This window comes from Dysgonomonas sp. 511 (assembly GCF_010501105.1).
Taxonomy (GTDB): domain Bacteria; phylum Bacteroidota; class Bacteroidia; order Bacteroidales; family Dysgonomonadaceae; genus Dysgonomonas.
Genome location: NZ_QVMQ01000002.1, coordinates 115343 through 173013, shown reverse-complemented (window position 1 = coordinate 173013; position 57671 = coordinate 115343). Strand labels below are relative to the sequence as shown.

Sequence of the window (57671 nt, the reverse complement as noted above, 5' to 3'; positions counted from 1 at the left end):
TCCTCTCGTCGTTTATGGTGGAGAATGTGCTGGGGCAGTTTATGAAGTCGCCGGAAGTATTTGCTGCAACCGAGAAATACCTGTCGTGGCGTATCTACGGATTCTTCTTTGCCGTTATCAATGTCATGTTCCGTGCATTCTATGTGGGTGTTGCCCGCACAAAGGTGCTGACATATAATGCAATAGTGATGGCTATTACCAATATTATAGGCGACTACCTGTTGATATTCGGCAATTTCGGCTTCCCAGAATGGGGAGTAGAAGGGGCGGCGATAGCATCTGTATTGTCGGAAATAGCATCTGTCTTGTTCTTCGTTGTTTATACATGGATTACGGTAGACTTCAAGAAATACGGGTTTGTGAAGATGAAGTTCAGGTTCTCTGTGATAAAGAGCATATTGAATATCTCGTCGTTCACAATGGTGCAATACCTGATATCCATGTCTACATGGTTTATCTTCTTTATGGCGATAGAGCAGCATTCGGAAGATGCCCTGAAGATTACCAACCTTGTACGCAGCTTCTATATGATTTTCTTCATCCCTATGAATGCCTTGGCTACTACGGCCAATACCCTGGTGGGGAATACTATAGGAGCCGGAAATGCAAAAGGCGTGCTGCCTTTGGTCAAGCGGATCGCGCTGTTCAATCTGGCAATTATCCTGTGCCTGATAGGTATTACGGTTATTGCTCCCGAATATTGGATCAGCTTCATTGCGCCGAAGGACCAGTTGTCGCTTATCGGCGAAACTGTGATGCCGCTTTTCGTCCTGTTGCTATCGTTGCCTTTCTCGGCATTGGGTACTGTAACGTTCAATGCCATATCGGGGACAGGGAATACGAAGGTTGCCCTTTTCCTTGAAGTGATAACGATGGCTATCTATGTGTTTGCCATGTTTTGGATCGTTATCTACAAGCAAATGTCGGTAGCATGGTGCTGGGCTGTAGAATCGTTCTACTGGGGGCCATTGCTCATATTCTCGGTAATATACCTCACACGTGGCAGGTGGCAGAACAAACGGATATAGTACAAAAGAGGAGCAACCGAGGGGCTGTTCCTCTTTTCCAATATGTGTTGTCGTATTATCTTACTTTGCCGATACCGCGTGTTTTGTGCCTTTGTAGCCTTTGAGTATGGCGCGTGTAGAACCACGTTTTAGTTTAGAATCCAGCCTTACCGGGATGCGGTTGTTGTCGTTGGTGATGTAAACCTTCATAGCCTCCGTCCTGTCGTCGAAAGCATTTTTGTTCACATTTGCCGACAGGCTGAGTACAAGCTTGATACAACTGTATGCCTTGCCGTCGTTGGCGGTTATGCTTTCTATACCTTGATGCTCTATTATCATGTACGATTTTTTCTTGCCTGATACGAAGTCCACTCGTTTTTCGTCACCTTTCTTCATCGAAGAATAGTCGAGGGTGCGTGCATAGAAAACAACACTTACCATATCGTAGACGCATGAGCTTGCATTTATGGTTTCGTCAAATTTCACCTCGCCATTTTTCACCCGCTTGGTTTTCACGGTTACATTTCCTCCCGAACCGTAAGTATAAGTCATCTTTTCATCCGTAAAGTCGCCTTTTTCGTGTGCCAACTTTTGGAAAGCCAGAGGCGTGAGGTCTTTGGTAGTATAGGTAGATAGCGTATCGTCCAGGCTATATATTTTGTCTGCCAGTCCTGATGAATTGGCTATAAGGGACATTTTATAAGCATCTTTGCCATTGTATTTGGTCGATGTCGTTCTCAGCGAAGATGTCCCGGCTTTGGTATTTGTAATTCCCCATCTGAAGTACAAATCGTATGTCAATACTTCGCCCGCCTGAAAGTAATTGTTGGTTACTTTACACTGTGCGTTTCCTTCTATGCCATACAGAGCAAGGAGCAAGGTAGCTAGTATTATTGTTTTCTTTATCATAAATTCTCCTTCTTTTAGGTTATAAACGGCTTTATCTCTATGGATAAAGGATATTAATATTGCCGCGTTCCTGTTTGCCGGCTATTATTATACTGGTTGTTGTTATATTGGTTATTGTTTTGGTTCTGGTTGTTATAGTTATTGTTATTATAGGTACTGTTGTCATTGCTATCGTCATAGCCCTTACCGCCTCTCATCTGCCGGTTCTTTTCTTCCATTTCTTCCATTTTCTTCCGTCTTGCTTCCTTGTCCTGTGGCTTTTGCTTGGTTATGTCCAAAGGTTTTTGAGAGGCAAGGGTCGTGGTATCTATCACCCACGGTTCTTGTTCGTCGTATTCGAAGAACGCTTTTATTTCATATATCTTTTGCGAATAGCACACCATTTCGGGTTGTATCTTCTTCTCAAAATCTCCTGTATCCCATATTCCATTGTTGTTTGCGTCCAGTATTATCCGTGCATAATAAGTGCCGGGATTGAGGTCGCGGAATAAGGCTACGTTATCTTTGACTCGCGATTTGCGGACAGGTTTATCCGACTTGTCTAAAAGTTCTATAAAAGATGATAAGGAATCTATCCCGCTTACCCTTATGGCTAGCTGCCCATACTGGTCTTCGGCTTTTACTTTAAATTTCTGGTCTATCGTATTGTTCCACAACCCATATATGCTATGTATGGCGGCAGAGTCTATAGCCAGGCGGTATTCGTTGGCATATAGCCAGCGGTTGCGAATGGTATATTTCCGGGGATTTACCGAATCGGGTTCTAGCCTGAAAGGGATATCCTGAAATACGGAATCTTTCAGATGTTGCAACTTTATCTTCTCCGATAAAGAATCGGTCACGATAGGTGCTTCAAATTCGAGGGTGATAGCCTTGTATGTATCCCACGTAGACGATATATTCTGGGCTATATTCAGGAAGGTTATTTGTTCTTCTTCTACTTCCTCTCCTTTTTTCTTCTTCTTTTCTTCCTTCTCCGGCTTTTTGCGGCTGCGGTCTACAAACCGTAACGTGTCGGTATAGGGTACAGATTGGTTGAGGGAGTCGGTACGCAGGTATGTTATGCTGAATGCCAGCGTATCTGTCGCTATCAACTCCTTATCTTTGAGCCAATAGGTAATAGTATCGTTTTTTCGCGATTTTTCGAGGATAGCCCAATCTGCGCTTTCAAAGTTCAATGGCTCCAGCTTCGGCATTTCGGTTGGTGCGCCGAAGAATATGGTCAGTTTATTCGGCGTGCGTTCATGTTTCTGTAAGTACTGACGCTGAAAGTCCGATTTGAACGACCTCAATACAATATTATCCGGTAGGAAGCGGGTATATTGAATTGCTTTTATTGTGTCTATTGCAAGTTTAGTGGTATCGGTATATACCGTATCATATCTTACCGCGCTCTCGGCACTGGGTTCTATAATGGCTTCCATAAAGGCGATGGCTTCGGCAGGGTTGTCGTACATATAATCCCTGTTGGCATCATCCAGTCCGTAGAGTTTGTATTTTCCCGGAGCTACTCCGCGGATGGTAAATTCGCCGCCATCGTTGGTGCGCGATATGCGTTCGAATTTGGTTTTTGTGAAAGCTGAATCCTCCATGTTGGAGTGTAAACCTACATACATGCCCTTTACAGGTTCCAGGTTGTCGGCGGTCAGTATCTTTCCCGATATGGAAAGCGAGTCTACCACATCGCCTGTAGAAAAAGAGTAGGAAAAGTTTTCCAACGGGTTTTTTTCATTGCTGTCGGTTACGGCATTTGTGAAGTCTATGGTGTAGGTCGTATTGGGCTGTAGCGTATCCCTTAGTTCTACGGTCAGCTTCCTGTTGACTACCGTGATGCTGGGGAAAGACTTTTGCGGAGGGGTGATGATTACATTCTCCGACGGGCGTTCTATTTCGATGTTTTCATCAAATTCGATGACGATTTTCTTTGTCGTAATATTTGTCGAATTAAAGTCGGGGGAGGCTTTCACCACTTTCGGAGGGTCGAGGTCGTAAGTTCCACCCGAAGGGCTTGCCATATTGGCACAAGCTGTTACAATCGTAGCAATGCACACCAAGATAAATGATGATAGGATATGTTTTTTCAAATACTGTCGCATCCGGTTAATATGTTTTTAACGCAAAAATACAATGTTTTACAAATAAAAGAGGCCTGAAGTCTATAAAATAGCTTAATTATATGAATCGGTGGGCGAAAAGCTAACCGGGCTGCACCTTGTTACCTTTTGCCTCTCCCAGCTTCTTTCCTCTACGGAAATCCGCATTGTTTTAACCTATTTTTGCAATATATAGTTAAAAAGTAACACAAGTAACAGGTTTTAGCCATTTTCTTATTGTTACTTTTCCCTCCAATTGGCATATTTCTTAATCGGCACATCAAATCTTATAGATAAACTTTTCTATTCTTGATTGATGTTAATTACAAGACTTTAATAAAACGATAAGGCTCTCGTTTCCCATATTAAACAACAAGTCGATGATACTGAGGTTGGGCGTAAATCCGAATTTTTGGGCAAATACCTGATAGTATGGCTGAGGTGCGAAACCCTTATCCAGTTCTCGCCAGTCTTTCTTCGGGTGTATTATTTCCCGGTAGTCTGCTGTGCCGTCTTTTAACTGTGCCTCGTAGTGCGAAGTATATTCTATGGCAGGTGTATCGGTGTTCAATAAAGATAGTATAAGTTCGTTCAGCTTTTCGTTAAAGTCCAGCAGGAAATCATACTTCTGATGGTAAAACGGGTAAAAATCGTCCTGATAGTATTCGAAGAATGGTGTAGAGTTGTATGCCGATACGATTGCATTCCAGTGCATATGTTGCCAGTTGCCATGTTCGGCTATGCGTACATCTTTCATCTTGGTTTTCTCTGTCGATGAGTAGACTACGGGTATCGAGAGCGATATAGGCCCGTTGGCCGAAAGTATTGTGCAGCGGTTGCGGTACGTCTGTTTTATATAGCTTTCATGCTGTTCCATATAAATATGGTTTGCAGCCAATATCTTTGTATAATATTGTATGGGTGCGAGGTATAAGGAATTAATATATATGTCCATCCGTAGATAAATTAAAGGCAACGGGCAAAGCAGTTTCAGCTACCTTGCCCGTGTATGTTTTTAGGGGTGACGGTCTTATTTTTTATTCCCCGATGTAAACAGCCTGTCCCAGCGTATCTTACCACTGAACCAGCCTTTGTCTTTGTCGAGCGACAGCCAGATAAACAGCGGCTTACCTACGATATGGTCTTCGGGAACCATTCCCCACATACGCGAGTCGGCCGAATTGTCGCGGTTGTCACCCATCATAAAGAAGTAGTCGAACTTGAAAGTATATGAGTCGGCTTGCTGCCCGTTGATATATACTTTGCCGTCGCGGTAATCGAAGTCGTTGTGTTCGTAATTCTTGATGCAGCGCGCATAAGCAGCAACTTTATAATCTACATCGCTGTCGAACTTGATGGTTGCTCCCCTGTGAGGTATCCATAAAGCAGGAAAATCGCCCGGCTGTACCTCCATGTCGTAAGTGATGGGGTAAACATCGGGCAAGGCATATACCTTACGTCCATACAGCTTGTTTATTTCCCTGTAGTATTCGTTCATAGATATTACTTTTACTACGTATGGCTGGCTCTTTATTTTGTTTGCCATCTCCCGGGTCATATTTATACCCCGGTACAGGTATTCCACATTTGTATCCTTCTTGGGGAACACTTGCTGGTAGAGCATAAATTCGTTCTTTAGGTTCGGATTCATGGCGAGGGTGATGCTGTCGGTATTGAAATCGACCGCACCTATTTTTACTATATCTTCGTCGCTCATGCCTATCTCCTTATACATATTCTGAGGGATGCCACTGCCGCTGGTCTGCACGAAGTAGTACAACTGCATATCCTTGGGGCTTTCTGTCGCTTTCCCGTTGATATGTACCACATCATTTATTACCGAAAGCGTATCTCCCGGAAGTCCGATGCAACGTTTTACATAGTTTTCGCGGCGGTCTACAGGGCGGTAAACGATGTCGCCATAGATGTTTTTATTGTTCTTTATCGCTTCCCTGCCTTCGCTGATCAATATGTTGTTTGCTTTGCGTACAAGTAGCTGGCTGTTTTGGTTTACGGCATTTCCGGCCTCTTTGCAAAGAAGATAATAATCCTTCTCCTGAATATTGAGTGCTACGGTGTCGCCCGAAGGATAGTTGAATACGACAATATCGTTGCGTTCTATCTGCCCGGTTCCGGCAAAACGCTTGTATTCCAGTTGAGGCTTATCGAGATAAGACTTGAATCCGAAAAACGGGAATGTATGTTGCATCAACGGCAGCGAAAAAGGTGTCATCGGAGAACGCGCGCCATAGCTAACCTTGCTCACGCACAGGAAATCGCCAACCAGCAGCGATTTTTCGAGCGAAGATGACGGTATCTGGTAGTTTTGGAAGAAGAAAGTATTGATAATCCAAACACCTACCAATGCGAAGACGATGGCATCGACCCAGTCGAGGGCTTTGCGTACGGCAGGGTTTTTAGCATTGCGCCATGCTCCCCACGGTATGAACTTTGTGATGTATATGTCGATAAAAACGGGGATGAGTATCAATACCCCCCAATAGCCTGTCCAAAGGACAAAGAGGATGCAGCAGATACAAGCAATGATTGCGTATATCCATTGGCGGATACCCGGTTTTTTCTTTTCAGGTTTTGTGCTGTTTTGGTTCGATGAGTTTGTTTCCATATCTCGATTTAAAAATTAAGCATATCATTCATTCCGAGAAAGCCTTTCTTTCCTTTTGTAAATTCGGCGGCTACCACTGCGCCCAACGCAAAGCCTTTACGGCTTTTGGCATCGTGTTTTATACTGATTGTATCGGCTTCCGATTCGTATATTATTTCGTGTATTCCGGGCACTTCGCCTTCGCGTATGCTGCGTATGGCTATGTCGGAGTCGCTTTCCTCTGTTTCCAGATGCCACCCGTCTTTGCGGTCTACATTCTCAATAATGCCTTCGGCCAGGGTGATGGCAGTTCCGCTCGGAGCATCCAGCTTGTGTATATGGTGTATTTCCTCCATTTTTACATCGTAGTCGGAATAATTGTTCATTATTTTTGCCAGATACTTGTTCAGTACGAAAAATATGTTGACACCCAGGCTGTAATTAGAAGCATAGAAGAATGTTTGCCCGCCTTTTGTGCAGGCTTCCTTCACCTCGTCCATATGGTCGAGCCAGCCTGTAGTTCCGGCAACGACAGGTACGCCGGCGGCAAAGCATTTGCGGTAATTGTCGAGCGCGCTTGCAGGTGTAGAAAATTCGATGGCTACGTCAGCACTTCCGAATGCTTCGGATTCAAAGTCTTCCCTGTTGTTTACGTCTATAATAGATACGACGGTATGCCCCCGCTGGACAGCGATTTTTTCTATTTCGTGTCCCATTTTGCCATACCCGATAAGAGCTATTTTCATATGGTAATATTAGTTGGTGAAAAACAAAGTATGCAAATATACATAAAAAGTTTTTTAACAGGGGTGTTAGCTACCCTTCTGTCGAAAATATAAGTTTTTTTAATTGCTCTATTTCTTGTTATACCATCGGATATTGCAAGTATGATTTGTAAAAAAGACACATAAGAATCCACTAAAATATCCAAAATGAAAACTGCATTTAGCAAAACCGCATATAGCCCGATTTTTTTATAACATATTGACAATTTTAGTTTTTGTTTTGTTCTTTTATTCCAATATAAAAACTTAATTTTGTAGACAGCCTGAGGGCGTTACATTGCTTTATGAAATAATGTATTACAGGGCGTGCATAATCGTGGTTTATGCTGCTCTTTTCAGTATAAAAAGACCTAAAAACAATTATGGGAAGAGAAATTAAATTTAGCCTTCTTTATCGCGACATGTGGCAATCATCAGGAAAATACCAGCCACGTGTAGACCAACTGACACAAATCGCTCCGGTGATTATCGACATGGGATGTTTTGCCCGTGTAGAAACCAACGGCGGGGCTTTCGAGCAAGTAAACCTGCTTTACGGTGAGAACCCGAACAAAGCTGTGCGCGAATGGACAGCCCCTTTTAATAAGGTGGGAATACAAACACACATGCTCGAACGCGGACTCAATGCCCTTCGTATGTATCCGGTGCCAAAAGATGTGCGCCAGTTGATGTTTAAGGTTAAAAAAGCTCAGGGAACGAATATATCCCGTTCTTTCGACGGTTTGAATGATGCACGCAACCTCGAGCTATCTGTTAAATATGCAAAGGAAGCAGGTATGATTTCGCAAACAGCCCTTTGTATTACGCATTCGCCGATTCACACAGTAGAATATTATGTAAACTTTGCCGATAAGCTGGTTGACTTCGGTGCCGATGAAATCTGCCTGAAGGATATGGCGGGTATCGGACGCCCTGCGTTTTTGGGCAAACTGGTAAAAGCATTGAAAGACAGGCATCCGAATATCCCAATCGAATATCACGGGCATAGCGGACCGGGCTTCTCGGTAGCTTCGATGCTCGAAGTAGCACGCGCCGGAGCCGATTATATAGATACAGCGATAGAGCCGCTTGCATGGGGTATGGTTCATCCCGATATCATTACTATACAGGCCATGCTGAAAGATGCCGGCTTCTCTGTGCCTGATATCAATATGAACGCATATATGGAGGCTCGTGCCCTTACTCAATCGTTTATCGACGACTTCCTGGGTTACTGGATCGACCCTTCGAACAAGATAATGAACTCTTTGCTCGTAGGTTGTGGGCTTCCGGGCGGTATGATGGGGTCTATGATGGCCGACCTGCGCAATATGCACCCGGCAATCAATATGGCTCTCCGCAACAATGGAAAAGCAGAAGTTTCGCTCAACGATCTCGTGGTACAGTTGTTCGAAGAAGTAGAGTATATCTGGCCTAAACTTGGTTATCCGCCATTGGTGACACCATTTAGCCAATATGTGAAGAATATCGCATTGATGAATATCTTCTCTATGGCTCAGGGGCAACCTCGCTTCTCTAACATAGACAAAGATAGCTGGAACATGATACTTGGTAAGACAGGTACGCTTCCGGGCAAGCTGGATGACGAAATACTCGAACTTGCCAAATCGAAAGGACTTGAGTTCTACACCGGAAACCCTCAGGACGAATATCCAGACGCCCTCGACCAATACCGTAAGGAAATGGATGAAAACGGATGGGATTATGGTCAAGACGATGAGGAGTTGTTCGAACTGGCAATGCACGACCGCCAATACCGCGATTACAAATCGGGTCTGGCTAAGCAACGCTTCAACGAAGACCTTGAGAAGATGAAAGAAAAAGCCGGAGCACCTATCGTTGTCACACGTCAGGTAGTAGAAGTTCCTGCATTCGATGCTCAGGCCATTCAGGAGAAATATCCCGAAGCCAAACCTTTGCAGGCTACTGTTAGCGGACAGGTGGTATGGCAGATAGACGTAGACGATGTTTCTACCGCACCTGTTGTAGGAACAGAAGTGAAAGAAGGAGATGTGGTTTGCTTCATCCAAACATATTACGGCATAGAGGAAGTGAAAGCACTCGCGTCGGGTAAGATTGTTCAGATAGAGACTAAGCAAGGTGCTAAGGTTCAGAAGAATCAAGTGCTTGCTTACATCAACTAAGGATAGGATAAACCGATAATAAAGGAAGGGTTGCAGGTTTTGCAGCCCTTTCTTTATGGGGTATTGGTAAAAATAAAAAGCAGCTGTTCGTGTCGAGCAACCGCTTTCTATTCTTGGTGGTTACTTAGTAACTCGAGCTTTATATAGCAGATAAAGCTTTCAGTATTATGCTGTCGTAACCATATATATCGTCGGCATAATATAGTTCTTTGTCGCCTGTGTACATAAATGCCGTATAATAGTCTATGAATAGCGATATCTTATCGTCGGCACTAATATTGATGATGTCGGGCAGTTTTTTCAGGCGTCCTTCCCGCGCCATCTTTTTACCCTCTTTTGTTTCCGGCTCTCTCTTTACACTGAATAAGAGTTGGTCTCTGAAATGTTTGGACGAGGCAGGAGCTATACAAAAAACGCCAAGGTCGAAAGGCTTTTGCACCCGTACACATCCGTGGCTTACAGCCCTTACCTTGCGGTTGAATGCCGACTTGCTGGGTGTATCGTGCAGATAAACCGAATGGTTGTTGTTGAACATGAATTTGATAAGACCCAGCGAATTTCCATATCCCGGATCCTGGCGGATGATGTATGAGAATTTAGTAGGGTTTATGCTTTTCCAGTCTACAGAGTCGAGGTGTACTTCTTTTCCTCCTTTGAATATGCGCATATTGCGTTTTTTCATATAATTCTGGTCACGCTTCTGGAGTACGGCAACCTCGTTTTGTGCGATACTCTTGGGTATATTCCATGTAGGGTTGAGGTTTATATAGTTTATGTCGCTGCCCAGCAACGGTGTTTTATTCTCAGGCTTGCCTACACATACCCTCATGGTAAGGGGCAGGCTGTCGGCACGTGTGGCTTCGAGCATAAATGATGCTACATTCACTTCTATATGCTTGTTGTGTTTTGCTTTGGCCCTTTTCCAGCGGTAACGCTCCATATTGGCCGCCAGTTTGTTTTTGTAGTATTTGAAAGGGCGGTTGAGGGCATCTATTGTCGGTTTGCCCACTTCCTTGTCTTCGAGGTAAGAGTTCTTTTTTCTGAAAGCGTTGATGGCTGCCAGAAGCTCTTCATTCAATTCCCTGTGCAGAGAGTCGGCAGTAGCAGAGTCGGCCTTGTATTCGCCGGTAGCCATGAGTCTTTCGGCTATTTCGGTTATGTGCTTGTTGCTGTCGCCAAGCTTGTAGGTGGCATCGCCCGATGTTATTTTACCCAGGTGTACACTATCTTCTTCCAGTCTCTTTATCTCCCGGTATGCATCTTGCAATTTGGCGTAGATTGCGGCCGATGGCTGGTATTTGCTCAAAACTTCTACGGGGTTTTGGCTTATTTCCTGATAAAGAGTATTGTAGAAAATGGAGTCGGGCTTCGATACTACGATGTCGTAGTCTTTGCCAAAGAGTATCTTGGGATCTGTAAAACCATAACTCATTCCCGCTGCATATTTCAGTATCGACCTTGCCGATAATTTTTCCAGTGCCAGCAGTTGTGTATATAAGGAGTCTGTGTTGTTTTTGTAGGCTCCCGAATCCAGAGCTGTCGCTATAGCTTTGATTTCTGAGGCGGAAAACTGGTCGGCCTTTAACCCGTGCTCGTCGGCAGCTTCCAGTATTTTTATAAATTCGTATAGTGCATCTGTATTTAATGTGTCTTTTGTCCAGATGGCTGTATATTCATTGACCTCATATAATGGAGACAAGATGGAGTCGTTTGTCAGGTGCTCCTTTATATAATTGTGGAAAAACTGAGAATCGAATTCCGGGTAATTGTGAGCAAATCGGGATTCGGCTACTGCTATTGCATTCTTGTCTTTGCAAGATGTGACTAAAAGGAGAAGGAGAGCAACAGGCAATATTATAGCCTTAGATAAGTGCTTCATAAAAGATTGTAAAGTGAGCTAATAAGTTAGTTTTTTAGAGTTTTTGCAAAAATAATAAAAATCTTTGAGACTAAGGTGTATAGCATGGTAAAGAACGGGGTGTACCTTGTTTTTACGAATTTTATACAAAATTCCCTTAAATTGTCATATTGATGCGCAAATGTGGTTTTTGGGTGATTTTGAAGTGTTTTTGTGTTAAAGTGTAAAGGTGTGGTGTCTTCTTTTGATTGGGTATGTGCTGTTTTGTTGACTTTTTAATGGTGCGCTATTTTTGTCATAATGTTGTTTGTTATCTTTTATTTATATCTTTTTGAATCGCCTTTTGTTCGATTATTGCTTTTTGTTTTGTGTAAAGGGTTCAAGTATTTTTTATTTATAAATATTGAAAAAACTTTCCGTTTTATATTTTTTTAATTAATTTTGCCACTTGTTAAAGTGAAAAAGTGTAAATTTACTTTCTTCGATAACTAATTTGTGTTTGTTGTAAGAATATAATATCTCCATTCGAATTTCATTATGCTGAAATCGGTACAAAAAATATTTGTTGATTCGTCCATTTTTCTTTCCGGAAATTTGGAGGCTGACTCTATTTTACTAGAGAGAGAGAGAGAGAGAGAGAGAGAGAGAGAGAGAGAGAGAGAGAGAGAGACGTAAAAATAAAACAAACCGGAGTATATGCAAGACATGTAGCATATTTTTACTCCTATTATTATAGCAAAAGCCAATACCAGGGTGATTTAAGAATCGCCTTGGTATTGGCTTTTGCTATTCCGGAAAATAAAACACTAAAGTAATGAAAACTAAGGTTGTACAATGCTGTTCGAATGGCAATAAGAGTAACTAATGAAAATGCAAAAAATAAAACTAACAACAACTCGCAAAACGAAGTTAGATATTCATGTATTATCTAAATTAAAATCAAGGATGCTTATGAGAAAATTAGGGGTTTTGATCCTGTGTTTGTTTATCGGGACATTCTCGATGCTAGCTCAGACACAAAATGTGAAAGGATTAGTACAGGATGAAAATGGGGAGCCTATTATCGGCGCTTCTGTTTCGGTAAAAGGGACAACTACCGGTACATTGACAGATGTCGATGGGCGGTTCAGTATTAATGTACCGGCAAATGTAAAAGTACTGTCTTTTTCATTTATTGGTTACGAGGTTCTCGATGCTGCCATTTCTCCTCAAATGACAGTGAAAATGAAGCCTTCGGCACAACAACTCGACGAAGTTGTGGTAACCGGGATGGTGCGTACCGATAAACGCTTGTTTACCGGAGCTACAGACCAGTTGAAGGGCGAAAATGTAAAAATTGACGGTATGGCCGAAATCAGCCGCGGGCTCGAAGGTCGTTCGGCAGGGGTTTCGGTACAAAACGTTTCGGGTACTTTTGGTACAGCACCTAAAATCCGCGTGCGTGGAGCTACATCCATATATGGAGACTCTAAGCCGCTATGGGTTGTCGACGGGGTAATTATGGAAGATATTGCCGAAGTTAGTGCCGACGACTTATCGTCGGGAGACGCTATTACTTTGGTTAGTTCGGCTATTGCCGGCCTCAATCCCGACGACATAGAAAACTTTCAGATATTGAAAGACGGTTCGGCAACTTCTATTTATGGTGCGCGTGCTATGGCGGGTGTGATCGTGGTGACCACAAAGAGAGGACGTGCCGGAACCAGTAGTATAAATTATACAGGTGAATACACAATGAGGTTGAAGCCTAGCTACAGGAACTTCAACATAATGAACTCTCAGGAGCAGATGGGTGTCTACAAAGAAATGGAACAAAAAGGCTGGTTGACTTATGCCAAGCTAAACCGTGCTGCAAGTAGTGGGGTGTATGGATATATGTACGACCTGTTCAACTACGACCCTGTAACGGGTACATACCCTATGGAAAATACACCAGAGATGATGAACCAATACCTCAGAAGTGCAGAAATGAGGAATACGGATTGGTTCGACGAACTATTCCAAACCAATATAATGCACAATCACTCAGTAGGTGTTACTGCGGGAACAGAGAAAACTCAGTTTTATGGTTCGTTAAGTGCCATGTTCGATCCGGGATGGTCGAAGCAAAGTAAGGTAAGCAGATATACGACCAACCTGAACGTAACTCACCGCGTACTTCCCAACTTGTCGATAAACCTGGGTGCTAACGCATCGTACCGTAAGCAAAAAGCTCCGGGAACATTGAGCCAGGAATTAGACGTGGTTTCGGGAGAAGTAAGGCGCGATTTCGATATCAACCCTTATAGTTATGCGCTGAATACATCGAGAGCTTTGGACAAAAATACATATTACAAGCGTAATTATGCGCCGTTCAATATTCTTCACGAATTGGATAACAACTACATGGATTTGAATATTGTAGACCTGAGAATTAACGGGGAAATGAGATGGAAGGTAATTCCTGATTTCGAAATCAGTATGCTGGGTGCCATCAAATACCAGTCGTTGTCGCAAGAACATAATATATTAGACGAGTCGAACCAAGCACTTGCCTACAGGGCTATGCCCGATGCCGAAGTGCGCGACAATAACCCTTTCCTATATACCGATCCTGATAAACTTTTTTCTCTGCCGGTTTCCATATTGCCTGAAGGCGGTATTTATCAAAGAACGGATATGAAGATGTTGGGTTATGATTTCCGTTTGGCAGGAGATTATATGAAGACATTCAATCACGACCATATTGTGAAAATATATGGTGGTATGGAGCTCAACTCGGTAGAGCGCAAAAAAACATGGTTCAATGGTTGGGGATTGCAATATAGCATGGGAGAAATACCATTCTATACATACCAGTTCTTTAAGAAAGGGATAGAAGACGGTAGCGACTACTTCTCTATGGCCATTACGCGCGGACGTATAGCATCATTCTTCGCCAATCCTACCTATTCGTATCAAGGTAAATACACTGTCAGCGGTACAGTTCGCTACGAAGGAACAAACAAACTGGGTAAGTCGAGAAAATCGCGCTGGTTGCCAACATGGAATATATCGGGTGCGTGGAATGCTCACGAAGAAAAATTCTTTAAAGATTTGAAGCCTACCTTGTCGCATCTTACACTGAAAGCCTCGTATAGCCTTACAGGAGACAGCGGGCCGGCCTCGGTGACAAACTCGCGTATTGTACTAAAAAGTTTCAATACTTACAGGCCTTTTGCTGCCGACAAGGAATCGGGATTGGAAATATCCGATCTGGAAAACAGTGAACTTACTTATGAGAAAAAACATGAGCTTAATATCGGTGCAAGCGTAGGATTCCTCAACAACAGGATAAACCTCGATGTAGACTGGTTTAAGCGTAACAACTATGACCTGATAGGGCCTACAAGCACAATGGGTATCGGAGGCCAGATTACTAAATATGCCAATGTGGCCGACATGAAGTCGCATGGTATAGAGGTATCCATATCTACAAAGAATATAACAACAAGGGATTTTTCGTGGACAACAGACCTTGTATTCTCTAACATAAAGACAGAGGTTACAAAACTCGACTCCAGGTCGCGCGTTTTCGACTACGTAACAAACACTGGTTTCACACGCGAAGGTTATCCATCTAGGGCTTTATTCTCTATTCCATTCAAAGGATTGAACGAAGACGGTATTCCTACATTCTTAGACCAAAGTGGAAATGTTACGGTCGATGGAATTTATTTCCAGGAAAGGAATAATGTAGACTTCCTTATCTATGAAGGCCCTACCGATCCTACTACTTCGGGAGGACTAGGAAACCTTTTCCGTTACAAAAACTTCAAATTGAATGTGTTTATGACTTATGCCTTTGGAAATGTCGTTCGTCTCGACCCTGTTTTCAGCTCGTCATATACAGACCTGACATCGATGCCTAAAGAATTTAAAAACAGATGGACGCTTCCGGGAGAGGAAAAACAAACAGATGTGCCGGTAATACTTAATAGCCGTCAGGTGTACAATAACAGCAAGCTGTCATACGCCTACAATGCTTACAACTATTCGGATGTGCGTATTGCAAAAGGAGACTTTATCAGACTGAAAGAAGTTTCGTTGACTTACGATTTCCCTAAACAATGGATTGCCCCTCATATCAACAATCTTTCGCTCAAGCTGCAAGCTACAAACTTGTTCTTGCTCTATGCAGATAAAAAACTAAATGGACAAGACCCTGAGTTCTTCCGTTCGGGAGGGGTGTCGGCTCCTGTTCCAAAACAATTTACACTAACGCTAAGATTGGGTCTATAATCATAAAAAAATTCCAAAAAGTATGAAGAAGATATATAAATACATTTTACCCTTTATCTTTCTGTTGGGTGCCAGCTCTTGCGACAGCTATCTGGATACTATGCCCGATAACAGAACAGAACTGGATACTCCCGACAAAATAAAAGCATTGCTTGTCTCTGCATATTCCACCACCCTTCCTGGTACTATGATTGCAGAACAGGCTTCGGACAATGTGGACGATAATGGTACTCGCTGGAACTCTTATTGGACCAGAGATCAGGAAGAATATTATTCGTGGCAAGATGTAACCGAAACATCGAACGACAGCCCTTATTTTATATGGAACTCGCATTATCGTGCGATTGCCTCTGCAAATACAGCCTTGCAGGCAATAGAAGAAATGGGAGGAAGTGCGTCGCTGAACCCACAAAAAGGAGAGGCCTTGATATGCCGTGCTTACAACCACTTCGTATTAGCCACCCTTTTCTGTAAGGCCTATGGCAGTACCAGCAATACCGATATGGGTATCCCATATATGGAAAAACCCGAAACAGAGGTGAAGCCTATATATGAAAGAGGTACTGTTGCCGAGGTGTATGCAAAGATAGAGAAAGATCTTTTAGCCGCATTGCCGCTGATAGACGACAACCTGTACACCGTGCCTAAATACCACTTCAACAAAAAGGCTGCTTACGCTTTTGCCGCCCGTTTCTATCTCTATAGCCTGGCTGCGGGAGACAATACCGAAAAGTTGAACAACATAATAAAATATACATCGGAGATACTAACCTCCAATCCTGCAAGCATGCTGAGAGACTGGAAGTCTTTGTATTCGACCACCGACGATGTGGCTATTACAAACAGTTATGTAAGTTCTTCGACAAAAGCTACATTGATGAATATCAGAGGAGTATCGACATGGGGACGTACTTCCGGACCTGGTTATTTAACAGGATGTAAATATTGCCACAATTCGTTTATCTCGGAAAATGAGACTATCAATTCCAGCGGTTTTTGGACAAGAGGTGCATTTCATATGAGATCGTGGGGATATACAGGTTATCCAAAGCAATTTGCATTGAAGCTTACTGAATATTTCGAATTGCTCGACCCTGTTGGGGGTACTGGCCGTGCCCACGTGGTGTTACCGGTTTTCACCGCAGACGAAGCCTTGCTGGTCAGAGCAGAAGCATATGCATTGAAGGGTGAGTTTAGTCTGGCTGTAGCCGACTTGCACTTGTTTATGTCGCACTTCTCGGTGGGTAGTGCAGGGCTGATGACTTTGGATAAGATAAATGCTCATTATGGAGATAATAACATGCAGTATTATAAGCCCGAAGCGCCAACTCATAAGAAAAAACTGAATCAGGAGTTCGCTGTTGCCGGTGGCAGCATGGAGAACCTTATACATTGCATCTTGCAGTTGAGGCGTATCCTTACCATACACGAAGGACTTCGTTGGCACGATATAAAACGTTACCGTATCGAAATCGCCCGCCGCACGTTGCTCGATGGGCAATATTACGAAACCACAGATATATTGACTAAAGATGACGATCGTAGAGCATTCCAACTACCTCAGGATGTAATAGATGCCGGATTGACTCCAAATCCGAGGTCGAAAAAATAAATTTCAATAATTTATTAAATAAAAGAATATGAAAAAAACACTAAAATATTCAATCTTGTTTGTCCTCATCGGGCTATTTAGTGCATGTAGCGACGATAAATTTGAAGACAGCATATTTGATACCACGCCTCCTGTTAGGACAGCCTTTGATAAATGGTTGACGGAAAACTATGTTAAGCCATATAATATAGAAGTGAAGTATAGGCTCGAAGATATCGAGACCGATATGAAATACTCTCTGGTGCCTGCCAGCCTGGACAAATCGAAAATAATGGTTCAGATAATCAAGTATGCTTGGCTGGAAGCCTACAACGAAGCTGCAAACGTAGAGTTTACAAAAGCTATTGCACCAAAGGTAATACATCTTATCGGCTCGCCGGGTTACAACAACAATGGTTCGTACCTGCAAGGAACAGCCGAAGGCGGGGTGATGATTACATTATATGATATAAATGGTTTGACAATACCTATCGACCCTGCACAGGTGAAGTATAGCTACTTTCACGTAATGCACCATGAATTTGCCCACATCCTGCATCAGAAGATAAACTATGATCCTCTTTTCAAGACAATATCCGATGGCGACTATGTTGCCGACGAATGGGTGCAGTCTCCATATAAGGATTTAGCTTATGCTCTGCAAAGAGGTTTTATATCTCCATATGCACAAACATATCCCGACGAAGACTTTGTAGAAACATTCTCTCGCTACCTGATATATACAGATGCCGAATGGGATTATCTGATGTCTGCGGCAGGTGCACAGGGTGCGGCTATAATCGGCGAAAAACTGGATGTCGTTCGCAAATATCTCGATAGTTCGTGGGATATAAAACTTGATGTTTTGAAGACAGCCGTTCAGACGAGATCTGACGAATTACCAACTTTAGTGTTCGAACAATTTTAAAATTGACTGAAAGATGAAAAAATTATATTATTTATTATTACTGTCTGTCTTGTTTAGCACATCCTGCCTGAAAGACGATGACGATATTTTTGATGAGTCGTCTGCAGCCAGGTTGACAAAGGCATTGCAAGAATATCAAAACATATTGGAAAGTGCTCCTAATGGATGGCTGATGACATATTATACAGACGAAGCTTCTAGTTATGCCGGAGGTTACAATTACTACCTCTCTTTCAAGAATGGGACTGTAAAGGCTGCTTTCGAGCAGAAAGTGGAGTATGATGGTGCAACCTATAATCCTGGCGATACCTATACTTCCGACTACGAGTTGCATGCCACCCAAGGGCCAGTATTGAGTTTCAATACATTTAGCCCGTTATTGCATTATTTTGCGACTCCAAGTTCTAGCCTCCCATCGGGTTTTTATGGCGATTACGAATTTATAGTCTTAAATGTAAGTAGTGACTTTATTGAGATGAAATCGGTGAAGAAGGGTACTAAAGCAACGCTGAAAAGACTGGATAGTTCTTTCAATTGTGAATCTTATTTTTCTGAAATAAGCGCAATGGAAGAAAATACAAGATATCCTAAATACGAAACGTTTCTCGATGGCGAACTTATTGCATCAGCAAAGGGTGGTTACGGTCGCTATTTTACATTTACTATAGGTACTACCGTCTACAAAGCTCCGTTTGTAGTAACTACAGAAGGTATAAAGTTTTATAGCCCTGTAACCATAAATGGACAGACGATACAAAACTTGCGATGGGATGCTCTGTCCGAATCGCTGATTTGTACAGACGCAGGAACCGACTTTGTAATCAAGTGTACGCTGGTTCCGTTAAATGTGCTTTTTTATTCATCAACCGATACCTGGAAATTCGACACCGTAAATATGGGAGCAGGTATGAAGAACCGTTATGACGGACTTGTAGCTGCTAGCGCCAATGAAGGGGAAATTATTTCGTACATCAATTTTGTGAAGTCTTCCGCTCTTAATACAACACATGCACTCGAACTGAAAACCGGTAATTATGTGTGTAAATATGGTTATAACTATGTACTTACTCCTGATACCGATGACGAAATCACACTGAGCGTGTTTAATTTCGATGGAAATGGGCAGTGGTATTATCAAAATTACGCAGGATATCAGAACTTTGTTCATGTATTTGGTGCACAGGCATATAAAATAACTGCCGATGATATCAAAGCTCCATCTGTACTTACATTTACAGGGGTGGTGAATCCTGGCTATTGGTTCCAACTAAAAAGATAAATCAAAAACATATTCACTCTTTTTCATACAAACACTAATAAATATTGAGTGAAACAAGGGGGTGCAGTGACGCGATGTCACAGCACTTCTGCTTTTTATTACTATTGATATCAGGATATATTTCATCATTCGTTTCGAAAATCCTATCTTTGATATCGGATTAACAGCTTTAGCATTATGAAAATAAAGGAAATATTACACGCCATAGAGCAAGTAGCCCCCATGCCATTGCAGGAGAGTTTCGACAATAGCGGCGTACAAGTAGGCGATGTCAATCAGGAAGCCAAAGGAGCCATTGTTTGTATCGACGTTACCGAAGCTGTGATGGACGAGGCTATAGCTATGGGCTGCAACCTTGTTATTTCCCATCATCCACTGGCATTCCGTAGCTTCAAGTCGCTTACAGGAAAGAACTATGTAGAACGATGCCTGATGAAAGCCTGCAAATACGACATAGTGGTATATGCCGCCCATACCAACCTCGACAATGCTGCGGAAGGAATAAACCGATACCTTGCCGATATGCTTGGCTTGCAGCATATTCGTATACTTGAGCCCCAAAAGGGGAAGTTGCTCAAGCTGGTTACATTCGTGCCGCACTCTCATGCCGAGCTGGTGCGCAACACATTGTTTAATATAGGTGCAGGCAGCATAGGCAACTACGATTGGTGCAGCTATAATGTACAAGGCGAAGGCACTTTTCGCGCAGGAGAAGATACGACCCCGTTTGTTGGCGAACAGGGAGTATTACACACCGAAGCCGAAACACGTATAGAGGTCGTATTGCCTGTATATAAGCAATCCGAAGCGCTGCGGGCACTAATATCGGTACACCCATACGAAGAACCAGCATACGATTTTTATGCACTCGAAAACGTTTGGGAAAAAGCCGGTAGCGGAGTTGTAGGTACATTGCCCGAAGAAATGGAAGAAGAAGATTTCCTGTATTTCCTCAAAGATACTTTTCATCTGAATACCATACAGCATTCTGCATTCAGGGGCAAGCCTGTGCGCGATGTTGCGCTGTGCAGCGGTAGCGGTGCATTCCTTACACCCAAAGCTATATCGTATAGTGCAGATGTCTTTATCACGGGTGAGGCAAAATATAACGACTTTTACGATGTGGAAAACAAATTGCTGCTGGCAGTAGTGGGACATTATGAGTCTGAGGTATTTACAAAAAACATTTTTTATGATATTATCACGAAAAAATATCCTACCTTTGCAGTCTATATGTCGGGATTTGATGTAAATCCCGTAAACTATTTGTAATTGGACAGTGATCTACTCCTGTTTATTGCAAATGATGTAGTAAGAAGAAAGTATAAACCTTTCCGATTACTGCATTTTTTTATAGCTAAAAAGCAAAATTGAATATATAATTTAACAATAACTATGGCTAAAAAACAAGAAAAAGAGATTACCGTAGAAGAAAAGCTGAAAACGCTTTATCATCTGCAACAAAAATTATCGGAAATAGATAATATAAAAATCCTTCGCGGCGAACTTCCCCTCGAAGTGGCAGACCTCGAAGACGAGATTATCGGGCTCGAAACACGTGTAAAGAAATACGAAACAGAGTTGAAGGAAGCCGAAACAGCCGTTTCGCACCAAAAACAAAAGGCTAAAGACAGCACATTGAAGATTGAAAAATACAAAGAGCAATTGGATAATGTGCGCAACAACAGGGAGTTTGACCACCTGAGTAAAGAAATCGAATTCGAAACACTTGAGATAGAACTGTCGGAAAAACGTGTAAAAGAATTTTCTTACGAATCGAAGAACCTGTCGGAGCAGATAGAGAAGAGCAAGTCGTTTCTCTCAGAACGTTCTGCCGACCTTGCCCAAAAGAAGGAAGAACTGGATGGCATCGTTTCCGAAACAAAACAGCAGGAAGAACAACTTCGCGAAGACGTGAAGAAGATAGAAACAGAAGTAGAGCCGCGCCTTCTCACAGCATTTAAGCGCATCCGCAAAAGTGCGCGCAACGGTTTGGCGCTTGTTTGTATCGAGCGTGGTGCCTGTGGTGGATGCTTCAATAAAATACCGCCGCAAAAGCAAATGGATATAAAAATAGGGAAGAAAATTATCGTGTGCGAATATTGCGGACGTATAATGATAGACCCTGAGCTTATCGCAGCAGAATAAATAGTTGCGAGTTGCAGCCCAAGGGGCAACCGGCTTCCTGAAAAAAATGCAAATAATCGGAAAAGTTAAATAAATAACTTTTTCGATTATTTTTTTTGTTTTTGCAAAACAAAATGTGTAAACCATTGTTTAATATCTAAAAGGTTGTATTTTTCAAAATGGAAAACTTTTTCCTATTTTCAATTTTTTAATTCACTGATTATTATGTGGTTGAAAAAATAAATGGAAAACTTTTTGTGTTGTTGAAAAGTTGATATTGTAAAATTTGTCTTGCTTTTACTTATTGCTTAATATTGTATCCGAATTAGAAGAGCAAGGTTGGAGGCAGTATAAAACATACAAAATAAAACAATGGAACGGAAGATTTACACATTCGATGAGGCTTATAATGCCTCCCTTGATTATTTTAACGGTGACGAGCTAGCGGCTAAAGTGTGGGTAAACAAGTATGCATTGAAAGATGCTGCCGGAAATATTTACGAGCGCTCGCCTGAGGACATGCATTGGCGGCTGGCCAATGAAATCAGCCGCGTAGAAGCTAAATATAAAAATGGATTGACAAGCCAACAATTATACGACTTGTTCGACCACTTCAACTATATCGTTCCGCAAGGAAGCCCGATGACCGGCATCGGCAACGATTTTCAGATAGCTTCGCTTTCCAACTGCTTTGTTATAGGCCTCGATGGCCCTTCCGATTCCTATGGAGCCATTATCCGTGTCGATGAAGAGCAAGTGCAGCTTATGAAACGCCGCGGAGGGGTAGGGCACGACCTTTCGCATATCCGCCCCAAAGGTTCTCCGGTAAAGAACTCGGCTTTGACATCTACAGGGCTTGTTCCGTTCATGGAACGCTATTCTAATTCTACGCGCGAAGTTGCGCAGGATGGTCGCCGCGGAGCATTGATGCTTAGTGTAAGTGTCAAACACCCTGATTCGGAATCGTTTATAGATGCGAAGATGACGGAGGGCAAAGTGACCGGAGCGAATGTTTCTGTCCGTGTCGACGACGGCTTTATGCAGGCCGTGGTGAATAATACACCGTACAGGCAGCAATATCCGATAGATTCGGCCAACCCTACGACAGTAAAAGAGATAGATGCGTCTGAATTGTGGAAAAAGATTGTACACAATGCCTGGCGTTCGGCCGAACCGGGCGTATTGTTCTGGGATACAATAATAAAAGAGTCTGTGCCCGACTGTTATGCCGACTTGGGTTTCAAAACCATTTCGACCAACCCTTGTGGCGAAATACCGTTGTGTCCTTACGATAGCTGCCGCCTGCTCGCTATCAACCTGTATTCGTATGTGGTAAATCCATTTAAAGAAGATGCATATTTCGATTTCGACCTGTTTACAAAGCATGTCGGGCTGGCACAACGCATAATGGATGATATTATCGACCTCGAATCCGAAAAGATAGACAAGATACTCGTTAAGATAGACGAAGACCCCGAAACCAACGAAGTGAGATGGCCGGAAAGACACCTTTGGGAAAAAATCCGCACCAAAACGCTTCAAGGGCGGCGCACAGGAGTCGGTATCACTGCCGAAGGCGATATGATAGCCGCTATGGGCTTGCGCTACGGAACGGAAGAGGCTACCGATTTTGCCGAAAGTGTACACAAGGCTTTGGCTTTGGCTGCCTACCGCTCGTCGGTAGAGATGGCTAAAGAACGCGGAGCATTCGAAATATTCGATTACGAAAGGGAGAAAAATAATCCGTTTATCAACCGTCTGGGCGAAGCCGATCCGCAACTGCTGAAAGATATGAAGAAATACGGACGCCGCAATATAGCCTGCCTTACGGTTGCCCCTACAGGTACTACCAGCTTGATGACCCAATCTACATCGGGCATCGAACCGGTATTCCTGCCGGTGTACAAACGCCGCCGCAAGGTGAATCCTAACGATAAAGAGGTGCGTATCGACTTTGTAGACGAGAATGGCGATTCGTGGGAAGAATATGTAGTCTTCCACCACAAGTTTGTTACATGGATGGAAAGCAATGGATATCCTACAGCCAAGAAATATACCAATGAAGAAATAGATGCAATGGTTGCCCAATCGCCTTACTACAAAGCCACATCGAACGATGTAGACTGGCTGCAAAAGGTGAAAATGCAGGGACGCATACAGCAATGGGTCGACCACTCTATCAGTGTGACTATCAATTTGCCGTCGGATGTATCCGAAGACTTGGTGAACAAATTATATATCGAAGCATGGAAAAGCGGATGCAAAGGCTGTACTGTCTACCGCGACGGTTCGCGTGCCGGAGTGCTTATCGCCAACGATGAAAAGAAGAAGGAAGAGGAAAACTGCGAACACTGCTACGAACGCCCTGTCATAGTACCCGAACGTCCGCGTGAGCTTGAGGCGGAGGTTATCAAATTCCAGAATAACAAGGAAAAATGGATTGCCTTTATCGGTTTGCTCGATGGACGTCCTTACGAAATATTTACAGGTATTGCCGACGACGACGAAGGGCTGATGTTGCCTAAGAATGTCAATCGAGGTAAGATAATCAAGACAAAAAACGAAGACGGCGAACGTTCGTACGATTTCCAGTTCAAGAACAAGAGGGGCTATAAAACCACAGTGGAGGGACTGAACGACAAGTTCAACCCTGAGTTCTGGAACTACGCCAAACTCATTTCCGGCGTACTTCGCTACGGTATGCCTATCGACCAGGTAGTGAAGCTGGTGCAGGGATTGGAACTGAATAGCGAAACCATCAATACATGGAAAAATGGTGTAGAACGCGCCCTCAAAAAATACCTGCCTAACGAAACAGAAGCCAAAGGACAGAAATGCCCGGTGTGCGGACTCGAATCGCTTGTCTATCAAGAGGGTTGTATGAAATGTACCAATTGTGGCGCATCTAAGTGCGGATAAGATATCGGCTATTTAAATAGGAAATTGAGCCTCTTTGTTATCGTTTAGCAAAGAGGCTGTTTGTTTCAATATGTCTCTGGCAGACTCCAATTGGTAGTTAAATTAATGTGAGTTTAATGTGATAGTATTTAGATATCAATTAGTTATGTACTTTCCCTTGTGAGCTTTGTGTAAAACATTGTGTTCCTTGTGGTTGAATCTTGTTTTTTTACCACAAAGGGCACAAAGAAAAAGCACAAAGGGCACGGAGTTTTACTTCATATATTTTGGTAAACAATTGATTGCATACTGTTCAGGGCTGAAAGCCCGTCATATTTCAGCCCGGGGTACCACCCCGGGTATATATCGAATCATCTGAACCAGAGTGCTGAAAGCACGACACCTGTTCAGTCGTCCAACCATAAATATCTTTCATCATATTCGATCCGGTATTTTTTGAAAAACATCAACAATTCATCCCTAAAACTCATCTTCTTATGATGTTCCTGTTGATTAAGAATATACCGCGATGTCTTCTCATGTACAGACGGGCTTACCGAAAAACCGGCATATCCTTTTTGCCACGCAAACTCCCTGTAATAATCATCCAATGTCTTAAGCCAGCCCGATGAACTTGCTTTTATTTGTTGTACCAAAGTTGCTAATGCTATATTTTTAGACATGACACATAAAATGTGGATATGGTTGTCAGTGCCATTTATTTGAATCGGTATCGAATCATGTTTTTTTAGTATGCCAGCTATATATGAATAAAGTTGGTCAGAATCTTTCGTGCGAATGAGTGTTGTATTTCCTTTGGTGTGAAAAACGATGTGAATATATAGTTTAGATAAAGATTGAGACATATCGACTTATAGTTATATCCAACAGGGCGATTTTTGTTTCGTGCTTTCAGCACTCCGGTTCAGATGATTCGATATATACCCGGGGTGGTACCCCGGGCTGAAATGTAGCGGGCTTTCAGCCCTATGATAAAGCATCGTCCTTTAGTGTTTGCAAACACCAAAGGATAAAGCTAAATATTACAGCCTTCTTTCTTACTCCTTCTCTCCCAGTATCTTTGCCAGCATTGTGCTGCGTTCCTTTTCCAATGCCAAAAGGCGTTCGTATAGCTCTTGTTTCTCTTGAGTTAGCTTTAATATTTCTTCAATAGGATTGTTTGTAATATTACTTTCATTGTTGTTATAAGCTCCGAGATTGCCTACACTTCCTTCCTCAAAAGTATTATTCTCTATAATTACGGTCACGGGGTCTTCCTGCATTTCCTTTAAAACTTTTGTAGAGACATCTAATGCCTTCGCTATCTGTTCCAGAGTTTCGTCGTCTATCTCCCTGCGCTGCTCCAGCCGCGACACCGATGCTTGTCCTACGCCAAGTTTTTCTGCCATCACTTCTTGTTTCATGCCCAGTGCTTTGCGTATTCGCTTCATGGCATGTCCGTGATGGGTGTTGTTTTCTATCGCTTCGTTGTTTTCCATTGTTTAATGCTATTTTGTTGTCTTACGGGATAATTATATCTACAGTTTAACAAATGTAATAAAAATCTTGTTGACGGAATAATTATTCGGGCTTATTGGATATTTATCCTGCGTTGGCTCGTTGCCGAATAGCAATGAAAAGATTTTCTTTGCAATGTTGAACAAGGAGGAGAAGCTCTCGCTGTCATGCATTCTATAGTCAGGGCAGACGAAAATAAACCAAACAAATGCCAAACTTAACAGCCCGGAGGCGCGAGCATCCCTCAAACGCAAAAGAAGAATTTTATAGAAGGATTAATCTTCCCCGTACTATTACTCCGTAAATAAGCTATAGAGAAGGGGGCGAATGGGCTACCGTGAGGGCAGCCCATTTTGTATTTACGCTACTGTACCGGAAGTGTAGTCACGCTATAACCTGCAACCATGCAAAATCAGCTTTGCCGAGGGTCTATGCCCCATTTCATCTTTGTGCGCAGCGTATCGTAGAACGTGTTTTCGCCGCGTTTCAATACCTTGAGGTAATGCCCTGCCTTCGAAATAGTAAGCCTTGTGCCCGTGCGAAATACATTCGAACGCCCGTCGAGCGAAATCAGGAAGCTGTTGTTGCGGCTCTCCACATCGAGGGTGATGACCGATTCGTCGGGCACTACCAGCGGACGGGTGCTCAATGTGTGCGGTGCAACTGCTGCAATCACAAAATTGGCGGCTGTGGGCGTTATCACAGGCCCACCTACGCTCAGCGCATATGCCGTAGACCCCGTAGGGGTAGCTATTATAAGCCCGTCGGCCTCGTACGATGTCAGGTATTCATTGTTTATATTGGCATGCACGGTAATCATCGAAGCCGAATCTTGTTTCAGTATGGCTATTTCGTTCAGCGCATTGTTGTAGCCCGTAAAATCCTTATGTTCGGTAGATAGGTGCAACTGGCTGCGAAGTTCTATCCGGTAATTGCCCGTATATATGTCGGCAAAAGTATCTTCCAGGTCGGCTTCGCCCACATCGGCAAGGAAACCCAGCCGTCCGGCATTGATGCCCAATACGGGGATGTCTTTCTTGCCTACATGCGATGCCGTGCGCAGGAATGTGCCGTCGCCGCCGATGCTGACGGCAAGGTCGGCTTCGAAATCGTCGCTGGTTATCAGTCCTGCCTTTTTGAACTGCATACCGAAAGTCTCTTTCAGGTAGATGCAGAATTTTTCCTGCAAATAGATTTCGGCGCCGTAACGCTCCAATATCTCGAAAAGCTTGTTTACTTGCGACTTTGATTGCCTCCTGCTGCCGAATATTGCTATTTTCATGCTTTCTTTTTCTAGTCAAATATATAAAGTACCGGTAAAACAAATATCTGCCGGAGCTGTTAATAAAATGGAACTAATGTAATCTATTTCACCAATTCGTATTACATTTGTACCTTAGTATCGTTTTGCAAAGTTGCTAAAAAAGTTTGTGTTGACAGTTTTTTTTTACAACAATATCAAGAAGGTACGTTATTAACTGTTTTTCATGACAAAACTAAGTGTAAATATCAATAAGGTAGCCACTATCCGCAATGCCCGGGGAGGCAATGTGCCCAATGTGGTGCAGGTGGCATTGGATTGCGAACGCTTTGGCGCAGACGGCATAACAGTGCATCCGCGTCCCGACGAACGGCATATCCGTTTCAAAGACGTGCACGACCTGAAAGCGAAGATAAAGACCGAGTTTAATATAGAAGGCTATCCCAACCAAAAGTTTGTCGACCTGGTAAAGACCATCCGCCCGACACAGGTTACACTTGTTCCCGACAAGCCCGATGCTATTACTTCCAATGCGGGATGGGATACAATAGAATACCAGCAGCTCTTGTCAGACTTGGTTGACGATTTCCGCGAAGTGGGAGTGCGCACATCCATATTTACAGGTACCGACCTCAAAATAGTGGAATATGCAGCTAAAACAGGAGCCGACCGCATCGAACTTTATACCGAGCCCTATGCTGCCAATTATCCGAAGGATAAAAACACAGCGGTAGCCCCTTTTGTAGAGGCAGCCTTGTTGGCCCAAAAAATAGGATTGGGTATAAATGCCGGGCACGACCTGAGCCTCGAAAATCTCAATTTCCTTTACCGGAACATCCCCTGGCTCGACGAAGTGTCTATCGGGCACGCCCTGATTAGCGATGCCCTCTACCTGGGGCTGGAAAAGACTATAGTGGCTTATAAGGATTGCCTGAAAGATATTTAAGAAAAACAATAATCAGATGGAAGGACAAAAAAATAAGTTGATAAGTATGCTGGGGACCATTGGTTTCCACGCCGCCATCATCTTGTTTCTTTTATTTGCATACCTTACCCCTTCTGCCGAGATACGCAAGGCGGAAGACTGGGGAGGCGTACCCGTAATGTTCGGCAATGTGGCCGATGCCTTTGGCGACAACGAGCCCAACGGACGCGGCGATGGCAATTCCGGCGCAAGCCAGTCGGCTTCGCCCAATGTGGCAGTAGACCCGCTTCCGATGATGGAAAATACTTCGGAGAAACCGAAACCCAATATCGCCAATGCCGGCAAAACCCCTGTAACCCAGGATATGGAAGAAACAGTGGCTATAAAAGAGGCCAAAAAGAAAGCCGAAGAAAAACGCCAGCAGGAAGCAGCCGAACAACGTCGCAAAGCCGAAACGGAGCGTGTAGCCCGTCTCGAAGCCGAGCGCAAAGGGCAGATAAACCAGCAAATGAAAGATCTTTTCGGCAACGGATCGGGCAATGGCAGCCGTGGCGAAACACAAGGGACAGGCACACAAGGCGTATCTACGGGCAATGCCAGTAGTGGTAAGAAAAGCGGCGTAGGCGGCTGGGGCTCGTTCGACCTCGGCGGACGTAGCCTGGGTAGTGGAGGGCTGGCCAAGCCTGCCTATTCGGTAAACGATTACGGTACTGTGGTGGTCGATGTATTGGTCAACCCGAAGGGTGATGTTATAGATGCTTCCATCGGCAGGGGTACAAATACGCCAAATTCGAACCTGAGAAATGAGGCATTAAAAGCCGCCAGGCGGACAAAGTTTAATGAAGTGTCAGCTTTGACTAACCAAAGAGGAACAATTACATATAAGTTTAATCTAAATTAAATTGTGTATGAAGACCATTTACGTTTTCCTGACAACAGGATTTGAAGAAATAGAAGCACTTGGTACGATCGACATATTGCGCCGTGCCGGATTGGATGTAAAATCGGTTTCGCTTACCGGCAACCAGCAAGTGACCAGTAGCCACAGTGTAACAGTAGTTGCCGACATAATGTTCGACAATGTAGATTTTTCTACTGCCGAAATGCTGGTTCTCCCCGGCGGAACGCCTAAGTATAACGAACACGAGGCGATGAAAAAAGAAGTGCTTGCCTTTGCCAACAAAGGCGAAAAGGTAGCCGCTATCTGTGCTTCGCCCATGGTGCTTGGCGGGTTGGGCTTGCTGAAAGGGAAGAATGCAACAGCCTATCCCGGTTTCGAGCAATATCTGGAAGGAGCAACCTTGCAAACAGACAAGGCCGTAGTGATAGACGGCAATATAACCACCGGACGCGGGCCGGGACTCACCATCGACTTTGCCCTGAGCCTTGTAGAACAGCTTTTGGGTAAGGAAAAACGCGACGAGATAGCCGCCGGATTGCTGGTAAAATAAGAAGGAAGAAACAGGAATGATGGGAAGCTCCCCGTCATTCTTCTTTATATATATATTGTAAATACAAAACTTAAAAAATGGAATTTCTTAACGAAGCATGGTTGTTTATCCATGAATTATTGTTTAACACGCAAGATGCCCTTAACCACTTGGTAAACCAGTATGATACATGGGTTTATGCTATTCTCTTCCTTGTCATTTTCTGCGAAACAGGCTTGGTTGTAACCCCGTTTCTTCCGGGCGATTCGTTGTTGTTCCTTGCCGGAACCATAACGGCCAATCAGGGTAACTCCCTTCATATCTATTGGTTGATATTGATACTCATTGTAGCTGCCGTATTGGGCGATGCAATGAATTATACTATCGGGCGTTTCTTTGGCGAAAAGCTGTTCGGCAATCCGCATTCGAAGATATTCAAACAGGAATATTTGCAAAAGACGCATCAGTTTTACGAAAAGCATGGGGGCAAGACCATTATTATAGCCCGTTTTGTGCCTATTGTGCGTACATTCGCCCCGTTTGTAGCAGGAATGGGTAAGATGACATACAAGCACTTCTTCTCGTTCAATGTGATAGGCGGTGTGGCATGGATAGCAATATTCTGTCTTCTTGGCTATTTTGTAGGAGGATTGGAAATTGTGCAAAACAATCTGAAACTGGTTGTAGTAGCTATTATTATCCTGTCGATAATGCCGGGTGTGTACGAAGTATTGAAAGCTAAGATACAAGGAAAGAAAGAGGCTAAAACGGAATAATATCCCTCGATTATAAGATATAGGCAGCCATCTGACATAGTTATGCAGGTGGCTGTTTGTTTTGAGAAGTCAGTTTGATAGAATAAAGTGGCTGAAATCTCGTCGTTTTTCACTACGTTTGTTATACTTAAAAAGGAAAGCAAAACTAAGATATGAGCAGAAGAGAATTTACGATGATAGCCAAAACGATGGCAGGACTGGAAGATGTATTAGCCGAAGAGTTGATTGGGTTGGGAGCCAATAATCTGGAGATCGGGAAACGTATGGTTTCGTTCGAAGGTAACCTTGCCCTGCTTTATAAAGCTAATTTATATTGCCGCACTGCGCTGCGCATACTGCGTCCCGTCTACGAGTTCAGGGCAAAAACCACGGACGAGATATATAAGAAAGTGAAAGGGATGAACTGGTTCGAGCACCTGACCGAAGACAGTACATTTGCCATAGATGCTATCACCTTTTCCGACTATTTTACCCATTCCAAGTTTGTAGCATACAGGGTAAAAGATGCTATTGTAGACTACTTCATGCAAAAGACAAGCAAACGTCCATCGGTAGATACCAAAGACCCCGACCTGCTTATAAACTTCCACATAGCACACGACAAATGCACCCTATCGTTCGACAGTTCGGGCGAGTCGCTACACAAAAGAGGATACAGGGTTGCACAGACCGAAGCACCTCTCAACGAAGTATTAGCTGCGGGGATGATATTGAAAACAGGCTGGCGCGGCGAATCTGACTTCGTAGACCCCATGTGCGGTTCGGGCACGTTGCTTATCGAAGCTGCCATGATAGCGATGAATGTTCCTCCGGGGATATACAGGAAGAGTTTTGCCTTCGAAAAGTGGAAGAACTTCGATGCCGACCTTTTCGACGATATCTATAACGACGACAGCGCCGAGCGCGAATTTAAGCATAGGATCTACGGCTCGGATATTTCTCGCGAAGCCATAGAGATAGCCTCGAAGAATGTGAAAGGTGCAAGCTTCGAAAAACATATCCAGCTTGCTGTAAAGCCATTTGAGGAATACACGCAAGCACCCTCCGACAAAGGAATCCTTGTGACAAATCCTCCGTATGGAGAGCGTATCAAACCGGAAAACCTTTCGGAGCTATACGAGCATATTGGCGAACGGCTCAAGCATGTATTTATGGGATATACAGCATGGATACTCAGCTACAAGAAAGAGTGCTTTGACAAGATAGGACTAAAGCCATCGAAGAAAGTACAACTGGTAAACGGCTCCCTTCCCTGCGAATTCCGCAGATACGATATATTCGCAGGAAAGAGAAAAGACATGAAGTAGGCTGATATAGCCTACTCGTTTATCTTGACCTTGATACCGCTTATCCAATACTTATGCTCATCCATGTAATACAAGTAAGCCGATGAAGCCATAGCCGTATATGTACCCGGTATTTCGGCTTTGAGATCGAGGTTTATCACCTTTTCTTCGCCAGGGCCCAGTTCGCGGTAATAGACTACAAGGTTGTCGTTGATAATCTCATAGAAATCGAAGACTTCTTTCTCTTGCAACTCCTTCAACTGCCAAGGTTGCAGGCTCATGCCGCCGGGGATGCCAATAACAGCGATGCTCATAGGCTTGCCCGTAGACTCATCGGTATTCTTCAACCTGACTGATAGCCTTACAGTCTCATTCACCTTGATATCTGTAGCTTCTATCCGGGTAGTGAGTTGCAATGGACACAATGGCGATGTTGCAGGGAGAGCCGAATACCATGAAATATTGACTGCATAAGGTGCAAGCATATCGCGTTCTTTGAAATCCACCCAAATAGTATTCTTGCCTTGTTTCAATTTGTCGGCAAAGGCAATCGCAGGTTTAATATTTCTGCTTATATAGTCCTTTATAACAATACCTTCCGGCTCATTGTCGTTTACCTTCAAGCTAAAGCTGCCCTTTACAGATCCAGCACCAATGTACATGGCATATTTGCTTAGAGCCTGTAAACAAACACTTGTAGCCTGTGTATTGCCAAAATAGCCGCCACGCTTACCTTTAGCTATATAATCCAGGCACTTTTCTATCAATGCGATATCGAAGGATGTGTTGTCTTTGTACAGAGCTAGTAACCAATAGGCTATAGCCTCCCTGATGCCGGCATCGCCATAGCTATAAACGATGGTCGCCTGTATTTTCAGTTTCGATAGGTCATCCTCCTTGCTTATTATCTCTTTGAAGTCTGCCACCAGCTTTTTATATGAGATAATATCTTTCGACTGATAAGCTGCGTTTGCGAGTAAAGCCATGCGGTATATGTCTTTGCTATCCATAGCCTCTTGCAATGCCGACTGATATTCCAGCCCGATAAGCTCCCCGCTACCAATCTCATTGAGAGCGTAAACGATGTAAGCGTTATTTACATTCCGGGGCGCAGCCGAAAAGCCATATTTACCCCTGTTTTGAGAGAATCCTCCTTTACCATCTTTCCGGCTCAACAAGAAATTCATCGCCCTGTCGACCATCTGTTGATTGACCTTACCGTAAACCTTTTGCAGTTCGTGGAAATGGACAAGCCCGTAGGCAGTGAGCATCTCGTGAGCAGGCGAACCTCCGTACCATTCGAAGCCCCCGGTTTTCTTCACTTCATAATTGGCAAGCTTACTATAGCCATTCTCAAGATACATCATAGCTTTGTTGAGTACGGCTTCGTCCGTTTTCCCTGTGGCTTTAAGCAACTGCAAAGCAAACACATTGGGGAAGGCACTCGATAGTACCTGCTCGAAGCATCCATAAGGCTGTCTGAATATGCTTTCTGCGCCATCAAATAATTGGTTGGTAATCTCAACCTCGGCCACTGCTTCAGCGTAAAGAGTACCTTTTACATAATCGGGCAAGTCAAATTCAACCTTGTCGCTAAATGCCCTGCCGGAAAAACCATATTGATAAGGAAAATTGACTTCCCGTACTGTCAGCATCCTGCCTATCTCATCTTTGTAGCCATCTGCGTTTGCAACTATCCGAATGTTAATGCCTTGTACCGGCTTCTCAACCGACATACCGGCAAACACAGTTTGAGTACTATTGGCAGGCACTTCTATGTTATTATCATAGTTGTGCACGACAACATCCTCCGGCTTATCGGAAGTAACGCTAAGATTGACCTTCATAGGTTTGTCGGTTAGGTTCTTAAGCATTACAGGTATCTTTATAATATCGCCACATCCGGCAAACGGAGGGATTTTGGCATCGATGGAGAATGGCTTTTGCGTAACGATACGCTTGGTTGCTGTAGCCAACAATCCGTGGGATGGGGATATGCCTTCGGCAGTAATCCTGAATGTTGAGGAGTTTTTGTTATTCACAAACTCGATGCTGGCCTTACCTTCAGCATCGGTATGTATGTCCCCGTTCCAGTAGACAGTTGTATTTTCCTGCGATGGGTTGTCTTTATCCTGAGTAAAAACAGGAGCTTTATAGAACTGTCGCCGAAAGACATATGCCGTACTATAATTAGCTTTAGCCGGACTGTATTTCTGCTTGAACTGCTTTCTCTTAGTGGAAATAAGTATAACCCCATTCGAAGCGCGGCTGCCGTAAATGGCACTCCCGTTTACTGACTTCACAACATTTATATTGTCTATATCGCCCGGATTGACCAAGCTTAAAGCATATGCAGCCGATCCTTCGACCGGAATGCCGTTTATAATAACCAATGGTTCGGCTGAGATGAGAGAAGAAGTACCTCTTATATGTATCTGAGAAGACGTAGGCTGGTCGACCGTCTTCTGGCCTATAGATATGCCTGCGACATTACCAGACAAAGCCGTCATCAGGTCATCGGCTACTGAACCTATATTATACCTATCGACATACATTACAGATGTTGTTATCAACTGCCTATTTTGCCTCCCGTATCCTACTACCATTACCTCTTCCAAATTACTTTCGCTGACAGCAAAAGATTCTGTTTTGGTATATGGAAACTCTCTGCCTGCTACCGGCTTCGATTCGCTTACATCCGGAGACTTTTCCGAAAGGTCGAGTACTCCGCCTTCTTCGGTATCGGCTATTTCCTCGTCCGGCCTCTCTATCATTGGAACACCACCTATCAGATAGATTTGGTCAGGCAATTTTGCAGATACACAAATACCTTCCGAGATATCTACATTGTGGAATACAAAATGCCCTTCTTTGGTTGTATTCAGTTTTGCTATCCGCTTTTTACCTCCGAGTTCGATAAGATACACCGAGCCGGATGTCGGTTGCCCGTTTTTATTGAGCATATAACCGTAGATACTACTGAACCTTTCGGCCATGTTATTTATCTCTATCTTGGATGGGGATAGCAAATCGGCCCATTTAAAACGTCTCCACCCATGCGTCAGCAAGAGATAGTCGATAGCCTCGTTTGCCTTAGGCTCGTTGGGGTCGAAGTAGAAAGACGGCTCTTGTATCTCCCCTTTCAGTTCGGACGACAGCAGCATATAGGTCAACAGATTGTCTTGCTTATCATCGGCCATAGTAAGTATTTGCTCATCGACTACCGACAATCCTATATTAGCCGAAAGAGGGTTACCCATATCATCTGTCGTTTTTATCGACAAGCTTACTTTCTCTTTTGGTTCGTAGTGTTCCTTATCCGTTTGCAGTTCTATATTCATCTTCTTGCCTGCATTCAGGAACACAAGGCGTTCGGCAACTTCAATTTTACCATTCAAAAGGGTGAAGACTGCTATACCCATCGGGAAACCGGATGTATTTACTTCTATGCTATTAATGCCCTTTTTGAGGCTCAACCGGTTGGTATAGTGTATCACGCCTTGGGTATGAGCTATAAAGTAAGCATCGTTATTATCCTTAGGGCTATATATCTTCCATGTTGTAATGCCTTTCCTTTTCTCTGACAGTGACAACGTGTAACCATTATCCTTTGCCTGTGGAAGTCTATTCAAATCTTCGTTGCCAGCTGGAGCAGATATGCGGACTGAGTATGTCCTATCCTTCTCCGGCGTAAACGAAAAAGCACCCATGCCCAGATGGAAACTATTGAATGAGGTTATCACCTGTCCTTTGTCGTCCACCAAGTCCCCGCTCACGTCGGCACCTTTACCAAATTCGTTGAGTGCTTCGAATGCCACCTTGTTCTCTACTCCGCTTACCAGGTCGCCCCCTTCGGGGAAAAAGCGGATGCTGACTTTGTTTATCACGATGGGGATCGACCTCGGGATGGATTCTTCCACACCTTTGTCTTTGACCACAATCTGTAATATCCCATCGGCCGTATTCAGGTCTTTAGGGAGAGGGAAACGTATAACAGATTCGCCGCCGCTGGTTTCCCCATTTATTGTTTTATAGTCCTTGCCTGCAATCCGCACGGTTGCTTTTATCTGGCTACCGGTTGTCTTTACATTATTCAGGTCTGTCACTTTCAGGTTGGCAACAACCTCATCGCCTGCGCCATAGGCTCTTTTCTCGAAATCGAGTTTAAGCAACAGGCGCGGAGTTATGACCTTCTGTACTGTAATGTCTTTACTAAAGAAATAATCCTGTCCCCAGTTTTTCAGCCACGTAGTGTACCCCACAATCTTGTAAATACCGCCGGCCATCTTATCCGAGAGGGTAAACACCCCATTGAATGTGCCCAACATTACATTTTGTTCGTGGCGTTCTACTACATTACCCCACGGGTCTTGCAGCTCTACATATATGATATCGCTCGCCTGCGAAGGCTTATTATCTGTACCATTACTAAGGAACCCTTTATACCAGATACTTTCCAAAGGCTTGTAGTATGTCTTGTCTGTCTGGAGGTAAACTTTCTCCGATGGATAATCTGCATTATAATCTCTCAATGCATTTTTCAGCGTTTGTATTATATCGCCATTTGCAGCTCCTACAAGCACCAAAGCCAGAAGGCAGATACCGATGTATATTTTCTTCTTCATAATATTAAAATCCTAAGGTTACAGAAAGTGAATAACTACGCATAGAAGGTGTATTGAATAAGTCTAAACCATTTGCCAGAGAATAACCAAACATATAAGAATTAGGGTCTACTCCTTTATAAGAGGTTATAAGGAAAAGGTTCTTTGCACTCACGCCCACATCTAAACGGTTGAGGATACGGCTTCGCCTTACATTAAAAGAATACAATAGTGTAATATCGGAGAAACGCAGGTAGCTGGCTTTCTCTATATACTCTTCGCCAACTCCTGCCATGCCATACCGCACCCATCTGTTATCCCAGATAGGTTCGTCAGGATTGTAAAAATCGACAGGGACAGTATTGGCCGCACCACTTTCGTTGACACCATCGAATATATAACCTTTGATATTACGGTTGTCGCCAGAGTTTTTAGATACACCCAGACAATCCATAAAAGCCTTTGTCCCATTCCACCTGTCGCCTCCATGTTGGTACTCGAACAACATGCGAAGTGTAAAACCCTTATACGACACAGATGGGTTCAAGGTCATAACAAAGTCGGGAGTAGGGTCGCCGATTTTGGTCAATTTATAATTTACCAGAGGAAAACCATCAGCCCCGACAACCACTTGCCCGGCATCGTTACGCTGATACGATGTTCCGTAAATAGCACCTAACGGTTCGCCCTCGGCGAAAACGGTGGCGATGTCGGAAAAGCCTGCAAGCCTGACGAATGGCTGGTCGTGGTATAATGCCGTAGCTTTATTTTTAGTCTGGCTGAATGTATATTTAATCCCCATATTCCAATTACGGGAGTCGAAACGGGTCTTATAGCTCAAATCGAGAAAATAGCCATAGCTGCGCAGCCGCCCAATGTTTTGCATTACAGGGTTCCAGTCTTGAACAACCGGAGAAACCAGGTTGTACGTATGATAATTGAATCCGCTTATTTCGGCAGAAACATTCCCTCCATTGCTTACATACCTTAAACCCAGTTCCGATTTCAGGTAGGTTTCGGGTTTCAATGATTCGTTATATATTGGCAGTTGGTATTCATAGTAGTGGCGAAAAGACGCAGCATTCAATGTTGTAGACAATACAGACGGGCTACGGTTTATCAGCGAGACTTCGCCTATGCTCCGTTTGATATTGCCATAAAGAGACAGGTTGTTGTAATTCCAATCGAATAAGTCCTCGAACACCCTTTCAAGTTTAACATTGGCTCCAAATTCGGGAAACAGATTAGCATAATCTTTACTGCTTGCAGTATTTGAAAAGTAGTGTGTATTAGCAGCTTCAAAAGAAGCATTATCCCACCTGAACTTTACTCCATACTTTATGTCGTGCGAGTTGCGTATCAGCTTCTCGTTTTGTGCCCCCGGATACATTCCCTGATCCAATGGATTCCTTTTCGACAACAACTTGTCGGAAGTATGCTTAAATGAATATCTGGCAAGAATATCTATCTTTGGATCATACCTTTTTATTGTCCATAGGAGATCCGAATTAGCGGCAATATTTGTTATCTGGTCTTTTCGGTCAAAAGTACGGTACAATTCGGCCTGAGACAGCATTCCATTAGTATAATTATTCCATGTCTTTTCGAGATTAACCGTATTCAGCCATTCTACAGACTTATAGTTATATTGAGCCTTGAGAAAAGAAAGCAGGTATTCGCTCTTCTTCCTGTCGGGCAATTCATTGACCAAAGCATAAGGATTTTCAACAAACGAAGGGTTGTATGAATGGTAAGAGCCATCTGGCTTTATCCACACATTTCCTTTGCCAGAAGATTGGCCATTCAAATTATCGAAAGTAGGTGGAGTTGTATATATTGCGTACATCAGCGTCGCCATATTAGCAGCATGCTGGGCGTGTTTTCCATATACATTATTATAGCGTACCCCGACTTCACTCTTTACTCTGCCAAACGTAATATCGCCCATCGCCAACGACAGGTTATAGTTGTCGTTGTAAGCCTCCGGAATAGGCGAATTGTTGCGTCTTTGCCCAACCTCAACAGAAGTGAATCCTCTTTTAAATCCGGGGAACTTTATATTGAGCGCGTTGCTGAAAGAAAGCCCTGTATCGAAGAAATCTTTAGGAGAATATATCACAGGTGTTTCACCATTGCTTTGGAGGGAAGATAGAGAAAGCCCCCAACTAAAGATCTCGTCAGATTTGTTCCATAGCCCGCCCTGTCCTTGGGCATAATCCGTTTGCCATTGAGGCAACCGCCCGACTGTAGATACATCCAGCGATGTTGTATAAAGAATATCATAGCCTGAGGTATAGAATCTGCCCTTCGCTTCCTTTATAGAATATCCTTTGCCCGAAGGCTTTATTTCTTCTATTCTCGACAAGGATGCGGAATGATAACTACTTGGCATGTCATCTTTCATATAAAAGACTCCCTCTCCATCTTTTTCATTCCTTAGCTTATATGATAAGACGGTTGGCTCCTTAACAATGGAATTGGTCTCTCCCCCGCTCCGTCTGATATCAAAGTGGGCATCGTAAAAGATGATGCTCCAGACTTCGCTTTTGTCCACTTCTACCTCTGCGGTATTGTAGCCGATAAAAGACACAACGACGGTCTGCTTTCCCGATGGAAGGCTTAATGTGAAGTTTCCGTCTACATCGCTGATGGTTCCGTTGGTCGAGTTCTTATCCCTGACGTTTATTCCCGGCAGAGGGAAACCGTCATCATACAATATGTTTCCCGATATAATTATCCGGTCTGTCTGGGAATAGCCTGACTGGGATAATATTAGAGCGAGCATGATAAGGCAGAATGTTTTTCTCATAGTTATTATTTTGTCCGGTTTATACATAGCTAGTGGCATACTAACATCTATATAGACATACGCTAAAGGCATATTCCCTAAACGCCAGGCAAAAAAAGTGCAAAAAAAGAACCTGCACCCTTTGCGAGCGCAGGTTCTCGTCTTATAATCAAGATATTAATATCCTCTGATAGCCTTGATTCCAGGAAGTACTTTTCCTTCGATGAACTCAAGCAATGCACCACCACCAGTAGACACATAAGATACTTGGTCGGCAAGGTTGAACTTGTTGACAGCGGCAACAGAATCGCCACCACCTACTAGCGAGAACGCTCCGGCTTTGGTAGCAGCAGCAACAGCCTCAGCAGTTACTTTTGTTCCCTGAGCGAAGTTGTCGAACTCAAATACACCTACTGGGCCATTCCATAGGATTGTTTTAGATGCCATAAGTACATCTGCAATCTCTTTTTCACCCTTAGGACCTATATCCAATCCCATCCATCCGTCAGGAATCTGGTCTGCATCAACGTATTGTGTATTGGCATCGTTAGCAAATTTGTCGGCTATCTTAGCATCGCTTGCAATAACAAGTGCTACACCGTTTGCCTTAGCTTTTGCTACCAGTTCGTTAGCAAGGTCTAGCTTATCGTCTTCTACAAGGGAGTTACCGATTTTGCCACCGGCAGCCTTTACAAAAGTGAATGCCATACCTCCGCCGATAATAAGGTTGTCTACCTTATCCAACAGGTTTTCGATGATATCTATTTTCGAAGATACTTTTGCACCGCCGATAATAGCAGTAAACGGACGGGCGGTATCTTTCAATACTTTTTCTACAGCGTCTATTTCTTTTTGCATCAGGTAACCGAACATCTTATGTTCTGCATCGAAATAGTCGGCAATCAAAGCAGTAGAGGCATGTGCGCGGTGGGCAGTACCAAATGCATCGTTTACATATACATCAGCATAAGAAGCAAGTGTTTTTGTAAATTCTTTCTGGCTTTCTTTTACAGCTTTCTTGGCAGCAGCTTTTTCTTCTTCGCTGGCATCGTCGGCCAAACCGCGAGGCTTGCCTTCTTCTTCGGCATAGAAGCGAAGGTTTTCGAGCAACAGGGCTTCTCCCGGTTGCAAAGCAGCAGCTTTCACTCCGGCTTCTTCTCCTACGCAGTCGTTTGCGAATTGCACATCTACGCCAAGTAGCTTAGAAACATGTGCAAGGATATGTTTTAATGAATATTTTTCTTCAACTCCTTTCGGACGTCCGAGGTGAGAAGCGATAATGGGGCTGCCACCGTCGGCTATAATTTTTTTCAAAGTCGGCATTGCTGCACGGATACGCGTATCGTCTGTAATGTTGAAACTGGCATCGAGCGGTACGTTGAAGTCAACCCTTACGAATACCTTCTTTCCCGAAAAGTTGAATTTGTCAATTGTAATCATAATCCTTTTTTTGAATTTAATATATTTAAATACGTTTGATTTCCAAGATATTGTTTACTTTTTCCCTTATAAGTAAAGACGCTGCAAAGATATAAATTTATAAGTAAGATTTTTTACTAAAAACTGTAAAATATAAGGATTAGGAAAGAAGAAATATCTTATACAAGCTGTTTGTTATCCCGACTTCGCAAAATATATTATATTTGCAATTATTAGTATTACCCTCAACCGTCTATCCTTTTTACTATAGATAAAATGGCTTTGAAAAGATTACAATTATTTACCACTATTTGCATACTTTTTTTCTACAGTTGCAACTTCATAGGCAATAATCCTCAGGCGAAAGAAATGGTTCTTAACCAGAAAAAGACAATAGAAACCGAGCTTACCACCCTAAAAGATGAAGGAGCAATATCCGACGCGGAATACAAATTGGTACTCGCCCGCTTGCTTGCCGACTGCGACACCTACCTTTCGTCCGACAAGCTAAGCTGCGAACAGATTAGTACGATGGCAGACAATCTGGTGAAAGAGTTTAAAGACATAAGGTGCAGCGAAGGCCTGTTCTCTATCATAAACTCTACCTATCATACTATCACGGCATCCAATCAGGTACAAAACTTATTCAACATAGGCGAATACTGCAACCCTACACCAACAATATATGCATGGTTTGAGGCGAGTCAACCAATGGAAGACAAATTCCTCTCGGTGCGCCGAAGCGTAAAAAGCATGGTCGACCTTGCTGCCGACAATAAGAATGTAAGGCTGCGACAGATGGATTCTATTGCCGACTATGTAAACACGGTTATCAATGGCATAGAAAGTAATGTGAGCGACAGCCTGCTTATAAAGAAATCGCTAGCTGCTAGCATGGAACTGTACAATGCCAAAGGACTCGACAATATCGTAATAGAAAGCCTCTGCGACATCTTTCGGCAACTTAGCCGGATAGGAAAGATAGACATGGACAGCGAGATACTTGCTTTCTGCAACAATAACCTACACGAACCCGAACCCCTTACATACGAACAACTGGTAGCGATGGTAGGCAAACGCCTCGACTGGATGCTGGAAGAAAGGCTGATAGGCAAAAGCGACCACAACCTGATGAAGGCAACCATGTTGGACGACATCAATACTTTCCTAAAGGGTTCGCAAACGAAAGAACAACTGACCGAAAGAGCCAAGCAAAGCCTTGATAGGCTAAAGAAGATAGAGCTGGAAACAGAAGACCGCGAGTTTGTTGCCGAAACATATTACGATATAGCGCAACGCTGCGATGTGGATATTGCCCAAATGCTCAACAAGTGGCTCTATGGTTTTTAGCCTTTAACGCTCAGTATGGAATGCTACGGGAATAACATAGCGCATCTTCACGTTCACTCCATTCTGCTTAGCAGGTGTCCAATCGGGCATAAGGGAGATTACACGCAAGGCTTCTTTATCGGCTCCGGGTGTTATACTTCTTATAACTTCGGGAGCTACAAGTTTACCTTCCTCTGTAACGATAAAACGTACAACAACCCTGCCTTGAAAACAACCCCCATCATCCGGCCATCTCAGGTTTTGATGTATAAAGCTTTTCATGGAATCTACTCCTCCGGGAAAAGAAGCATATACATCAGGCGCAACAAACACCTTTTCTCTATCTACCATCTTGTAGGGTAGTTTGAATATAATGGGTAAAGTAAACCATACATCTACCTTTGCATCACCACGCATACTTCCCGGATTCCATTTGGGCATAGCCCTTACTATCTGCAAAGCCAAACTATCGCATTCGGGATGAATCCCCCTTATTAATGCGATTTTATCCAGATTGCCTGTTTTCTTTACCAGAAACCGGACGGTTACACGGCCTTCTATACCATCGTTCAATGCAGACTGAGGGTAAATCAGCCTTTCGTTAATAAACTCAGACATGGCTGTTTGTCCTCCCGGAAAACTGGGAGCAACCTCGTGATCGATGAAAACAAACGGTTCTTCTTGCGAAAACAAAGGAATGCTTAATGGCAAAAGTGCAAAAAACAGGAATAGTTTTTTCATAGTTATAACCTTTATTCATATAGAGGATTAATTACCAGATAATCCATAATGCAAAAGAAACATTTACCGGGTTTTTATTATTTTTTCTTTTTTTATCAAGACAATACTACTAAAGCAATCATCCACTGTATAGATAAAGCTATTTCAAAAAAATAGAAAATGTCCCAAAAATAATCATTTGCTTCATTTATTAGCCATCGGTCACATACTTTTGTCTGCTCCCTTCTGTCTAAAAATGAGTGGCTTCGCATCTAATCATTTTTTTGAACACTTCTCTACAAAAACACAAAGAAGGTGTCCTTTTTTACTTTCAGGACACCTTCTACATATATTATTTGCAACTAGCAGCTACTTCTTCTTTTTAGAAGAAAAAATCGACTTTACTTTTTTTATTGCATATCCCCACAACATCGGTTGCACAATATCCCAAACTACTGGGGCAAAAGAAGACAACCCACTGAAAATACCGGGTGCTATATTGGACATAATACCAGACGATGAAACACGTTTCTCTTGTCCCGACGATGATGCCCGCCCGCCACGTTTACCGAATATACCGCCAAGCAAGCCGTTAAATATGAGCGAACCTGCATTATCTGTCAAATAGTCCCAATGTTCGGCCAAACGGTCTTCCGACTCCTCGCATTGCCTTTTCACAATCTCTTTCTCAAGACGCAATTCGTCTAAAGGTGATGTCTGATTATTCTTCATTGGCTTCTACTTTTCTGATAAAAATGATTGTATGGTTCAGTATCGAACGCTTTATTGTCCGGCGAAGCAGATAAACAACGAATAATGCAACAAGAGACAACAACGCCATGATACCGAAACCGGCTGCAAGGCTGCCTAGTAATTCTCCAAGGAAGAAAGCCATGCCAAGGAATATGAAAAACAGGATGATGGCTACAATAAGAAATACAATCAACCCGTACCCGATCTTCGAAGCCGAAATACTAAGCTTCTCGTAACTGGTAAGCTGAAACAGGCGCAGCCTGCTGTTGACATACCCTTTCAACTCCTGCTTGAGTTCTTCAAACAAGGAACGGAAATTATCGTCTCTTTCTTCGTGATTATTCAGCATCTTCTTCTAAATCAATAATCTCTTTTTTCTTGTGAGCAGCAGCTTTTACATTTGTTTTCACCTTGTCCACAAGGCAGTTTATATCATTCAACCATTCTTCTTTCTTGTCCGATGCTGCAATATATCCAACTGCAGCGCCCAACGCAGCGCCAATGGCCAGAAACAATAGATTAGAACCTGTCTTACCCATAATTTATTTTCTCGTTTAGTTATTTATTCAATATCCTACCCTTCAAAAAAAAAGGAACACCTAAGATAGTCACTTTTTGAAAATATAGGATAAACCTTAAGTAAAAAATAACTTTCTGCAACGGGGAGAAAAACAAATCATTCGATTTCTTCTATATCTTTATAACAAGTATCTATCGGTTTTGTTAACTACCTGTTGCAAAAAATCATGTCAAATATCTCTCAAACCGGCTCCCCGAACAATGTAGCCGAGGTATTGCCTGTTATTTTAACTTTTACAAAATCGCCAATACGATAATTCTGCTTATCGAATATCACCACCTTGTTTTGTGAGGTGCGTCCAAACAGTTGCTCTTTCGAACGTTTAGAGAACCCTTCTACCAATACCTCAAAAACCTTGCCAACATCGCGTTTGTTGCTTTCCATCGAGCATTCGTTCTGGAACTCGATAATATCCTGCAAACGCTTCACTTTCACGTCATCCGGTATGTCATCCTCCAATTTCTTGGCAGCGTATGTACCCGGACGTTCCGAATACTTGAACATGAAAGCCGAATCGAAGCACACCTCCTTCATCAGCGACAGGGTTTCCTCCTGGTCTTCTTCCGTTTCGGAATGATAGCCGCACATGATGTCGGTAGACAATCCGCAACCGGGAATTATACGTTTGATGGCAGCAATGCGGTCGAGATACCACTCGCGGTCGTACTTGCGGTTCATCAACTTCAGCATACGCGAACTGCCCGACTGTACAGGCAGGTGGATAAACTTGCAAAGGTTGTCGTACCGGGCTATCATCTCCAGAGTTTCGTCTGTCATATCTTTAGGGTGCGAGGTGGTGAAACGCACGCGCATATTTGGTGCTTCCTGAGCCACTATTTCCAGCAGGCGCGGAAAGTCGGTAACAGAACCGTCTTCGTTCTCGAAACGGTACGAGTTCACATTCTGTCCCAGCAGGGTTACTTCCTTAAAGCCCTTGTCGCGCAGGTCGGCCACTTCGTTCAGTATGCTCTGAGGCTCGCGGCTCCGCTCCCGTCCGCGTGTATAAGGCACAATGCAGTAGGTGCAGAACTTGTCGCAGCCGCGCATTATGGATACAAAGCCTGAGATATGGTTACCGCCTATTTTCAAGGGGATGACATCTTTGTATGTCTCTGTTTTCGAAAGCTCTACATTAATGGCCTTCTCTCCTTTTTCGGCAGCTCCCACCAGGTTGGGCAGGTCGAGGTAGGCATCGGGGCCTACTACTACATCGGCATGGTGCTTGTCGAGCAATTCTTCTTTGACCCTCTCGGCCATACATCCCAGTACGCCGATAATCATACCGGGCTTTTTCTTCTTACGGATAGCACTGAAATACTCCAACCGCTGTATCACACGCTGTTCGGCATTGTCGCGTATCGAGCATGTATTTACAAATACGGCGTCGGCATCTTCCAGTTTGTCTGTCATTGTGTAACCATCCATCTGCATCACCGATGCAACCACCTCGCTGTCTGCCACATTCATCTGGCAGCCGTAGGTTTCGATGAACAGTTTCTTGTCCTTCGGTTCAGTCGTGGATTTAAAGTCCAGTCCTTGTTCGTTACTCATAGAAATCTGTTTTTATGTAATCAAAATATTAAACGGCTAATCACTAACCATATCAGCGGGCAAAAATACAAAGAATTTACGAGTTAGCTGCTTATGCAATGAGTTTTAAGCTTTCTTCAAAAATTATGTGATGAGCAAAAAGTAACAAAAGCCCCACGTTTTTTATATTTTTCATTGCGTTACTTTTATTGTCCCCGTTCGCTCCGGCTGCATACCCGGCGATACGGGAGCATTCTTGTTACAGCCTTTTCCGGCAGGCAAATTTCTTTCTGCTATTTCATTCCGCCTTTCCCAAAGCTCTTCCAGGTCTTGCTTTGTTTCGCGGTCGATAACATTTACGACAAAAGGGTTCTCTCTCGGCTTTTCTTCCGCCACTTCATTCTTTTCGGCACGCTCTATCACCATTTTTATAGCACGGTTGTCGGGCGCAACTTCCTTTTTCTTTACTATCTTCTTCTTTAAGATCATTTCCGTGGGATTGCTCTTGCTCGGCTCATATATCAGTTTTTCTTCCACAAGGGTATATCCTTCCAGTTTCTTTTTCAGCGACATACGGGCTGTCAGCAACAGCATTTCGTCGCGGTTGCGCATTGCTTCGTCTATAGCTTCGCCAAATTCGGGTTTGGTAGTTCTCCACTGATAGAGGGTTTTGCGGTTGATGCCCACCGCTTTGCATATTTCCGACAGGGTGTACATATCTTCTTCTATCAATTGTACTATACGTTCGGTTATTGCTTCTGAATACTTTGCCATAACATTTCCTTTTTTTATGATTTATACTTTTATTGTATAGATAAAATTGTTGGGAAATGATTGGCGTTAAAAGATTTTTTTTGAAAGAAGAGAAGCATCTTTCTCCCTCTTTTCTCTTTACAGCTTCGGTCTTTATACCTACAGCCGTATCTTTTTCGACTTCCCTTTCGACTCGTTATGAAACCCATCTACTGCCGTTACCACATATTTGTATTCGTTGCGTGCACCTTCGTATGGCAATATGTATTTCGTTTGGCGCGTAGTAGCAACTATATAGCGTGCATCGTCAATATCTTCTTTCACCCCTTTCGGAAAGCGGTAGACTACATAGTATTGTGCTGTCTCAGGATCATATTTTTCAGATTTGCTTTCCCATGTAAGCATATGGGTGGTAGGCGTATATTCTTCGCGAAGGTTTTTTACCTTTTTGGGGCCTTTTTTGTGCATATGTGTATATGCAGGGATAAGGGCAGGGTATTTATGGTAATTGCCTTTCAGCTGTGTTGCTATATTTTTATAGTTATCCAAAAGCTCATAAGCCGGCCAGAAGCAATTGCCATGAATAAGATTAGGATTGCGCGACAACTGCATTTTCTCGTTAAGCTGGCTGCCTGTTTTTCCGTCCATTGTGCGTTTCACATCCTGACCGATGTATAAGTGGCCGTCGAAATTATTTTCCGACCACCATTTTACCAGAGTCTTGTAATCGGCACTGCTGTGTCCTATTTCCCAATATACCTGCGGCATATTATAATCTATCCATCCGTTTTTCACCCACAGTTTTATATCGGCATACAGGTCGTCATAGTTTTGCAGGCCATTGGTATTGCTGCCCGATCCGTCGGGAGTGTTTTTCTTGTTGCGGTATATACCAAACGGGCTGATGCCTAACCTTACCCAAGGTTTTGTAATTTCGAGCGTGTGCTTAATCTCGCGTATAAGCTGGTTGACATTGTTGCGCCGCCAGTCGTTTTTCTGATTAGCCGAAAATCCCTGCCTACGCGCATATGTGTTGAAGCTGTTGTTGTCGGGAAAAGCCTCTCCGGCAATAGGATAAGGATAGAAATAATCGTCCATATGTATGGCATCTACATCGTAGCGGAGTACTATGTCCCTCACTATCTTGCATATATAAGACGCGTTGTCGGGTATTCCCGGATCGAAGTATATCTTGCCTCCATAGGTCACAAAACGTTCGGGATGCTTGTAATAGATATGGTTCGAAGCCAGCCTCTCACCTTCCTTGCTCGATACCCTGTAGGGGTTGAGCCAGGCGTGAAGCTCCATGTTGCGTTTGTGGCATTCGCTTACCAGAAACGCCAGCGGATCGAAGTTGCCTTCGGGTGCTACTCCCTGCACACCTGTCAGCAGTGCACTCCACGGTTCGTACTTCGATTTGTAGAAGGCATCGGCAAAGGGGCGTGCCTGAAATATAACAGCATTGATGCCCATTGCCTGCAACTGGTCTAACGATTTGGTAAAATAGGCTTTCATCTGCGCCACCGTCATCGATTGGTATCTCGACTGCCACGCAGTACTCAGCCATGCCCCCCTGAATTCTCTTTTGGGGTATCTGGTATCTTTATATGCCGAACCTTGTCGCGAAGAACCGCAGGCGGATAGCAATACTATAATGGAAATAAACAGAACCGAACGGAGTGTATTTTTTATATTCATATCTGTAACATAATTTAATAAAGGTAGTGCAAAAATAGTAATAATTGGCTAAAAGCTTTTTCTTAAATGATTTACTTTTGTTTTTATTCTTGTAATGTATGATAAAATAGTTACAAGTTACTGCGCCCTGTGGGCAGTTACGGGTTACAAGTAGTTGCAATAGCTCTTGTCTCGTTTATTTAGATTTATCTATGCTTTGCTCCGCTGACCATTGGTTGCCAATCCGAAAGAGCGATAAATTAGAAAAAATAAAAATATTTGTAACTTGTTACTGCCCACAGGGCGTAGTAACTTGTAACTTAAAAAAAGTAACACATGAAATATTTAATAACATATATTTTCCTTATTTGTTCTTATTTGCCATCGGTCGCTCAATCGCTAAAGATAGGGGTAATAAGCGATATCCACTACCTGTCGGAAAAACTGATGGATGGCGGTAAAGCGCAACAAGATTATGTGAATGCCACAGGGCGCAACATCGCGGCTGTTCCCTCTGTTATAGATAAAGTTCTGGAAGAATATTACAATAGCGATATTAGTATTTTGCTGATATGTGGCGATATGACAAAAGATGGCGAACGGCAAAGCCATTTAGACTTGGTGGGCAAGCTCAAGCCTTTGCAGGATAAAGGTGTGAAAATCTTTGTTGTTCCCGGCAACCATGATATCAATATGCCCAATCCTGTAGGATTTCGAGGAGATAAAACATTCCCGGTATCCAATATATCACCGTCCGATTTCACTACTATTTATGCCGGATGTGGTTACAATCAGGCGATAAAGAAAGATACGGCTTCGCTGAGCTATGTGGCAGAACTTGATAAAGCCACATGGCTACTAGCTATAGATGCCGCCAGATATAAAGAATATAAGAAGACAAGTATATCGGGCGGAAAGGCATCGAAGGAAACCGAAATGTGGATGAACCAAGTATTGCAAGAGGCAAAGCAAAAAGGGATAAAAGTCGTCGGCATGATGCACTGGGGTGTGACGGAGCATATCCCCTATCAGGCCGTTTTCTTTGGCGATTATCTGGTGCCGGACTATCAGCGGTTGGCTTACCTATTTGCCGGCAATGGCATGAATGTCATATTTACGGGGCATTTCCACTCCAACGATATCTCACTATTTGCATCGCCCGAAGGGAACACGCTCTACGATGTGGCAACGGGCACCTTGTCGGCTTATCCTTTTTCCTATCGTTTTGTAGAACTATCGCAAAGCGGCATGAAGGTGCGAACAAGGAATATTGACTCATTGCCGCAATATCCGAATATCGCAGAAAGAAGCAAAGTACAGATGCAGGCTATTGCCAAAAGGATAGCTTTGCAAAGGCTGAAAGATATGAACCACGGCCTGCCGCCGTCGCTGGAAACGATGATTACCGAGATGTTAAGTAAGATATTTGTCTTACATTTGTATGGCGATGAGAAGCCCGACGATGAACTGATGGCATATCTCAAGCAGTTGTCCGGTTTTCTGGGTGATGATCCGATGGATATGGATAATGTCGAACTCGACTTTTATCCTGCCGATAATAATATAGACCTTACATTTTGAGCATGCTACAACTATCATTATATCCCGAACTAATAGAGGCGGGTTGCGACGAGGCCGGACGCGGATGCCTTGCCGGACCTGTCTTTGCGGCGGCGGTTATTCTGCCCGAAGACTTCGAATGCGAAGCGTTGAACGATTCGAAACAACTATCGGAGAAAGAGCGTTACAACCTGCGCCCTCTGATAGAGGAGAAGGCTTTGGCATGGGCTGTGGGGATAGTAGACCATAAAGAGATCGACAAGATTAATATACTGAATGCCTCTATTCTGGCTATGCAGCGAGCTGTAGCTTCATTGAAGACACGTCCTCAGCACTTATTGATAGATGGCAACCGCTTTCGCCGTTATGAGGATATCGGCCATACTTGCGTGGTAAAGGGCGATGGTAAGTTTATGCCTATTGCAGCGGCGTCTATATTGGCCAAGACATACAGAGACGATTTTATGTTAGCCTTGGATAAGGAATATCCGCTATACGACTGGGCTAACAATAAGGGCTACCCTACAAAAAAACACCGTCAGGCTATCAAAGACCACGGTGTAACTCCTTATCACCGCATGTCTTTCAACCTGACAGAGAAACAGTTGAAGCTGGATTTTTAATATCCGAACTTTTCTTCGAAGCTTTTCGATAATTCGTCGAGGAAGAAAAGGGTGCTTTTGCGCGTATTTGTTTTTATTTCAGTATGTTCGCTGTTCATATTAATGGCTTCATCTGTAATGAAGTCTTCTCCTTTTATTATTTTAGGCAGCGACTTGTCTTTCGACGAATTTTCGTACATATAAGAAATGTCAGTAACTTCAAATACGCATTTGTCGTAGAATATAAAACCGTTTATACGGTAACGCATTGTCATCTTTTCGCGTATTCCCTTTTCGTTGTGTGGCAATAACAGCTCTATTCTCGATTTTGCGATAAATTCGCTGTTCTTTCCTTCATAGCGTATGCTCGAGTTGAAAGGGTCTTTTCCATAACGGTCTACTGCCCAGCTTTTCAGAGTTTTGTAATTGGCCGACATCGACACATCCTTTTTAGCAGGTATTTCTTTCAGGAACAAAATCTTACCATTGACTACAGGCACTTCCGTAAATTTTTCACCCTGGCGTACTACCTGCGAAAAACAAACTGTAGGGATGAAAAGGAGCAGACTGTATAAAAGTATAGCTTTCTTCATAGTTTGAGTTTTATGAAAAAATGATATTCCGGTTTTGGCTATTGTAGGGGCGAATTATCATTCGCCCGAAATAGAAAAAATCTGCGGGCGAATGATAATTCGCCCCTACAATAGCTAAGAATTGAGTTCGAATAAATTTCATGCGTTTGCCTTGAATATCGAACCTTGTTATTGGTTACGATTGCGTAGCCAGCAGGTAATTCTTTAGTGTATTAGAGTACATCTCCAGCATTTTCTCCCACGCAAAATCGTAATCTACATAGTCGAGGTCTATCTTCTTTATTTGCTTGTCGATATATGCCTTGAAGTCGTTCATCTGTTCGTTTGTGTATTTGTCGGCAAAGCGGCTTTCCTTGTTCAGCAGGTCGTGTGCTATGTAGTTGCAAGGGAATATCTCGTAATTGGAATGTATCTCCTTGTCTATTATCTGTGCAGCCAGTTGCGGTTGCAGGCGTTTGTCGGGCTCGGTAATTTTCTCCAGTTCGGGATTGATGCAGTTGCACAGTCTGAATACTACATTGCCTTTGTGTCCCAGTATGCCGATTTCCATATTCAGTAGGTCGTCGCGTTGCGATTTCTTAAAGTCGGGATCATCGCGTTTTTGCTGAAACTCCTTAGCCTTCAGATAATCGGTAGGATCGTATTCGTACGATATGGAAAGCGGTATAAGGTTCAGTTCCTTCAGGCTTTCCAAAAATGGTTTATCGTCAGGGTAGAGCGCAAGCATCTTCAGCAGGCTGTCCTGAGTCCTGTCGTCCGAATTTTTAGCCCTGCCTTCGCGTTGTGCTATCCATACCGATTCTCCTTTTTCGTTGATGCAGTAGTGGATGTATTCCGACATATGTTTCGATGCTGTCAGCCTTTCCTTTATCGACAAGCCCCGTCTTACAATAAAGCTTTTGTTGAGCCTTACCAGTTTGTCTATCCACGGGTGGATGAGCAGGTTGTCGCCTATGGCAATTTCGGTAGTGGCCAAATCCTGTTCGTGACGCAAGATATTGAACAGCCCCGCATCGAGGACGATATCCCTGTGGTTGGACAGGTATAAATGCTGTACCGACCTGTCTATTTTATCCCAGTTGACACCACGGATGCTTTTCGAAACCTTCATGCCCAATGCACTGATTACAGGATAAATCATCTTTGCCTGAAACTCCTCTTTTGTCTTATATGACGACATTTCGGCCGAAAACTCATCCCAATCTATATCCGGCATAATATATCTGACGGCATGCTGAAAGCCCGGGTCAACAAGGATATCCTGGATGGCTTGCTTTACCTCATGGTCGTAGAGTGGTGCGATATCATCAAATTTACTGCTCATAGTTTATATGTGTATTGTTGTGTTCGTATATTCAAAATTCATTTTCTATAATCTCGGTCAAGACTTTTGTGATGTCCAATCCCGCTGCTCTTACCTGTTGCGGGATAAAGCTGGTAGCCGTCATTCCCGGAGTTGTATTCACCTCAAGCATATACGGAATGCCGTTCATTATTATGAAATCGACCCTTATAATCCCTTTGGCTCCTACATGGTCGTATATCTTGCTGGTCGTTTGCTGTATCAGTGTAGTCAGTTCTTCCGATATACGGGCCGGGGTGATTTCTTCTACCTGTCCTTCGTATTTGGCACTATAGTCGAAAAATTCGTTTGTAGTAACCACCTCGGTAAGAGGCAGGGTTACTTCTTTATTTTTCACCTTGTAACAACCGCAAGTAACTTCCGTACCTTCTATGAAACTTTCGATAATAACATCCTGCGTTTCTTTAAAGGATATCTCTATCGCGTCCTGCAACTGGTTTATAGATTTTACCTTTGTTGTGGCAAAACTGGAGCCTCCTGTATTCGGTTTTACGAACATGGGGAATCCCAGTCGCTTAGCAATATTTTCTATATCATATTTCGAAGCCCTGTTCAGGCATATCGAATCGGCTACTTTTACGCCAAAGTTTTTGATGTAATTGTTACATACAAACTTATTCATCGTTAGCGACGAGGCTGTAACGCCGCAGGTAGAATAAGGCATGCCCAGCATATCCAGATATCCCTGCAACTTGCCGTCTTCGCCCGGAGAGCCGTGTATGGTAATATAGGCAAAGTCGAATTTAATCCTTGTATTATGTTTAGGATGTACGAAGCTGAAGTCGTTTTTATCTATCGGGTAGATACTGCCTTCAACGTCTACCGTCCACTCTTCTTTAACGATCCTTACCTTGTAAATATTATATTTTTCCTTGTCGAGAAAAGAAGCTATCCCTGTCATGCTTTTAGCCGACACCACAATTTCGGAGGTGTATCCTCCCCATACGATAGCAATATTCCGTTTCATCAGTCCTTTATATTATATTATGTCTCTTCTTCTGTTAAATTTCCCTGTTGGCTATATATCCTCTCCATTTGGTGAGTAGCGAAGCCATATCTTCGGGCACCGGAGCTTCGAACATCAGTTCTTCGCCTGTGCGTGGCTGTATAAATCCCAAGGTCTGGGCATGTAAAGCCTGTCGCGGGCATATATTGAAACAGTTTTGCACAAACTGTTTGTATTTGGCAAAATTCGTACCTTTCAGTACTTCGTTTCCGCCATACCGTTCGTCGTTGAACAGGGTATGCCCTATGTGTTTCATATGTACACGTATCTGGTGTGTGCGTCCTGTTTCCAGTTTGCATTGCACCAGTGTTACATATCCCAACCGTTCTAATACCTTATAGTGTGTTACGGCCGTTTTTCCGTAGTCGCCATCAGGAAATACGGTCATCAGCATCCTGTCTTTCAGGCTGCGGCCTATATTGCCTTCTATGCGCCCTTCGTCTTCTTTTACCGAACCCCATACCAAAGCCATGTATTGACGCTTGGTGGTTTTGTTGAAAAACTGAGCCGAAAGGTGTGCTTTGGCATATGCGTTCTTTGCAACTACGATCAGCCCCGAAGTATCTTTGTCTATACGGTGCACTATTCCCAGACGCGGGTCTTTTGCATCATATTCCGGCGTGTCTTTCAGCAGGTAGGCTACGGCATTAACGAGTGTTCCCTGATAGTTGCCGAATCCCGGATGTACCACCAGGCCTGCGGGCTTGTTTATCACCATCAGGTCTTCATCTTCGTAAACCACATCCAGAGGTATATTTTCGGGAATGATCTCCATTTCGCGTGGAGGGCGGTTCATTACTACCGAAATGGTGTCCAGCGGTTTTATCTTATAATTGGATTTTACAGGCTTGTCGTTCACCAGTATGCAACCGGCGTCGGCAGCTTGCTGTATCCTGTTGCGCGAAACCCCTACTATATGCATAGCCAGGTATTTATCCACACGTATCTGTCCCTGCCCCTTGTCTGCTACAAAGCGGTAGTGTTCGTACAAATCGGATTCCTGATCTTCGGGAAGGATATCATCCGGCAGATTGTCTATTTCGTTAAATAAATCTTCTCCCATTATTCAAAAAAAGATTCGTCAACTTTAGGTTCTGTATACGGCAGGCTGTCGTCTTCCAACGGTTCTCCGCCTGCGCCAATGGTAAGTTTGAGCATCGAGCCTTTCGGTACTTTCTGGTTGGGAGAAAGGATTTTGCCTTTGTATGATACCGATATCACGATACCTGCATATGGCGAGGGTACTTCGTCTATGATAATTTTCTCAAATCCTAACGATTTTAACTGAGCCTCAGCTTGCCGTCTCGAAAAGTCTTTCAATTCGGGTACGGGAACCATTTGCACGCCTTTGGCCTGTATTGTGAGGTAGACAGTGCGTCCGCTTTTCACTTTCGAGTCGCCTTTTGGTATTTGTTCCAATACGGCTCCCGGTGTTCCCCCCACTTGGAAGATGGAGTCTATAATCTCGTAATTCAGGTCGGCCGATGTTATTATACCGCGTGCATCTTCTGCTTGTAATCCTTTTACGTTGGGTACTGTAATAGATTCGTTGTGCCTGGTGTATATGTTAAGGGCTAGAAGCAATATCAAGACAAGCGCCAACGATACAACAAGCATGATGAATATATTTTTTACATATATATTCGTGAATATTCGTTTTATAATGTTTTTTTTCTCACTCATTTTAGAGTATCTCTTATATTAGTTGCTACAAAAATATTAAAAAAAGTCTGTTATACTTTAATTTATATAGTTTAAATCCTATCTAAATCTGAATTTGCCTTAAAATCGGAACCCTTTTATCTTCCTTTTTGGAAAAGAAACAAAGGTAACTCTTTTCAGTTATCAGTCAACAGTTGTCAGTTAACAAATTTTCTCCCCTTGCCGTGGCTTGCAGCCCTCTTTCTCCAAAGGGGGAGGGGAGTGAGATGGAATTTATATGTTACTTTTTTTACCCTTCTTTTTTTACTCTACATTATAGATAAACTTTTTGTATTTTTGTAATAAAAATATTGACAATGATTATATTCAATACTACATTTCATGTGGAAGATGATGTCTGCGAGCAGTATCTTACATTTATGAAGGATATATATATTGCAGAAGCCCTTACTAGTGGATTCCTGCACGAGCCCCGTTTTGCCCGCATACATGCGCAGCACGAAGAGGGGGGAATAAGTTACTCGTTGCAGTTTAAGGTGAAGAATGTAGACACGCTCAATCACTGGTATGCCACGCATGGGCAAGCTTTGCAGGACAAGCTGACCGGACAATTCGGAAACAAGGCTTTGGGTTTTGTAACATTGCTCGAAGAAATAGAGATATGAAATGATAGAACGCGAACGTATTATTTTGGGTATCGACCCCGGAACACAGGTGATGGGCTACGGTGTATTGCGCGTGGTGAACAACAAGCCCGAACTGATGGCTATGGGGATACTCCAACTGAACAAGTATGACGACCATTACCTGAAACTCAGGCGTATATTCGAGCGCATTATCAGTCTGATCGACGAATATCTGCCCGACGAACTGGCTATCGAAGCCCCGTTTTTTGGCAAGAATGTGCAGAGTATGCTCAAACTGGGGCGTGCGCAGGGGGTTGCTATGGCTGCCGCCTTGTCGCGCGACATACCGATATTCGAATATGCCCCATTGAAGATAAAGATGGCTATAACCGGCAACGGGCGCGCAGCGAAAGAACAGGTGGCTTATATGCTGCAAAATTACCTGCGGATACCCGACGAGAATATGCTTCCCCAGATGGATGCTACCGATGGGCTTGCCGCTGCTGTCTGCCACTATTTCCAGACAAACAATCCGGCAAATGAAAAGAAGTTTACAAGCTGGAAAGACTATATCAACAAGAATCCGGGTAAGGTAAAAAAATAAGGCTTATGGTGGTCGAAGATCTGGGTATAATAGAATATGGCAAAGCGTGGGAATATCAGCAGGAATTATTTTCTAAAGCTTTGCTGAATAAAGAAAAGGGTTTGCCCGTGACAAATACCCTCCTGCTATGCGAGCACCCTCCGGTGATAACCATCGGCAAACATGGTGATATGCAAAATTTGCTTTTTCAGGAAAATTACCTGAAAGAGAGAGGGGTTTCACTGTTTCGGATAGATAGGGGAGGGGATGTAACTTATCACGGCCCCGGTCAGTTGGTAGCATACCCTATTTTCGACCTCGAAGCGTTTGACATCGGGTTGAGGCAGTATATTGCCAATCTGGAAGAAGTATTGATACGTCTGCTCGCATCTTATCAGATTGCAGCGCAGCGGTTGCCCGGTGCAGCAGGGGTATGGCTCGATACGGATGATCCGGCTAAGGCGAGGAAGATAGCAGCAATAGGTGTCCGAAGCAGCCGTTTTGTAACCATGCACGGGTTTGCGCTGAATGTAAATACCGACCTGTCTTATTTTTCCCTCATCAATCCCTGCGGCTTTGTAGACAAAGGTGTGACTTCTATGCAAAAAGAACAGGCAAAGGATTTGGAAATGGATGAGGTAAAAGAAAAAACAATAAGGTTATTTGAAGGGATTTTTACTTCAAACATTTTCTGAAATAAGATGTTATCTTAGTATAAGATTTAACATTCCGGATATGATAAACAACAGGGATTTAAGTTGGCTGGCTTTCAACGAACGGGTCTTGCAGGAGGCACAAGATAAAAGTGTGCCATTGATGCAACGCCTGCGTTTTCTGGGTATCTTCTCCAACAATCAGGATGAATTTATAAAAGTGAGACTGGCTAACATAATCCGCATAAGCCGGTTGAGAAACAAGAAAGTGCCCTTATTCACGGGGGGATATACGGCCAAAGAACTCTTGCCACTGGTAAATAAACAAGTAGCCGAAGGTCAGAAAAAGTTTACGGATATCTATCATGGTGTGCTTTCGGAGATGGAAGGGCAAGGTGTTTTCGTCTTGAACGAAAAGCAACTGAGCAGGAAGCAAAAGCAGTTTTGCCGCGAGTATTTTTCTTCCGTAGTGAGCCCATTGCTTGTGCCGCTTATCCTGAAAAAGACTACACAAATACCTTTCTTGAGGGATAATAATATCTATCATGCCATAAAGATGCATTCGGGCAAGCATTCCACACCCCGTTATGCAGTTATACAAATACCTGTAAGTAGTGCGTGCCCGCGCTTTGTAGTATTGCCATCGTCGGCAGAAGGGCGCAGCGAGATAATTTTTCTGGATGATATTATCCGTCTGTGCCTCGATGAGATATTCTTTATGTTCAGCTACAAGTCTATATCGGCATATACATTCAAGCTGATGCGCGATTCGTTGCTGACCCTGGACGATGATATATCGAAAAGCCTTGTCGAAAAAATGGAAGACGGCTTGCAGAACCGCCTGCACGGGCAGCCTGTCCGCCTGATTTACGACCGGGAAATGCCCGACGACCTGCTGGATGTTATATCCTCGAAGCTGAAACTAAAGAAGAACGAGAGCCTCGATGCCGGAGGACGGTATCACCTGATGCGCGACCTGATGAAGTTTCCTGTAGTTCGCCCCGATTTGGAGAGCAAGACGCAGGAGCCTTTGCCTCACCCCGATATAAAGCCTTTTTCGAGTATATTGAAGGTCGTTGAAAAAGAAGACCTGTTGCTGAATTATCCTTACCATACATTCAATCATTTTATCGATTTCCTCCGCGAAGCAGCCATCGACCCAAAGGTGAAAAGTATATACATCACCCTCT

General features: G+C 43.4%; 44 protein-coding genes and 1 pseudogene (2 of these 45 running past the window's edge). 21 read left to right on the top strand and 24 right to left on the bottom strand.

All coding sequences use genetic code 11. The features are described 5' to 3' along the window. On the top strand, nucleotides 1–1028 hold the 3' portion of the coding sequence (locus D0T57_RS01655; RefSeq protein ID WP_255490456.1) for an MATE family efflux transporter. Its footprint begins 298 nt before the window's first position; 1028 of the gene's 1326 nt are visible here — the last part of the coding sequence; its start codon lies off the left edge, out of view; the stop codon is at nucleotides 1026–1028. 60 nt (nucleotides 1029–1088) lie between these two features. On the opposite strand, the gene D0T57_RS01650 is transcribed toward D0T57_RS01655, so the two are convergent. The 5 genes from D0T57_RS01650 to dapB form a co-directional block, all read right to left on the bottom strand. Continuing rightward, nucleotides 1089–1916, bottom strand: a complete 828-nt coding sequence (locus tag D0T57_RS01650) for a DUF3108 domain-containing protein (protein WP_163270196.1) — start codon at nucleotides 1914–1916, stop codon at nucleotides 1089–1091. A gap of 53 nt (nucleotides 1917–1969) precedes the next feature. Then, nucleotides 1970–4012: an Ig-like domain-containing protein gene (locus D0T57_RS01645; protein WP_163270195.1), complete on the bottom strand. Its 2043-nt coding sequence runs from the start codon at nucleotides 4010–4012 to the stop codon at nucleotides 1970–1972. Nucleotides 4013–4328: 316 nt separating this feature from the next. After that, nucleotides 4329–4964 carry a WbqC family protein gene (locus D0T57_RS01640; RefSeq protein WP_163270194.1) on the bottom strand — a complete coding sequence of 212 codons (636 nt, stop codon included), beginning with the start codon at nucleotides 4962–4964 and terminating at the stop codon, nucleotides 4329–4331. Nucleotides 4965–5039: 75 nt separating this feature from the next. Then, the gene (locus D0T57_RS01635; RefSeq protein WP_163270192.1) at nucleotides 5040–6635 is read right to left on the bottom strand and encodes a S26 family signal peptidase; all 1596 of its coding nucleotides are present in this window, start codon (nucleotides 6633–6635) and stop codon (nucleotides 5040–5042) included. Nucleotides 6636–6643: 8 nt separating this feature from the next. After that, nucleotides 6644–7360, bottom strand: coding sequence for a 4-hydroxy-tetrahydrodipicolinate reductase (dapB, locus tag D0T57_RS01630; protein WP_163270191.1), 717 nt, complete (start codon nucleotides 7358–7360; stop codon nucleotides 6644–6646). Between the two features lie 401 nt (nucleotides 7361–7761). Between dapB and D0T57_RS01625 the strand changes: the two genes are divergently transcribed. Next, on the top strand, nucleotides 7762–9543 hold the full coding sequence (locus D0T57_RS01625; RefSeq protein WP_163270189.1) for a biotin/lipoyl-containing protein: 1782 nt from the start codon (nucleotides 7762–7764) through the stop codon (nucleotides 9541–9543). 139 nt (nucleotides 9544–9682) lie between these two features. On the opposite strand, the gene D0T57_RS01620 is transcribed toward D0T57_RS01625, so the two are convergent. After that, nucleotides 9683–11422: a murein L,D-transpeptidase gene (locus D0T57_RS01620; protein WP_163270187.1), complete on the bottom strand. Its 1740-nt coding sequence runs from the start codon at nucleotides 11420–11422 to the stop codon at nucleotides 9683–9685. Nucleotides 11423–12352: 930 nt separating this feature from the next. Here D0T57_RS01620 and D0T57_RS01615 point away from each other — a divergent pair. The 7 genes from D0T57_RS01615 (at nucleotide 12353) to D0T57_RS01585 (ending at nucleotide 24505) form a co-directional block, all read left to right on the top strand. Next, complete coding sequence (locus D0T57_RS01615; protein ID WP_163270185.1) at nucleotides 12353–15661, top strand: SusC/RagA family TonB-linked outer membrane protein; 3309 nt, start codon at nucleotides 12353–12355, stop codon at nucleotides 15659–15661. A gap of 22 nt (nucleotides 15662–15683) precedes the next feature. Next, nucleotides 15684–17273 carry a RagB/SusD family nutrient uptake outer membrane protein gene (locus D0T57_RS01610; protein ID WP_163270183.1) on the top strand — a complete coding sequence of 530 codons (1590 nt, stop codon included), beginning with the start codon at nucleotides 15684–15686 and terminating at the stop codon, nucleotides 17271–17273. A gap of 28 nt (nucleotides 17274–17301) precedes the next feature. Further along, nucleotides 17302–18180, top strand: coding sequence for a putative zinc-binding metallopeptidase (locus tag D0T57_RS01605; protein ID WP_163270181.1), 879 nt, complete (start codon nucleotides 17302–17304; stop codon nucleotides 18178–18180). Between the two features lie 13 nt (nucleotides 18181–18193). Next, the gene (locus D0T57_RS01600; protein ID WP_163270179.1) at nucleotides 18194–19459 is read left to right on the top strand and encodes a DUF4302 domain-containing protein; all 1266 of its coding nucleotides are present in this window, start codon (nucleotides 18194–18196) and stop codon (nucleotides 19457–19459) included. Nucleotides 19460–19633: 174 nt separating this feature from the next. After that, the gene (locus D0T57_RS01595; protein WP_163270281.1) at nucleotides 19634–20731 is read left to right on the top strand and encodes a Nif3-like dinuclear metal center hexameric protein; all 1098 of its coding nucleotides are present in this window, start codon (nucleotides 19634–19636) and stop codon (nucleotides 20729–20731) included. Between the two features lie 123 nt (nucleotides 20732–20854). Continuing rightward, on the top strand, nucleotides 20855–21607 hold the full coding sequence (locus D0T57_RS01590) for a zinc ribbon domain-containing protein (RefSeq protein ID WP_163270177.1): 753 nt from the start codon (nucleotides 20855–20857) through the stop codon (nucleotides 21605–21607). Between the two features lie 351 nt (nucleotides 21608–21958). Next, the gene (locus D0T57_RS01585) at nucleotides 21959–24505 is read left to right on the top strand and encodes an adenosylcobalamin-dependent ribonucleoside-diphosphate reductase (protein WP_163270175.1); all 2547 of its coding nucleotides are present in this window, start codon (nucleotides 21959–21961) and stop codon (nucleotides 24503–24505) included. Between the two features lie 386 nt (nucleotides 24506–24891). Here D0T57_RS01585 and D0T57_RS01580 read toward each other — a convergent pair whose 3' ends face one another. The 3 genes from D0T57_RS01580 to D0T57_RS01570 all read right to left on the bottom strand — a co-directional run bounded on the left by D0T57_RS01580 (nucleotide 24892) and on the right by D0T57_RS01570 (nucleotide 27284). After that, on the bottom strand, nucleotides 24892–25350 hold the full coding sequence (locus tag D0T57_RS01580; protein WP_163270173.1) for a transposase: 459 nt from the start codon (nucleotides 25348–25350) through the stop codon (nucleotides 24892–24894). Between the two features lie 192 nt (nucleotides 25351–25542). Beyond that, nucleotides 25543–25983 carry a helix-turn-helix domain-containing protein gene (locus D0T57_RS01575; protein ID WP_163270171.1) on the bottom strand — a complete coding sequence of 147 codons (441 nt, stop codon included), beginning with the start codon at nucleotides 25981–25983 and terminating at the stop codon, nucleotides 25543–25545. Nucleotides 25984–26414: 431 nt separating this feature from the next. Further along, nucleotides 26415–27284, bottom strand: coding sequence for an NAD kinase (locus tag D0T57_RS01570; RefSeq protein ID WP_163270169.1), 870 nt, complete (start codon nucleotides 27282–27284; stop codon nucleotides 26415–26417). A gap of 205 nt (nucleotides 27285–27489) precedes the next feature. Here D0T57_RS01570 and D0T57_RS01565 point away from each other — a divergent pair, with 205 nt between their 5' ends. From D0T57_RS01565 to D0T57_RS01545, 5 genes and pseudogenes are all read left to right on the top strand, one after another. Then, entirely contained in the window at nucleotides 27490–28209 is a 720-nt protein-coding gene (locus D0T57_RS01565; protein WP_163270167.1) for a pyridoxine 5'-phosphate synthase, read from the top strand. Between the two features lie 16 nt (nucleotides 28210–28225). After that, nucleotides 28226–29089, top strand: a complete 864-nt coding sequence (locus D0T57_RS01560) for an energy transducer TonB (RefSeq protein ID WP_163270164.1) — start codon at nucleotides 28226–28228, stop codon at nucleotides 29087–29089. Between the two features lie 7 nt (nucleotides 29090–29096). Further along, nucleotides 29097–29639: a DJ-1 family glyoxalase III gene (locus D0T57_RS01555; protein ID WP_163270162.1), complete on the top strand. Its 543-nt coding sequence runs from the start codon at nucleotides 29097–29099 to the stop codon at nucleotides 29637–29639. Between the two features lie 77 nt (nucleotides 29640–29716). Continuing rightward, nucleotides 29717–30394 carry a DedA family protein gene (locus tag D0T57_RS01550; protein ID WP_163270161.1) on the top strand — a complete coding sequence of 226 codons (678 nt, stop codon included), beginning with the start codon at nucleotides 29717–29719 and terminating at the stop codon, nucleotides 30392–30394. Nucleotides 30395–30567: 173 nt separating this feature from the next. Then, nucleotides 30568–31674, top strand: a pseudogene (locus D0T57_RS01545) (class I SAM-dependent RNA methyltransferase); the annotation flags it as partial. Between the two features lie 38 nt (nucleotides 31675–31712). On the opposite strand, the gene D0T57_RS01540 reads toward D0T57_RS01545, so the two are convergent. From D0T57_RS01540 to pgk, 3 genes are all read right to left on the bottom strand, one after another. Beyond that, entirely contained in the window at nucleotides 31713–36305 is a 4593-nt protein-coding gene (locus D0T57_RS01540) for an alpha-2-macroglobulin family protein (RefSeq protein WP_163270159.1), read from the bottom strand. A gap of 4 nt (nucleotides 36306–36309) precedes the next feature. Further along, nucleotides 36310–39093: a carboxypeptidase-like regulatory domain-containing protein gene (locus D0T57_RS01535; RefSeq protein ID WP_163270158.1), complete on the bottom strand. Its 2784-nt coding sequence runs from the start codon at nucleotides 39091–39093 to the stop codon at nucleotides 36310–36312. A gap of 156 nt (nucleotides 39094–39249) precedes the next feature. Further along, nucleotides 39250–40512, bottom strand: coding sequence for a phosphoglycerate kinase (pgk, locus tag D0T57_RS01530; RefSeq protein WP_163270157.1), 1263 nt, complete (start codon nucleotides 40510–40512; stop codon nucleotides 39250–39252). Between the two features lie 261 nt (nucleotides 40513–40773). On the opposite strand from pgk, the gene D0T57_RS01525 reads away from it, so the two are divergent. Next, on the top strand, nucleotides 40774–41841 hold the full coding sequence (locus D0T57_RS01525; protein WP_163270156.1) for a DUF4844 domain-containing protein: 1068 nt from the start codon (nucleotides 40774–40776) through the stop codon (nucleotides 41839–41841). A gap of 3 nt (nucleotides 41842–41844) precedes the next feature. Here the strand turns inward: D0T57_RS01525 and D0T57_RS01520 are convergent, their stop codons facing one another. The 7 genes from D0T57_RS01520 to D0T57_RS01490 form a co-directional block, all read right to left on the bottom strand. Next, complete coding sequence (locus D0T57_RS01520) at nucleotides 41845–42561, bottom strand: energy transducer TonB (protein WP_163270155.1); 717 nt, start codon at nucleotides 42559–42561, stop codon at nucleotides 41845–41847. A 348-nt stretch (nucleotides 42562–42909) separates the two neighbouring features. Further along, nucleotides 42910–43272: a hypothetical protein gene (locus tag D0T57_RS01515; RefSeq protein WP_163270154.1), complete on the bottom strand. Its 363-nt coding sequence runs from the start codon at nucleotides 43270–43272 to the stop codon at nucleotides 42910–42912. After that, nucleotides 43262–43642 carry a SoxR reducing system RseC family protein gene (locus tag D0T57_RS01510; protein ID WP_163270153.1) on the bottom strand — a complete coding sequence of 127 codons (381 nt, stop codon included), beginning with the start codon at nucleotides 43640–43642 and terminating at the stop codon, nucleotides 43262–43264. The genes D0T57_RS01515 and D0T57_RS01510 overlap by 11 nt, the downstream gene beginning before the upstream one ends. Further along, entirely contained in the window at nucleotides 43632–43832 is a 201-nt protein-coding gene (locus tag D0T57_RS01505; protein ID WP_163270152.1) for a YtxH domain-containing protein, read from the bottom strand. Before D0T57_RS01505 ends, D0T57_RS01510 begins: the two co-directional genes overlap by 11 nt. Nucleotides 43833–44053: 221 nt before the next feature. Then, nucleotides 44054–45424, bottom strand: coding sequence for a tRNA (N6-isopentenyl adenosine(37)-C2)-methylthiotransferase MiaB (miaB, locus tag D0T57_RS01500; protein ID WP_163270151.1), 1371 nt, complete (start codon nucleotides 45422–45424; stop codon nucleotides 44054–44056). 171 nt (nucleotides 45425–45595) lie between these two features. Beyond that, nucleotides 45596–46177 carry a phBC6A51 family helix-turn-helix protein gene (locus D0T57_RS01495; RefSeq protein ID WP_163270150.1) on the bottom strand — a complete coding sequence of 194 codons (582 nt, stop codon included), beginning with the start codon at nucleotides 46175–46177 and terminating at the stop codon, nucleotides 45596–45598. A 138-nt stretch (nucleotides 46178–46315) separates the two neighbouring features. Beyond that, nucleotides 46316–47854, bottom strand: a complete 1539-nt coding sequence (locus D0T57_RS01490) for a glycoside hydrolase family 10 protein (protein ID WP_163270149.1) — start codon at nucleotides 47852–47854, stop codon at nucleotides 46316–46318. A 315-nt stretch (nucleotides 47855–48169) separates the two neighbouring features. Between D0T57_RS01490 and D0T57_RS01485 the strand changes: the two genes are divergently transcribed. Then, on the top strand, nucleotides 48170–49414 hold the full coding sequence (locus D0T57_RS01485) for a metallophosphoesterase (RefSeq protein ID WP_163270148.1): 1245 nt from the start codon (nucleotides 48170–48172) through the stop codon (nucleotides 49412–49414). Nucleotides 49415–49416: 2 nt separating this feature from the next. Next, complete coding sequence (locus D0T57_RS01480) at nucleotides 49417–50016, top strand: ribonuclease HII (RefSeq protein WP_163270147.1); 600 nt, start codon at nucleotides 49417–49419, stop codon at nucleotides 50014–50016. On the opposite strand, the gene D0T57_RS01475 is transcribed toward D0T57_RS01480, so the two are convergent. The 5 genes from D0T57_RS01475 to D0T57_RS01455 all read right to left on the bottom strand — a co-directional run bounded on the left by D0T57_RS01475 (nucleotide 50013) and on the right by D0T57_RS01455 (nucleotide 54640). Then, nucleotides 50013–50588 carry a hypothetical protein gene (locus D0T57_RS01475; protein ID WP_163270145.1) on the bottom strand — a complete coding sequence of 192 codons (576 nt, stop codon included), beginning with the start codon at nucleotides 50586–50588 and terminating at the stop codon, nucleotides 50013–50015. The two genes, D0T57_RS01480 and D0T57_RS01475, sit on opposite strands and share 4 nt — an antisense overlap. 175 nt (nucleotides 50589–50763) lie before the next feature. Next, on the bottom strand, nucleotides 50764–51912 hold the full coding sequence (locus tag D0T57_RS01470) for a 1-acyl-sn-glycerol-3-phosphate acyltransferase (RefSeq protein WP_163270143.1): 1149 nt from the start codon (nucleotides 51910–51912) through the stop codon (nucleotides 50764–50766). Nucleotides 51913–51943: 31 nt separating this feature from the next. Next, on the bottom strand, nucleotides 51944–52918 hold the full coding sequence (locus D0T57_RS01465) for a D-alanine--D-alanine ligase (RefSeq protein ID WP_163270141.1): 975 nt from the start codon (nucleotides 52916–52918) through the stop codon (nucleotides 51944–51946). 34 nt (nucleotides 52919–52952) lie between these two features. Beyond that, on the bottom strand, nucleotides 52953–54020 hold the full coding sequence (locus tag D0T57_RS01460; protein WP_163270139.1) for an RluA family pseudouridine synthase: 1068 nt from the start codon (nucleotides 54018–54020) through the stop codon (nucleotides 52953–52955). Then, complete coding sequence (locus D0T57_RS01455) at nucleotides 54020–54640, bottom strand: PASTA domain-containing protein (protein ID WP_163270137.1); 621 nt, start codon at nucleotides 54638–54640, stop codon at nucleotides 54020–54022. The genes D0T57_RS01460 and D0T57_RS01455 overlap by 1 nt, the downstream gene beginning before the upstream one ends. A 335-nt stretch (nucleotides 54641–54975) precedes the next feature. Here D0T57_RS01455 and D0T57_RS01450 point away from each other — a divergent pair, with 335 nt between their 5' ends. The 4 genes in view from D0T57_RS01450 to ppk1 are tightly spaced (at most 40 nt apart) and all read left to right on the top strand, a layout consistent with a single transcriptional unit that may run on beyond the window. Next, entirely contained in the window at nucleotides 54976–55284 is a 309-nt protein-coding gene (locus D0T57_RS01450) for a DUF4286 family protein (protein ID WP_163270135.1), read from the top strand. Between the two features lie 4 nt (nucleotides 55285–55288). Next, nucleotides 55289–55849 carry a crossover junction endodeoxyribonuclease RuvC gene (gene ruvC, locus D0T57_RS01445; protein WP_368666892.1) on the top strand — a complete coding sequence of 187 codons (561 nt, stop codon included), beginning with the start codon at nucleotides 55289–55291 and terminating at the stop codon, nucleotides 55847–55849. Nucleotides 55850–55854: 5 nt separating this feature from the next. Beyond that, nucleotides 55855–56523 (top strand): lipoyl(octanoyl) transferase LipB, encoded by a 669-nt coding sequence (gene lipB / locus D0T57_RS01440; protein ID WP_163270131.1) that lies wholly within the window; start codon nucleotides 55855–55857, stop codon nucleotides 56521–56523. 40 nt (nucleotides 56524–56563) lie between these two features. Next, nucleotides 56564–57671, top strand: partial view of a polyphosphate kinase 1 gene (gene ppk1 / locus D0T57_RS01435; RefSeq protein ID WP_163270129.1) — the 5' portion only. Its footprint extends 926 nt past the window's final position; the window shows 1108 of its 2034 coding nt (coding positions 1–1108); its start codon is at nucleotides 56564–56566; the stop codon falls past the right edge of the window.

What these genes read in the sequence shown, in the direction of transcription:
- D0T57_RS01650 (WP_163270196.1), bottom strand. Translation starts at nt 1,916, where the DNA reads ATGATAAAGAAAACAATAATACTAGCTACCTTGCTCCTTGCTCTGTAT.
- D0T57_RS01645 (WP_163270195.1), bottom strand. Translation starts at nt 4,012, where the DNA reads ATGCGACAGTATTTGAAAAAACATATCCTATCATCATTTATCTTGGTG.
- D0T57_RS01640 (WP_163270194.1), bottom strand. Translation starts at nt 4,964, where the DNA reads ATGGACATATATATTAATTCCTTATACCTCGCACCCATACAATATTAT.
- D0T57_RS01635 (WP_163270192.1), bottom strand. Translation starts at nt 6,635, where the DNA reads ATGGAAACAAACTCATCGAACCAAAACAGCACAAAACCTGAAAAGAAA.
- dapB (WP_163270191.1), bottom strand. Translation starts at nt 7,360, where the DNA reads ATGAAAATAGCTCTTATCGGGTATGGCAAAATGGGACACGAAATAGAA.
- D0T57_RS01625 (WP_163270189.1), top strand. Translation starts at nt 7,762, where the DNA reads ATGGGAAGAGAAATTAAATTTAGCCTTCTTTATCGCGACATGTGGCAA.
- D0T57_RS01620 (WP_163270187.1), bottom strand. Translation starts at nt 11,422, where the DNA reads ATGAAGCACTTATCTAAGGCTATAATATTGCCTGTTGCTCTCCTTCTC.
- D0T57_RS01615 (WP_163270185.1), top strand. Translation starts at nt 12,353, where the DNA reads ATGAGAAAATTAGGGGTTTTGATCCTGTGTTTGTTTATCGGGACATTC.
- D0T57_RS01610 (WP_163270183.1), top strand. Translation starts at nt 15,684, where the DNA reads ATGAAGAAGATATATAAATACATTTTACCCTTTATCTTTCTGTTGGGT.
- D0T57_RS01605 (WP_163270181.1), top strand. Translation starts at nt 17,302, where the DNA reads ATGAAAAAAACACTAAAATATTCAATCTTGTTTGTCCTCATCGGGCTA.
- D0T57_RS01600 (WP_163270179.1), top strand. Translation starts at nt 18,194, where the DNA reads ATGAAAAAATTATATTATTTATTATTACTGTCTGTCTTGTTTAGCACA.
- D0T57_RS01590 (WP_163270177.1), top strand. Translation starts at nt 20,855, where the DNA reads ATGGCTAAAAAACAAGAAAAAGAGATTACCGTAGAAGAAAAGCTGAAA.
- D0T57_RS01585 (WP_163270175.1), top strand. Translation starts at nt 21,959, where the DNA reads ATGGAACGGAAGATTTACACATTCGATGAGGCTTATAATGCCTCCCTT.
- D0T57_RS01580 (WP_163270173.1), bottom strand. Translation starts at nt 25,350, where the DNA reads ATGTCTCAATCTTTATCTAAACTATATATTCACATCGTTTTTCACACC.
- D0T57_RS01575 (WP_163270171.1), bottom strand. Translation starts at nt 25,983, where the DNA reads ATGGAAAACAACGAAGCGATAGAAAACAACACCCATCACGGACATGCC.
- D0T57_RS01570 (WP_163270169.1), bottom strand. Translation starts at nt 27,284, where the DNA reads ATGAAAATAGCAATATTCGGCAGCAGGAGGCAATCAAAGTCGCAAGTA.
- D0T57_RS01565 (WP_163270167.1), top strand. Translation starts at nt 27,490, where the DNA reads ATGACAAAACTAAGTGTAAATATCAATAAGGTAGCCACTATCCGCAAT.
- D0T57_RS01560 (WP_163270164.1), top strand. Translation starts at nt 28,226, where the DNA reads ATGGAAGGACAAAAAAATAAGTTGATAAGTATGCTGGGGACCATTGGT.
- D0T57_RS01555 (WP_163270162.1), top strand. Translation starts at nt 29,097, where the DNA reads ATGAAGACCATTTACGTTTTCCTGACAACAGGATTTGAAGAAATAGAA.
- D0T57_RS01550 (WP_163270161.1), top strand. Translation starts at nt 29,717, where the DNA reads ATGGAATTTCTTAACGAAGCATGGTTGTTTATCCATGAATTATTGTTT.
- D0T57_RS01540 (WP_163270159.1), bottom strand. Translation starts at nt 36,305, where the DNA reads ATGAAGAAGAAAATATACATCGGTATCTGCCTTCTGGCTTTGGTGCTT.
- D0T57_RS01535 (WP_163270158.1), bottom strand. Translation starts at nt 39,093, where the DNA reads ATGAGAAAAACATTCTGCCTTATCATGCTCGCTCTAATATTATCCCAG.
- pgk (WP_163270157.1), bottom strand. Translation starts at nt 40,512, where the DNA reads ATGATTACAATTGACAAATTCAACTTTTCGGGAAAGAAGGTATTCGTA.
- D0T57_RS01520 (WP_163270155.1), bottom strand. Translation starts at nt 42,561, where the DNA reads ATGAAAAAACTATTCCTGTTTTTTGCACTTTTGCCATTAAGCATTCCT.
- D0T57_RS01515 (WP_163270154.1), bottom strand. Translation starts at nt 43,272, where the DNA reads ATGAAGAATAATCAGACATCACCTTTAGACGAATTGCGTCTTGAGAAA.
- D0T57_RS01510 (WP_163270153.1), bottom strand. Translation starts at nt 43,642, where the DNA reads ATGCTGAATAATCACGAAGAAAGAGACGATAATTTCCGTTCCTTGTTT.
- D0T57_RS01505 (WP_163270152.1), bottom strand. Translation starts at nt 43,832, where the DNA reads ATGGGTAAGACAGGTTCTAATCTATTGTTTCTGGCCATTGGCGCTGCG.
- miaB (WP_163270151.1), bottom strand. Translation starts at nt 45,424, where the DNA reads ATGAGTAACGAACAAGGACTGGACTTTAAATCCACGACTGAACCGAAG.
- D0T57_RS01495 (WP_163270150.1), bottom strand. Translation starts at nt 46,177, where the DNA reads ATGGCAAAGTATTCAGAAGCAATAACCGAACGTATAGTACAATTGATA.
- D0T57_RS01490 (WP_163270149.1), bottom strand. Translation starts at nt 47,854, where the DNA reads ATGAATATAAAAAATACACTCCGTTCGGTTCTGTTTATTTCCATTATA.
- D0T57_RS01485 (WP_163270148.1), top strand. Translation starts at nt 48,170, where the DNA reads ATGAAATATTTAATAACATATATTTTCCTTATTTGTTCTTATTTGCCA.
- D0T57_RS01480 (WP_163270147.1), top strand. Translation starts at nt 49,417, where the DNA reads ATGCTACAACTATCATTATATCCCGAACTAATAGAGGCGGGTTGCGAC.
- D0T57_RS01475 (WP_163270145.1), bottom strand. Translation starts at nt 50,588, where the DNA reads ATGAAGAAAGCTATACTTTTATACAGTCTGCTCCTTTTCATCCCTACA.
- D0T57_RS01470 (WP_163270143.1), bottom strand. Translation starts at nt 51,912, where the DNA reads ATGAGCAGTAAATTTGATGATATCGCACCACTCTACGACCATGAGGTA.
- D0T57_RS01465 (WP_163270141.1), bottom strand. Translation starts at nt 52,918, where the DNA reads ATGAAACGGAATATTGCTATCGTATGGGGAGGATACACCTCCGAAATT.
- D0T57_RS01460 (WP_163270139.1), bottom strand. Translation starts at nt 54,020, where the DNA reads ATGGGAGAAGATTTATTTAACGAAATAGACAATCTGCCGGATGATATC.
- D0T57_RS01455 (WP_163270137.1), bottom strand. Translation starts at nt 54,640, where the DNA reads ATGAGTGAGAAAAAAAACATTATAAAACGAATATTCACGAATATATAT.
- D0T57_RS01450 (WP_163270135.1), top strand. Translation starts at nt 54,976, where the DNA reads ATGATTATATTCAATACTACATTTCATGTGGAAGATGATGTCTGCGAG.
- lipB (WP_163270131.1), top strand. Translation starts at nt 55,855, where the DNA reads ATGGTGGTCGAAGATCTGGGTATAATAGAATATGGCAAAGCGTGGGAA.